Genomic DNA, 57,671 nt, shown 5'->3' with positions numbered 1-57,671 from the left:
AAGCAATTGCTTATTTAAAACCGCAACGACATCGCCGTTTGCAGTTAAAGTGGTTTGGCGTTTTAAACAGTATGTCAGCCTTGAGTATGAAAGCCTCGACTTACGGTTACTTTCAAGTGTTATATTAAAGACGAAGAATGTATTTTATGTTCAACATCTAAGTTTCATTAGTAAACGCTATAATAAGAAACAAAAATCGGGATAAAATAAATAATAATCATGTAACAGTTAATTTTCCTATAAACACCAAATTGAAACACATTATTAATTTCCATTTATTTGCAAATTATAATTAGTTTTATAAATAACAAGGATTTATTTTAATTATGAACATTTAGATTACGACTTAATTTTATTCACGATAAATTTATTTGAGACATTAATCACACTATATTTCAAATCTCAGTAATAGACTCCGAGCCTTTCAAACCCCCATTATCAGTGAGTCTATGAAACTTTCTAATTTAAGTATCAAGTATAAAATCAGTGCGCTGATTTTGATCATTTCGTTATCTGTTATCGCTCTCTCCGTTTTCTTTACATCTGAAATCAAGATGATAGAAGGAAAACTTACCGTATTTTCTGAAACCACCGTACCTAGCGTATTGCTCGTAAAAAATACCGAAATTGAACTCGGAATTTTAAGAAAGGATGAATTCTCTTTATTAACCAATGTGAATCACCCTCAATTCATGGAATGGGTAGCCGGATTAGAAAAATCTGAACAGAAAATTGATAAATATCTAGACCAATATGAGAAAGGACTATGGGATCAACGCGACCGAGACGCTTTCAATAAAGTAAAAAGTGCCTGGGTTAAATACAGTGCGTTTAACAATGAATACGCGAAGTTGCTATTGAACAATAAAATCGATGAAGCAAATGAAACATTGTTAAACGGATTTTCTACATTCACACAATTATCCGATGCGATTCGTGATTTAGTGGAACTAAACCAAACCTACGTACAAGAAGATATTGCCAGCGCTCATGAAGCAGTGCGCAGCGCAATCACCTACAGCGTTATTGCTATCGTCGCGCTATTGGCATTGAGTTTTACGCTAGGCCTATTCCTAACCAAACAGATCTGCACACCACTAAATTACGTGGTAAACATGGCATCAAAAATCGCGTCAGGCGATCTAACTTACCAGCTTCCACGTAACAAAATTGGTCATGATGAGCTTGGCACCTTGGCAGATGCCTGCGTTGATATGCAAGCGAAGTTGCTTACTTTGGTCGACAGTATCTCGTCAACCACAGCTCAAGTAGGCACCGCCATTGAAGAAGTGAGCGCGATTTCCGAACAGACTTCAACAGGCATGGATGAACAACAAGTTCAGCTAAACCTTATCGCAACAGCAATGAACGAGATGCAAGCGACAGTAAATGAAGTCGCCAGCAACACCGAAGCCGCGTCAGAAACAGCAAACAGTGCTTCTCACGATGCGAAAGAAGGCCGCAGCGTCGTTCAAGAATGTATTAACCAAATCCACGAAGCGTCATTGGCGATTCAGTCGGTTGGCAACATGGTGACAGAACTGGAACAAGATGCGTCTAACATTAGCGTTGTGGTTGACGTTATCCAAGACATCGCGGAACAAACCAACTTGCTTGCGCTTAACGCTGCCATTGAAGCTGCGCGCGCTGGCGAACAAGGCCGTGGTTTTGCCGTCGTAGCGGATGAAGTGAGAACGCTAGCAAGCCGCACTCAAGCTTCAACCGAAGAGATCATCACGATCATATCTAAACTGCAAAATTGTTCGAAGAGTGCCGTTTCAGCAACGAACAACAGCAGCGATTTGATTCAAGAGTGCGTTGAGCAAGCACAAAAAGCCGGTGCAACCATCGAACAAATCGAAAAAGGCGCAGATAACATTGCTGAAATGAGTATTCAAATTGCGAGTGCTTGCAGCGAGCAAAGCTCGGTAACAGAAGAGCTGCATCGTAACGTGGAACACATCAACCAGTTCTCTAGTGAAGTGGCGACAGGTTCACGCCAAACAGCAATTGCATGTCGCGATTTAAGTGAGCTGGCGGTAGGTCTACAAGAGATCGTCGGCCAATTCAAAACGGCATAGTCACTAACGTCATTCTTATCTATTCAAGCCCAGCGATCATCGCTGGGCTTTTTTAATGTCATTTGCCGATAAAAACCGGAGCTTGGTCAAGGTTCTTTAAATTGAGGCCTTCATAGCCCACTTCCAACGCTAAGCCTCTCTATTTAAAAAGAATCGCTTGTAGATAAAATGCTAAGCTCTAAAAAGAAATCGTTATGGATGGCGGTTAGCGACGGGTTAGCGGGCTCAATCAACACGCTCCCGTTCGCAAGTTATCTATTCATGCATTACTTCTTCAAAGGAAGCACCGCACTATGAAGCGAATCATTTTTGGCACATTGATTATTGCCCTTTTAAGCGCCTGTTCAAAAGATAACACGCACCAAGCGCTTGGCACTTTAGAGCGTGACCGCGTAACATTTACTGCCACATCTAATGAGATAATTAGAGCCCTTCCTGTCAAAGAAGGCAGCTTGGTCAGTGAAGGGGAAGTGTTGGTTCAGCTCGATACTAAGAATCAACAAGCAGTTCTTGCACACGCCGTCGCCGAGCAAGCCAAAGCGGGAGCGTATTTGCTTAAATTGACCAATGGTGAACGCCCAGAAGACATTGCAGCCGCATCGGCTCGCGTAGCCCGAGCGGAAGCGCAGCTCACCGAAGCGCAGAAAAACTATCAACGCAAAGCAGAACTGGTGCGTAAAAAGCTCATCAGCCAATCCGAAAAAGATTCCGCTCTTGCGGCAAGGGACTCGGCGAGAGCCGAATTAGACTCAGCAAAAGAAGAGTTCAGCAAGCTCACCGCAGGTTCTCGCCTCGAAGACATCGAACAAGCTAAAGCCGCTTTAATGGCGGCAAAAGCCGAAGTGGCACTGCAAGAGCAAAAACTGGCAGAACTCACCATCACGGCTACGCGTGACGGTACGCTCGATAATTTGCCTTACAATCTTGGCGAACGCGTACCAGTGAACGGTGTGGTTGCCGTGATTCAAGCCAACCGCGTACCGTATGCGCGAGTGTATGTTCCTGCCGATTATCGAATCGGGTTTATTCCTGGGAAAACCGTGACGGTAAATGTCGATGGACTTGAGAGTCCATTACAAGGCACCGTTCGTTGGGTGGCTAGTGAGCCTTCATTCACACCCTACTTCGCACTAACCGAAGAAGAACGTTCACGATTGATGTATCTAGCAGAAGTTGATTTACCTGAGTCTGCAAAAACGTTGCCGTCCGGTGTGCCTGCCCAAGTAGATTTGGTGGAGTAAGCCAATGACCGAGTATGCAATTCAAGCTCAAAATGTGGTCAAAAAGTTCGGCGACTTTACTGCTATCAATAACATCACACTCAACGTGCCCAAAGGCAGCATTTACGGATTTTTGGGGCCAAATGGTTGCGGTAAGTCGACCACCATCCGTGTGCTCACCGGCCTTCTCAGCCCAAGCGAAGGCAGTGTGGATGTGCTTGGATTAGAAATCCCAAAGCAATCCGAACAACTGCGGCTCAAAATTGGTTACATGACACAAAAGTTCTCGTTGTACGACGACCTATCCGTTCAAGAGAACCTCGAATTTATTGGGCAAATTTTTGGTTTAAGCAGCAAGTCGCTGAAAGAGCGGATAGAAGAGCAGCTCACCACTTACGGGTTGGATCAATTGCGCAAACAGCGCGTAAGCGGCATGAGTGGCGGTCAAAAGCAGCGCCTTTCACTCGCCGCCGCGACCATGCACAAACCCGAACTGCTATTTTTGGATGAGCCGACATCCGCCGTTGACCCCGAAAATCGACGCGATTTTTGGGAGCAGTTGTTCGACTTGTGCGATCAAGGTACGACGATTTTGGTCACCACGCATTACATGGACGAAGCGGAACGCTGCCACCGTCTGGCGATCATGGAATCGGGCGAAATTCGTGCCGATGGCGAACCCGAACAGTTGATGGAACAGATGGGCGTTAATATCATTGAGGTGAAAGCCGACAAACTTCGTGAACTTAAAGAAAAGCTGATTCAACGTGACGAAGTTCGCTCTGCGGCGCAGTTGGGGATTCGTTTACGCATCCTTATCCACCAGCATGTCGAGCAGCCGATTGAATGGTTAAAGCAGACGTTTCCCGAACTTCAAAACGCTGAAATGAACCACGCTCGCCCAAGCTTAGAAGATGTTTTTGTCAGCGTGACAGGGAAAGGCCGCCAATGATGAAACCTATCGCTCGCATGAAAGCCGTCATGATCAAAGAGATTCGCCAACTTTCCCGTGACCGAATCACATTTGGCATGGTGGTGATGATCCCGCTTATCCAGCTTTTGCTGTTCGGCTTCGCAATCAATACAGACATTCGCAACATTCCGGTAGGTGTTGTCGATCAAAGTGGCAGTACCGCCGGGCGGATCATTACCCAGTCCGTAAAAGTCACTCAAGTGGTGGATATCAAAGAAACCTATGCCACCGCGCAAGAGGCTGAACAAGCGATTCAAGATGGTATTGTGCGCGCCGTGCTGATTTTACCAAGCGATCTCACACAACGCATGATGCAAGGTCGAGAGCTTGGGCAATGGATTGTGGATGGGTCAGATACCATGATCAGCTCGGCAATATTGTCGTTGCAAACCATGCCATTGACCGATTTTGATTTCGAGATTCGCCCAGCGCCAAGCAAAACATTCGAAGTCGCACTCTACTACAACCCAAGTCGACGTTCTGCGGTCAACATCGTACCCGGCTTACTCGGTGTGATTCTCACCATGACGATGATTTTGTTCACCAGTGCCGCGATTGTACGAGAACGTGAACGGGGAAATTTGGAGCTATTGATCACCACGCCCATCCACTCGATAGAGCTAATGGTGGCGAAAATCGTGCCGTATATCTTTGTCGGCTTAATTCAGGTTTTCATCATTCTAGGGTTGGGACATTGGATTTTCGGCGTACCAATTAACGGTGCAATCAGCCAAATTCTGTTTGGAACCTTGTTGTTTATCGCCGCCAGCTTAACTTTAGGATTGGTCATATCCACCATCGCCACAACACAGCTTCAAGCCATGCAAATGACGGTGTTCATTCTTCTGCCTTCGATTCTGCTGTCTGGATTTATGTTCCCTTACGAGGGCATGCCAGTCGCAGCACAGTGGATTTCAGAAGCCCTGCCCGCCACTCACTTTATGCGCATGATTCGAGGCATAGTGTTGCGAGGAGCGGATCTGATGGACTTATGGCGAGATACCCTTTGGTTGCTCGGGTTTACCGTATTTGGATTGGTCGTCGCGTCACTAAGGTTTAAGAAATCGCTCGATTAAAGTTACCCATTTTTTCTCTTTCTCAGAAACAAAAATAGCCTCGACAATGAGGCTATTTTTGTTTGGATATTCAAATTTAGTTTTACCGGACTTAACTAAGCAACTCACCTTAATAATATTCGCCGTACGAGCAGTCTCGTAAGTCTGAAATACTGTAGTTTTTCAAAGAGTTGATTTTAAAGTTAAACACCACCTGTTTACAGACGACACCTTCACGATCAGTATAGGTAATAAAGCCTTCACTGTAAGCACGTTTGCCATCAGAAGACGTAACATCGGCCACGAGCTCTAAATGCCCTTTGTGCGCTTCTACGCGGTTCATCATTTCAAACACATCCATCCACTCTTCGCGATTTGCCATTTGTATCAACATGGATTTGGCCTGTGTTTCCAACTGCTGCGGATACACGTAATAACGGTTGTAACCAAAGTATGCGCACATCAGTAATAGAACGAGTGCAAATGAGGTTGTTCTTGTCATGCAAGCTGCCTCTTGTTGTTATAAAAATCCTGCTTCGTTAGTTCAGTATAGGAAGCAAGCAAAGTTTAGGTTATAGAACTTGCTCAAATAACAGAGAACAGTCAGAGACAGTCAATTCTATGACAAGCTCAGTACCGGTTTTACTTATGAAACATGACAAATTCTAAGAGCTTGAACTATGGAATATGGACACCGATCTGGGTTGTCACCATGCGGTGATCTGAGCCTTGTGGTAAAGCAGACGATTCACGAGCGCAGATGATTCGCTGTCCTTGCTCAGATTTTAGCCACAAATGATCAATGCCTATCATCATCGGCTCTGGCACGTTTATGCCTTTGATGTTAGTTGGCCAGCTCGTCACTGGCGCGGTTTGAAAACTCGGGAACAGCGTAGAAAAACGAGGGCTAACCGAGGAAAGATTGAAATCCCCCACAACCAACACCTCTGGCTCGGGATAAAGCGCGGTCAGAGTTTCTATGGTTCGCACCAGCGCATTTCTTTGATGCCAAAGCTCGCTGGTTCTTGGTGACGGAGGATGAGCCGCAAACAAAGTGATCGGTGCTTGACCTTTAGGCAACCAAACCGCTCTGATGACTTCTTGTCCATTTGGCGCACGATAAACCGAAACCTCCGTGACCGGGTGTCGGCTAAGAATCATCAAATTTGATGGGTACCCTACGTCACGTTGGCCACCATAATAATGCGGATAGACATCATCCAACATGTGCAAGAGGCTGCCAACACGCGGCGTCAGCTCTTGCATCACCACCAAATCAGCAGGATGCCTCAACAGATAGTTGATGAACTGATTGATGTCTGAGTTTTCGTAAAAAAGATTGAATTGAATGACGCTCAAAGACTGCGGGCAAGACGCCACATGGCTGCGCTGCGACGGAACAAGGAGCGAGACAAACAAAATAGCGACAAAGGCAGAAAATGCACTTTGCAACCATCGACGAGTGATGAAAAACGCCGAGGCTAACACAACGTAAGTGAACACAATGAGGGCGGGAATCGAGGTAAGATTCTCCGCCCACCAAATATGTTCAATTTGCCTGACCGCCAGCCAAATAAGAGCGGGTAGAAGCAATATGATCCACTTAAAAACGCTCGGCACACGCACTGCTCGTTTCGCTATTACATATCATAAGCTTAAATGCAATTTCTCAACTCGTCAGTGCGTGAAGCGTTGATGTTAGACGTGGTGTACCGCCTCCTCGACAGGCTCTGGTTGAGCAGCCGTTTCACTGATTTCAATCTTCACCGCTGCGACTTTGAATTCAGGAATTTTCGCATGCGGGTCCGTTGCCGTAGTCGTCAAGCGGTTGACTGGCGACTCAACGAAATGGAACGGAATAAACACGACGCCTTTTTGCATTCGCTTGGTCACAAACGCATCAATTTCGATGCTGCCACGACGAGTCGACACTTTTAGGCGCTGACCATTATGGATACCAATTGCTTTGGCATCTTCAACACTGATCATCGCTCTTGGCCCAGCAAGGTTATCCAACCCTTTCGTTTTGCGTGTCATCGTACCGGTGTGGAACTGTTCTAGCACACGCCCTGTTGTAAGCACCAAAGGGTACTCTTCATCAGGCAACTCGGCTGCATAACGGAACGGCACGCCCACCATTTGCCCTTTCCCTCGGGTAAATTGGGTTTGGTGCATGATACGAGTACCGTTTGGATTGTTCTTGTTACTTGGCCATTGAACACCGTTCGGCGTGATCGCGTCCCAACGCAACCCTGCATATTGCGGCGTTACACGCGCGATCTCGCTAGTGATTTCAGAAACACACTGATAATGCCAATCGCTGCCCATCGCGTTTGCGATCGCTTGAATGATCCACCAATCTTCTTTCGCCTCACCCGGCGCTTTCACTGCCGCATTAACGCGCTGCACGCGTCGCTCAGTATTGGTGAAGTGACCGGATTTTTCCGCAAATGAACAAGAAGGCAATACCACATCGGCGTACTGCGCCGTCTCGGTGAGGAAGATGTCTTGCACGACCAAGAAGTCGAGTGCTTCCAACCCTTCAATCACGTGTGCTTGGTTTGGATCGCTCAGTACTGGGTTTTCGCCCATGATGTACATCCCGCGGACTTCTCGTTTGCACGCCGCATCGATGATTTCCGTTAGGGTAAGCCCTTGCTCAGAAGGTAAGTTCGGCGCATCCCACTCAATCGCGAATTTCTGACGAACAATCGGGTTATACACTTTTTGGTATCCCGGATAACAGTTCGGCAATGCGCCCATATCACACGCACCTTGCACGTTTGACTGACCGCGCAACGGGTTAATGCCACCACCCTCAATACCGATGTTGCCACACAACAATTGCAGGTTAGCAATCGAACGAACGTTGTCGTGACCCGTCGTATGTTGGGTAATGCCCATGGAGTAATACACCGCCGTGCGTTTTGCCGTACCGATCATTCGCGCCATCGCGAAAATATCGTCCGCTTTTACGCCCGTAACCAACTCAACTTTGTCGAGGTTGTACGCTGGCGACATCACCTCTTGAAGCAAGGTATCAAAGCCGTCGACGCGCTCTTCGATGTATTCTTGATCGTACCAACCATTTTTGATTATTTGCTGCATCACGCCATTGAGCAACATAACATCCGTCCCCGGACGATGCGCCAAGTACAGCTCTGCATGTTCGGCCATGTCTACTCGTTTCGGGTCTGCCACAATCAAGCGCGCCCCGTGATGACGAATCGCCTGTTTGATGTGCGAAGCAATGATCGGGTGCGCAGATGTGGTGTCAGAACCGATAATAAAGATCACATCGGAATGCTTAATGCTCGGAATGTCGTTGGTCATCGCACCACTCCCCAACGATGCTTCAAGCCCTGTCACACTTGATGCATGACACAAACGTGCGCAGTGATCAACGTTGTTAGTACCAAGTTCACGACGGATGAATTTTTGAAACGCGTAGTTATCTTCGTTAGTGGTTTTCGCTGAAGAGAATCCGGCCAGTGCGTTGCTACCAAAATCTTGCTTGATGGTCGAAAGCTTCGAAGCCACTAGCTGAATCGCTTCGCCCCAACTTGCTGGCTGCAACCAACCATCTTTACGAATCAGTGGTGTCGTTAAACGCTCTTCGCTGCTAATGAAATCAAAACCAAAACGGCCTTTCACGCACAGCATTCCTTGGTTAACTGGCGAATCCGCCCCTTTTACATAGCGGATTTTGTTTTGTTGCTCATCGACAAACATGGTCAACTTACAACCCACACCACAATAGGTACAAATGGTATCGACGGCTTTTAGATGTTCGGTTCTGCCTTGAGAGCGGTCACGGCTGTCCACCATCGCGCCCGTTGGACATGCCTGAACACACGCCCCACATTGCACGCATTTTGAATCGCCCATGAGCGTCAAACCGCTGCAACCTACGCCTTTTTCATCGGAGCGGAATCGTGGACGATCATCTGGTCGTAAAGCTGGTCGGCCATTTTTATCCGACACAAAACTCAACACACCATGTACCGCTTGCTCACGGCATGCTTGAATACACTGACCACAACTGATGCAACGGTTAGCATCAAATTCAATGAACTCAGAACTGCGGTCTACTTCGTATTTATGACGAAGATCTTTCGCACGTAAATCGAGCCAATCTTGATGACCAATCACGCTAGCAGAGGAAACGTCCACGGAAACATCGAAATGTTGCTCGGCATGATATTCCGTTGAGTAATCTCGCAAGGCACAGTCGGTATTCGCTTGGCAACCACACTCTAAGCAGCGCGCCGCTTCTTTCATGGCCTCTTCGTTATCAAAGCCCAGTTCCACTTCAGCAAAACTCTGCTCACGCTGCGCTGGGGTCAACTCTGGCATGATTGAACGAGCAACTTTTTGGATATTTTCGAAATGAAGTGGGTCTACCTGCGCCAGTTTTTTCTCTTTACGAGAGTTGAACGCAGGTTTCGGCATATCCGCCATATCGCCATTGAGGAACAGATCGATCGCTTTTGCCGCAACTCGCCCATCTCCCACCGCTTCAACCGCTGTTGCAGGACCACGACGAAAATCACCGATACTGAAGATATTGCCCGTACCCGTGTGCATGGTTTGCGCATCGGATTCAGATGTGTTCCAACGCGTTAGAGGAATGGACAGCTCATCGTTTTCTAAGAAGCTGAGATCCGGCTTTTGCGATACCGCTGCAATCACGGTATCAAATGCTTCAGTAAAGAACTCACCCGTTGGTTTCGGGCTACGACGACCAGACAAATCTGGCTCACCTAACGCCATTCGTTCTAATCGAATTGCCTTCACGCGGCCGTTTTCATCCGCGATGTTTTCCGCCGGATTCGTTAAGAAATGGAACTTCACGCCCTCATGTTCAGCTTCGACGATTTCGTAGTCCTCGGCCGGCATTTCGTCGCGAGTTCGACGATAGATCAAAGTGGTATCGGCACCCGCACGACGCGCCGTACGCGCACAGTCGATCGCAGTGTTACCACCACCAATCACGGCAACTTTTTTGCCCGTAACGTAGTTTTGTTCTATAACGTAATCTTTCAGATAATCAACACCGAGATAACAACCGTCCAAGTCGCTACCAGGATAATTCATTTCTACCGCTTGAGACGCCCCCACAGCCAAACAGACAGCATCGTAGTCTTCACTCAATTGAGACAGCGTGAAATCAACACCAAGCTTTTTGTTGGTTTCAACTTGCATGCCGTTGCGGCACATCAGTTCGATTTCTTTGTCTAGAATGTCTTTGGGTAGGCGATATTCAGGAATGCCGTAGCGTAGCCAACCGCCTGCTTTTGGCATGGACTCAAATACGGTGACGTCATAACCTTCATTCGACAAGTAATAACCTGCCGTTAAGCCACCGGGGCCACTACCAACAACGGCGATCTTGCGATGCTTCGCTGGTTTTTTATCTGGGACATACGCTTCATGCGCCGCTAAATCTGCGTCTGCGGCGTGGCGTTTGAGTTGTCGAATGGCAATCGGCTCATCCACCAAAGAACGGCGACACTCACTTTCGCAGAATGCCGGACACACGCGCCCAATCGACAACGGCATTGGCAGTGTGCGTTTAATAACTTCAATCGCTTTTTGATGGTCGTTTTGCGAGATATGGTAGAGATAAGATTGGATGTCTACTCCAGCAGGACACGCCGTTTTGCATGGAGCTTCACAGTCGGCGTAGTGGTCCGTCATGATTCGGTTGAGCGCTTTTCTGCGGTGCTCACTCAGTTGTTCTGATTGTGTGACGACATTGAGACCGCTGTACACTTTGAGATCACAGGCGCGCTTAGTTCCGCCACTTTCCACTTCGACAACACACAAATCACACGGAATTTTCTCGTTACTTTTGTTCATTCCGCACAGTGAAGGGATTTCGACCCCACACACTTTGGCTGCTTCCAGAAGGGTTAGCCCCTCTTCTACAATTCTATATTTTCCATCGATGACAATTTCTATCATACAACCCCCGAAGCAGGCACGTTAAACCTTACATTCTATAAGGATAACCCCTACCATGGAAAGTTCGTGTGACAAAAAACTCAATAAAGAGATATTTATTGGCGATTAATATGTCTAACCTCTCCCAAGATGCACCAAATATCTCACGCTTACTTGGGGGTGAATGCTTGACTTTCCCCCTAGGGTAACCTTTATTATTAAGCGGTTACTCGTTATTTACACTCATTTTGACTGGACTCCGTATGCGCCTTAAATCACTGCATACAATTTGGCTAACGTTATGTACAACGCTGATACTGCTGGTATCTAGCGTGGTTAACAGCGCGCCTTTAATGAGTATCAAAATGATGTCGAGTGGCGCTATGATGCCTGAACACATGACTGAAATGGCAAGCGCGAACGATCACTGCGGCTCCCCGAGCATGAGCATGGAGATGGCCTCATCGTTGAGCTCCGACTCTACAGAAATGACCATGAGCTGTGTTGATGGCTCCGGCATGATCCACAATTGCTGCACAGCATCTTGTTCATTCGTTTTCGTCCCGTTACCAGCCCCTGTCAGCCAGCTATCCCCACTGGCTTATCGCGCATCCATTGCCTCAGAAATCACTGCACCAGTGGTACAAGTCACCCATGATTTGTATCGGCCTCCGATAGTTTAATCCATACAAAGCATTCGACCCTGCATCCCTTTGCAGGCAGTTTCTTTGCGCCCAACTGATAGCGTGCTCACCTCAGCTATTCGCTCGTAACTTCATTTGTTACCTGCTATTTAGCGATAAAAAAGTGCGTCATCCGTTTGGCAAATACCAACGCTCTCCCGCTCGGTTCAATCGTTCCCGAAACGCAAAAGAGCTTGGTATCAATTTGGATGTAAATTATGGAATTCAACCCAAATCGCTTAGTGGCACCAGTATGCTCACTGGCTCTGGTTGCCCTACCGGCTTTCAATGTGGTGGCGCAATCGCCAACCAATACGAAAGCACAACAAGAAGCGCAAGCTCAATCAATCCAAGCCCAATCAACCAATGAGCTAGCAAACCTCATTAGCATTGCGTTGAACAACGATGGCAACCGTAAACAGTTCTATGCTCAATCGGAAGCGATGCGTGAAACAGGCGTAGCCAGCGCAACCTTGATGGACCCGAAACTGAAAGTCGGTTTTGGTGGTTTGCCTGTCGATAGCTTCAAATTTGACGAAGATCCGATGACCAATATCTCCGTCGGTTTGATGCAACAGTTCGAACGTGGCTCGACGCTCAACCTTCAACAAAAGAAAGCCAATCAACAAGCCGATGGTTTGTCTCTGCAAGTTCACGCACGGGAGCTTGAAGTGGCAAACAGCATGACTCAGCTTTGGTTGGAGCTAGGCTATCAGCAGAAGGCAGAGCAAATTTTGCTAGAAAACCGTCGGCTCATGACGGAAATGGAAAACTTCATTCAAACCAATTACTCAATCGGCAAAAGCGAAGCGCAAGATTTACTGAATGCACAGCTTCAAGTGAGTAAGTTGGATGAAAAGCTGCAAGCCAACGCACAAATGCAGCGCCGTTTGGTCTCACAACTCTCAGAATGGTTGGGCTCTGACTGGCTCAATACCTATACCCAAAACGGACGCTCAACACTTCAAGCCAGCAACACACTGACTTGGGCGTCATTAAATCAAAAGTTGTCTGAAAATAGCGAAACGACCAAGCACTACCAACAGTTGAGTGATCACCCGATGGTGAAAATGGCAGACGTAAGTATTTCTGCCAGTGAAACTCAAGTGGACATTGCAGAGCAAGCTTACACGCCTCAATTCGGTGTGGAAGTGATGTACGCCTATCGTCAAGCCAACAATATGAAAGGCGAACCTGCATCGGACTTGGTGAGCGCGTATCTAACAATGGACATTCCCCTGTTCACTGGCAATCGCCAAGACCGCAACTTAGCTGCCGCCCAGTATCAAGTGGGTGCCGCTCGCTCACAAAAAGATACGTTACTGACTCAGATGAACGCGAAGGTCAACACATTGCTGGTTGATCGCGCCAACTTGAGTCAGCGTTTAGAGCGTTATCAATCCACCTTACTTCCCCAAGTTCAAGCTCGTATTCACGCGGTAGAAAGGGGTTATCAAAACAATACCGCACAGTTTAATGACGTGATCATGGCAAGCACAGACGAGCTGGCGCTAAAGCTCGAACAGCAACGTCTTATTACCGATTTAAACATCGTAAACAGCAACTTAGCGGCTTTATTGGGTGGTTTCGAATATCAAGCATCCACACCCAACATCACGCCTGAAGCAAACGCGAACTAAAACAAAAACATGAGAGAACCCAAGTTTGGGGACGATGGCCAATGCACACCAATAAACAATCAACATCGCTGTCATGCCTCATGGGGAAAATAAGGAATTAGGAATGAGTTCAAATTCAATCAAGATAGCAACTATCGCTCTGCTTGTTGGCGGGGCACTAGGGTTTGGCGTTAATCAGTACCTATCTGGTGCAAACCACGACATGAGCGGCACAAGCGGTAGCGCTGCGAGCAGCTCAAACGAGCCACTCTATTGGGTTGCGCCAATGGATCCAAATTATAAGCGCGACAAACCGGGCAAATCGCCAATGGGTATGGACTTGATCCCAGTGTACGCCGAAGACCTCGCAGGTGAACAAGACAAACCCGGCACGGTAAAAATTGACCCATCGGTTGAAAACAACTTAGGTGTAAAAACCGCTCAAGTCTCTTTAGAGCAACTTTCACCTCGGATTGAAACTGTCGGATATATCGCGTTTGACGAAAGTCATTTGTGGCAAACCAACGTTCGCGTGGCGGGTTGGGTTGAAAAGCTTTACATCAATGCCGTGGGTGAAAAGGTCAACAAAGGCGACGTGCTGTTCACGCTGTATTCGCCTGAGCTAGTCAAAGCACAAGAAGAGCTGCTGAACGCCTACCGAACTGGGCGTAATGGCCTAGTGAAAGGCGCGACAGAACGTTTGGTGACACTGGGTGTTGATCGTTCTCAAATCAGAGCCATCACTCAACGCGGGAAAGCATCGCAAACTATTGAAATTAAAGCTCCGGAAGATGGCGTCATCGCGAGTTTGAACGTTCGTGAAGGTGGTTACCTATCCCCTGCTCAAGCGGTGATCAGCGCGGGCCCACTTGAAAACGTATGGGTGGATGCCGAAGTATTTGAACGCCAAGCTCATTGGATGAAAGCCGGCAGCGACGCCACTATGACGTTGGATGCGATTCCCGGTAAAGAGTGGCAAGGCAGCGTCGATTATGTGTATCCAATTTTGGATCCTAAAACGCGCACGCTTCGTGTTCGTCTTAAATTCTCTAATCCCAATGGCGAGCTGAAACCGAACATGTTCGCCAATATTGCCTTGCAACCTGTCAGCGACAACGCGGTGTTAACCATTCCCAAGTCGTCCGTTATCCGCTCGGGGGGTATGACTCGCGTCGTGCTGTCTGAGGGAGACGGCAAATACCGCTCAACGCGCATCGAAGTCGGTCGTGAAGCTGACGACAAAATCGAGGTACTACAAGGCCTGACTCAAGACGATCGCATCGTAACCTCAGCTCACTTTATGTTGGATTCAGAATCGAGCCAAACGGCTGATCTATCGCGCATTTCATCACCGACCGAAGCCACTGCACAAACGGCTTGGACGAAGGGCGAGATCACTGATGTGATGAAAGACCATCGTATGTTGACCATCAACCACCAGCCCGTACCAGAGTGGGATTGGCCGGGGATGGTTATGAACTTTACCCTCGCTGACGGCGTCGATATGGGCTCGCTGCAAAAGGGCCAAGCTATTGAGTTCGAAATTCAAAAAACCGCATCGGGTCAATACGAAATCGTTGATTACAAAGCCGATGACACCGTTCTCGCAACTGACGTTTGGGTAACGGGAGACATCAGCATGCTAATGGCGGATTTTGGCATGATCACGCTCAATCACCTTCCGGTTTCAGAATGGAGCTGGGATGCCGGTGAAATGAACTTCTCTGTGGGTGATGAAGTGGATTTATCCGGTTTCAAAGAAGGTCAGAAAGTCCGATTTCTAGTTGAAAAACAAGGTTCTGACTACGTTTTGAAACAAATTGAAGCGATCGAGGGCTAACTATGATTGGAGCAATTATCCGTTGGTCACTCAATAACCGCTTTATGGTTTTGATCGCGACCTTAATGCTTGTTTTAGCTGGACTTTACAGTGTAAAGAATACGCCTGTTGACGCAATTCCGGATCTTTCTGATGTTCAGGTGATCATCAAAACCAGCTACCCGGGTCAAGCACCGCAAGTGGTGGAAGATCAAGTCACTTATCCGCTAACCACCGCGATGCTCGCCGTACCGGGTGCAGAAACCGTTCGTGGGTATTCGTTCTTCGGGGATTCGTACGTTTACATCATTTTCAACGACGATACCGACATGTACTGGGCACGTTCACGTGTTTTGGAATACCTAAGCCAAGTTGCACCTAAATTACCACCAAGTGCAAAACCAACCTTAGGCCCAGATGCAACGGGTGTGGGCTGGGTCTACAGCTATGTATTGCAAGACAAAACGGGTCAACATGACCTTGCCGAGCTGCGCAGTTTGCAAGATTGGTTCTTAAAGTACGAACTGCAAACCGTCGATGGCGTTTCTGAAGTCGCAACCGTAGGCGGTATGGTTAAGCAGTATCAAGTCCAGATTGATCCGGCGAAGCTACGTGCTTACAACTTAACGCTGCAACAAGTAAACATGGCGATTCAAAACGGTAACCAAGAAACGGGGGCATCCGTAGTGGAAGTTGCTGAAGCTGAGCACATGGTTCGCACCACCGGTTACTTGACCAGCATCGAAGACATTAAATCGCTGCCGCTTAAAGTGACCGACAAAGGAACACCGCTCTTATTGGGCGACATTGCCGACATCAACTTAGGTCCGCAAATGCGTCGCGGTATCTCTGAGCTTAACGGCGAAGGTGAAGCGGTTGGTGGCGTGATCGTGATGCGCTATGGCGAAAACGCGAGTGAGGTGATCAGCAAAGTTAAAGACAAGCTGGAAGATTTACAGCGTAGCTTGCCGGATGGCGTTGAAATCGTCACCACCTACGACCGTTCTACGCTGATCAATGCAGCTGTCGATAACCTTTGGAAGAAATTAGCGGAAGAGTTCATCGTCGTAGCCATCGTCTGTGCACTGTTCTTGTTCCATATTCGCTCTTCATTGGTTATCGCCCTGAGCTTGCCTGTAGGCATCCTTGCAGCGTTCATCGTGATGCATTCTCAAGGCATTAATGCCAACATCATGTCGCTCGGAGGAATTGCCATCGCCATCGGTGCTATGGTGGATGGTGCCATCGTGATGATAGAAAACGTCCACAAGCACATTGAGCGAACGCCACTCACGGATAAGAACCGCTGGCAAGTGATTGGCAAAGCCGCTGAAGAAGTGGGCGCACCTCTATTCTTCTCGCTGCTTATTATCACGTTAAGCTTTGTTCCAGTGTTTGCACTGGAAGGTCAAGAAGGCAAGATGTTCTCTCCTCTCGCCTTTACCAAGACGTATGCCATGGCATCAGCGGCAGCACTTGCGATCACGCTCGTGCCAGTTCTAATGGGTTACTTTATTCGCGGTAAAATACTGCCAGAACATAAGAACCCTGTTAACCGTGGTCTGGTTGCGCTGTATCGTCCATTGCTTAATCTGAGCTTGAAATATCCGAAAGCGATGATCGTACTGGCGCTCGGCCTATTGGCATCGGCGTACTACCCAACTAGCCAACTAGGCAGCGAATTCATCCCACCATTGGATGAAGGCGATTTGATGTACATGCCGACCACCTACCCGGGCATTTCCATCGGTAAAGCACGTGAGTTGGTTCAGCAAACGAACAAGCTGATCAAAACCGTACCGGAAGTTAAAACGGTTTGGGGCAAGATTGGCCGTGCAGAAACCGCCACCGACCCTGCACCACTCACCATGATTGAAACGGTAATTCAGCTCAAACCTCATGACCAATGGCGTGAAGGCGTGACCACAGAGTCATTGCGCAAAGAGTTCGACAATCTCGTGCAGTTCCCGGGGCTAACCAACGCATGGGTAATGCCGATCAAAACGCGTATCGACATGCTTGCGACGGGCATTAAGACGCCAATCGGGATCAAAATCGCAGGCCCAGACCTGAAAGAAATCGAAAAGATTGGCGCGCAGTTAGAACCTATCTTGAACAACGTTCGCGGCACTTCATCGGTTTATGCCGAGCGTGTAGCTGGTGGCCGTTACGTAACAATCGACATTAAACGCCGCGCTGCTGCGAGATATGGATTGAGCATCAAAGACGTTCAGCAAGTCATCTCAACCGCTGTCGGTGGTATGAATGTAGGAGAGACCATTGAAGGCTTGGAACGCTACCCGATTAACGTTCGCTACCCGCAAGACTACCGTGACTCTGTGGTTAAGCTGCAAAACTTACCGCTAGTGACACCAAATGGAGCGCGTATCGCACTCGCTGATGTCGCTGACATTCGTTACGAAGACGGTCCGCCGATGATCAAAACCGAAAACGCTCGTCCTAACGGCTGGGTGTTTGTGGATATCGATGGCCGCGACCTTGGTTCTTACGTGGTAGAAGCGCAGCAAGCAGTGGCTGACCAACTGGTGCTCCCTGCTGGATATTCGCTCGCTTGGTCTGGTCAATACGAATACATGGAACGCGCTAAAGACCGCTTGAGTGTGGTCGTACCGATCACCTTGGTTATCATCATGATGTTGCTTTACTTCAGCTTCCGCCGTGTTGGTGAAGTGTTAATCATCATGCTGACTCTACCTTTAGCGATGGTTGGTGGCTTGTGGTTGATGCACTACCTCAACTACAACTTCTCCATCGCCGTGGGGGTCGGATTTATCGCCCTCGCCGGCGTTGCGGTGGAAATAGGCGTCATCATGCTGGTGTATCTCAACCAAGCGTGGCACCACAAAAAACTTCACGCAGAAGAAAACCAACAAGCTCTGCAAATTGGTGATTTAACCGATGCCATTCGAGAAGGCGCGGGGCTGCGTGTGCGTCCGGTCATGATGACGGTTCTCACGGTCATCATTGGCCTTATCCCTATCATGTATGGCTCAGGTACTGGCTCTCAAGTCATGCAGCGCATTGCTGCACCAATGATTGGCGGCATGGCCTCTGCCCTACTACTGACTCTGCTGGTGTTACCAGCAATCTTCAAGCTGTGGAAGCAGCGAGAAGTCAACAAAACTCAAAACCCAGAGAAATAAACAACAAGCGCCATTGTTCAAACCACAATGGCGCACTACCTCATTGACAGTAAAGGAAATCAACATGAAAAAGACACTTATCACTCTTGCTCTAACTATGGTATCAGCAGGCGCATTCGCACAAATGGATAACTCGAACATGAACCACGACAACATGGATCACGGCAAAATGGACCATGGCTCGATGTCAATGGATAAAATGAACATGGGCGATATGCCGATGGATCATTCAAAAATGGATCACTCCAACATGCAAGGCATGACAGGAATGTCAGCAGTGGGTATGCCAGCGAATGGGGCGAAACCGGATAAAGTCGTCCATGTAATTTTGAGCGATGACATGAAAATCACCTTCAAGAAAGACGTAAAAATCGAACCGAACGACGTTGTGCAGTTTGTGGTGATGAACACGGGCAAAATCGATCATGAGTTCACCATCGGTTCTGCAGCAGAGCAACTTGAGCACCGTGAAATGATGAAAAACATGTCAGGGAATCACATGCACGACTCTGGCAATGCTGTCACCGTAGAACCGGGTAAAGCAAAACAGATTTTGTGGCACTTCCACGGAGACAACAACGTAGAGTTTGCTTGTAACATTCCAGGCCACGCAGAAGCTGGCATGGTCAAAAAAGTGAAGTTGTAAGGTTATAAGCAGGCTTCGGCTTAAACAAGATAATCTAACGATGACAATACGTTAGACATGAATACAACAAGACAAAAGGAGCTGCACTCAGCTCCTTTTTGTTTCGTTCATCCTTGCCACTATCGCATGACAAACAGCTCTTCATGGTAATGACGTTCGGTATCGACGCGATAAGCATTCAACTCTTTTTTCAGTTTTTGCGAAAAAGCTTCTGGCCCGCAAAAATAGAACTCATAACGCGCTAAATCGCCACATTCGCTCGCGATACGCTCTACGTTAAGTCGAGGAGACACCGCCGTATCAATCACGTTCAGCTTCACTTTCGCAAGACGTGCCATTTTCCACAACTCGTCCACTAAATGACTGTCCAAACCTCGCGTGCAGTAAAACAAATGCACAGGAGGATGCGTTTTTAGCGATTTGAGTGACGCTAAGATGGCAAAGAACGATGCGACCCCAACACCACCCGCAATCCAAATCTGCGGCTTATTGACGTCAAATGCCAAGCGTCCGTAAGGGCCTTCAACCATCACTTCTTCACCGATTTTAACCCTGTGGTACAAATCCGTGGTGAAATCACCCAACTCTTTAATCAAAAAGCGTACCTCTGGTTCATGCTCACCTGAAACAATCGTAAACGGATGCGGATCTTCATTACCAAAACGAACATAAGCAAACTGCCCAGCTTTGTGTCCTTGCCAAGGTTTTCCTTGACCGTTATTGCTTGCCGCCAAAACCAGCTCCATCACTCGCGCTTGAGGAAAGTAGCGAGTCGACACCACTTTGGCGGGATGGCGATTCGCTCGTCCGACAAAACCAAGCAAGCTATAAACGGCAGCTGCAGAGCCCATCAAGGCAAAGCCCAAAGCAACGAAATGAATTGGCTCACCCCAGTACGCGTGCTTGATCAACAAAACGGAGTGAACAGCAATCATCAAATACACTGCCGCCATTAAACGATGCGACAACTTAAATGGCTTGTATTTAACAACCGTCCACAGTGACACCACGAGCAATGCTAAGAGCAGGTAAAAACCCCACTCCCCCAAACCAAGCCCCACATCGCGCAACTCTTTGACCCAGAGTTCTAAACCGACAAAGTTGTTCCCAGAAGGCCCACCCCCGGTGTGTTTGATTGGTTTTTCGAGCACTCCTGCCGACACTAGCCATTTTGGCACTTTATACGTCAACCAATGCACGACTCCAAGGCTAACCCCCGCAATGCCGAGCCATTTATGCACACGATAGGCCTTATCCATCCCGTGAACCCATTGCTCGATCACAGGTAAGCGCAGCGCAAGCACCATCGCAATAGACATCAAAGCTAACGACAAAACACCAGAATATTGAATAAGCGCGGAGCGCCATTGGAAAAATTGGGTCGAGGACAGCAGTTGCGGTTCACTCATCCACCACAACACAGACACGGCGGCAATTATCATCCATACAAAATTTCGTACAGTTTTCATGAACATCACTCTCAAATTGACGACAACTCTAGTTTAGTTTTTCTAGCGTAATGCAACGTCAATATTCGTAAAGTTGAGTAAACCCACAATATACCTAAGGTCAATAACAAACTTGGAGGTATTGCGCAGAATCCTACAGAAAATCGACAGGGATTTAACAGTGGTTAGAGTATTCACTCGTTATAGTTTGCTTAACATCGCCAAAGTGCGAATCAAAACCAAAAGAACGAAGAACACACGCATGAAAAAGTTATTCCTGTTGGTTGGGCTGATGGTTTGCTCAACTGTTAGTTACGCCTCCAAATTAAACGAAGACATCTCCCTCATCGAGAAACAAACATCTGGGCGAATTGGAGTGTCAGTCTGGGATACACAAATGGACGAACGTTGGGATTATCGCGGAGACGAACGTTTCCCATTAATGAGCACATTCAAAACGTTAGCGTGTGCCACCATGCTAAGCGACATGGACAGCGGCAAACTCAACAAAAATGCCACAGCGAGAATCGATGAACGCAATATTGTGGTTTGGTCTCCGGTGATGGATAAACTGGCTGGACAAAGCACGCGTATCGAACACGCTTGTGAAGCCGCCATGTTGATGAGCGACAACACCGCCGCAAACTTAGTGCTAAATGAAATTGGTGGTCCTAAAGCGGTCACGCTGTTTTTGCGCTCTGTTGGCGACAAAGCAACGCGACTTGACCGATTGGAGCCCCGTTTGAACGAAGCAAAACCGGGCGACAAGCGAGACACCACAACGCCTAACGCCATGGTAAACACCCTACACACCTTGATGGAAGATAACGCCCTATCTTACGAGTCACGCACACAGCTGAAAATCTGGATGCAAGACAACAAAGTATCGGATTCTCTCATGCGCTCTGTTCTACCAAAAGGCTGGTCGATTGCAGACCGCTCTGGCGCAGGTAACTACGGTTCACGCGGCATTAGCGCGATGATTTGGAAAGACAACTACAAGCCGGTTTACATCAGTATTTACGTCACAGACACTGACCTTTCGCTTCAAGCTCGCGATCAACTGATCGCGCAAATCAGCCAACTGATTTTAGAGCGCTACAAAGAAAGTTAAGCTCGAACTCGAGCAACCAAGCCCTTCTCATTCAGAGGGGCTTTTTCTTACCTGCTCTCTCAAATTCTTAACAAATCTCTCTTATTCTTGCTGTCTTCACTACGCTTTACCGAATGGTCACCTCTTGCTAATTAGGCATAAAAATTATCGGTTTAGACATGAGTTCAAGCTCACATTAAGCAACCTGATACTCACAAGTGGCGAGAAATAAACCATACTCTGTTAAAGGGACGTATTTTTCTTGAAAATAGCTGCGTGTTACTTATTGTTTACATTTAGAGGAATGTCTAGGGAGATGGCTATTGAGACTTGAAAGAACTTTTGACCCAAATGACTTGTCGACGCAAAACATGGAACGCCCAATATGTTTACCGATCGGCTTTGTTCACTTTTTGGCTCAATCACAGACGTTACAGCAGGTGCTCGATACTGTCGCAGAATGGATCAATCGGATTTTTGAATCTGACCGCACCAGCATTACGCTGTACGAAAACAGTGACTACCTCAAGGTCTACTCTTTTTCCGGCAACAAAGCGATTCCTGCCGATTTTCTCGTGCCGATTGACCAAGCCTTCGTCGGACGTGTGTTCAAAAACCAACAACTGATCATTTGTGACGACGTTTCTCAATCCGACGAGCTAGATTGCGTCATGTTGACCTCCAGCGGTATGGGCACGTGTATGGATGCGCCGCTGATGCATGGTCAAATGTGCTTGGGCACGCTTAACGTCGCGCATCATCAAACCCATTTTTACACCAAGGAACAAGCCGCACAATTACAATGCATTGCCAACTGGATAGCATTGAACATTGCGCTGCATATTCAGATCATGAAAATGGAGCACCTCGCCACCACCGACGATCTTACTGGCATTCCAAACCGCAGAGAGTTCATGCGTCAAATTGAGCATCGTCTTTCTGAATTTCGTACGCAAGGGATCAAATTCCACGTCGCGATTTTGGATTTAGATAACTTTAAAAAACTGAATGACAAGTTCGGGCACGACGCTGGCGACAAATCCCTCATCCATGCTGCCAATACCATTAAAGGGCATTTACGAGAATGCGACCTGCTTGCTCGTGTCGGTGGTGAAGAGTTTGCTATCGTCCTGAGAAGCCGCTCTTCTCAAGAAGCAATGGATACGTTAGAAACCATCCGAAATGCCTTAGAAACCACGACGATTCGATATTCAGGGCGTGATATGACATTCACCGCCAGTATTGGGGTAACTCAAGTGTGTGGCTTAGATGATTCTTTTGAGCCGTTAGTGAAACGTGCTGATTTAGCGTTATACAAAGCGAAAGAAACCGGGAGAAATCGCGTAGAAATCAACCACAGCGAGCATCAAGGCGTATCGAATGAACAATGAGTAAGATGATGAATCAACAATAAAAAAGGTAGCGACTGATGCGCTACCTTTGCGATTCCCAAGTAAATTCAAGATGAGGAGTGAATCACCTTGCGCTGACTTGGGATTAAGAAGTCAGCAAATTGAATTATGCTTTCTTAAGATCTTTAGCAGGGTAAGTTAGCGTCTTTTCGCCAGCTTTAACGTGAGCGTAAAAACCGCCGCTGCTTAAACCTGTAACAACCATTTCGCCTTGCTCGACACCTTTAGTCGCTACTACTACGTCACCGATTGAAAACATATTGAATACCTTGTTTGTTTAGATTAAGACACGAAGTCGTTGCGCGGTATTTAATATGAAATCAGCCTCCCTTACTAATCAGCTTTTTTATCGTCTGGATTAACGAGTATTATTAGTGATTTTAGCAACTTACAAAGTTTGACACAGGTCAAATATCCGTTGATACAAATGACAAAGTTGATGAAAATATGCGAGGTGTTTTCCCTGAGATACGTTAAGATTTTCTAGCATCAACCGGGGAGGATTTCCCCTCCCACTCATTGGAGAAGCAGGATGAAAAAAGGCCTAAAAATGCGTGCATTAGAACGCTCTGATTTGCGTTTTATCCACGAACTCAACAACAATCGCAATATCATGGCCTACTGGTTTGAAGAACCTTACGAGTCCTATGACGAGCTCGAAGAACTTTACCGCAAACACATTCACGATGACGCAGAACGACGCTTTGTCGTTGAAGACGCTGACGGCATTTTGATTGGTTTGGTGGAGCTGATTGAAATCAACTACATCCACCGCAGTGCGGAATTTCAAATCATCATCGCGCCAGACCATCAAGGCCGTGGTTATGCGATGGAAATGATTCATCGCGCATTGGATTACTCTTTCTCCATCCTTAACTTACGCAAAATCTACCTATTGGTTGCGGTTGAGAACGAAGTTGCCATCCATCTGTATAAAAAGTGCGGCTTTATTGAGGAAGGCCATCTTATCGAAGAGTACTTCATTAATGGCAGCTATCGTGACGTGAAGCGCATGTACGTTTTGAAACATCAATACCAGAAGAGTATTGAAGAACAATCGTAAGCCGATTGAACGTTATCACTGGCGTGAATTCATGCTGTACTATCTCTCGCATTACTGCTTGAGAATTTCCTCAGTATTCATCGCTGAGCAAGGGCTGAAATAATGTCAGTGACACGCTCGAATCACAGGCTAGCTTGTGTTGACGGACTGGACGTCACAAACGCATTAGCGCTGTGTTTCCATTATTCAAATTGATATTGATACGATACCGCAACACGCTTGTCTGCTTCATCCAGATAGGTGTTGTTGTCCATGACAAACGTCATTACGTTAAAGGAGTGGCGTTTGTTCACAAGGTAACCAAGGCCGATACCACCAAAGAAGCCTTTGTAGTTCTCTCCTTCACTGTTTTCTGAGCCGTAAGTGCCTGCTGCGAAGCTGATTAACGTCAGTTCTTTGGTAAACGATTTCAGCGCAAATGCACCAACGTAACCGCTGCTGCCTGAAGAACTCATCATATTGAAGCCATTCTCTGCACTTGGCGTGCCCGTAAAGTTAGGCTCGCTACAGTGGCTGCCTGCTGCACCGTCACAAACAGGAACATCACCAGTGTTGTACGTATAGCCTGCCATTGGGAAAATTTGGAAGCCTGCTGGCTCAATCCCGAAATAACTTAGCGGCATAAAGGTACCAACGCTGTAGTTGGTTTGATCCGCGCCGTTTACGTATTCATTTTTACCAAAGTTGAAGTTCACGATACCGACCGGAAACAACCACGAGCCACCAATACGCCACTCGCTCGCATCATCATTGATACGCAGGTTGATTTTGCGCGCTTGGTCAAGCGCAAGTGAGCCCGAGAATGAGATGTTTTGATCATCAAAATCGTAGTTGTTTGCGTACGACGCGCCAAATTTCGTGATGACTTTTGTTGGGTCATCCGCCAACTTGTTTTTATTGTCTTTTACTCGATGCTCGGCACCATGAGCCAGCGTACTGACCAACAAAGTCGTACACACTAACGCTAGTTTGTTTTTCATTTTTTAGTCCTTTGAGATGTTGAATACCCGCACTTAGCTGCGCAGATACTTTTTGAATCATCACTCACTGGATGTGACAGAAGCGCCCTAACTACCTTAGATGGCATAACAGAATCCAGTGCAGGTAGTTAGGGTAGAATGGCCTGTAAGGAAGGCGTTTTAGCGATTAGGAATGATTAGTTTTTCCAGTTGTAGCTCATGCTCATGAAGTACAGAGCAGGCTCATCAAAGCCAGCTTGTAAGCGTGGCGTTTCTGTTTCTGAAGACTCCATCAAGACCGCTTCAAACGCGAAACCAATTGAGTTTTCTGAATCCAATTTGTAATCAATGCCTGTACCAATGCGGTACGCCTTGCCAGTAGGAACGGTAATGTCACCGTTTGATTGGCTTTCATACATGCTGGTATCGAATGCAAAGCCTGCATTCCACATCATTTTTTCATTCAGTTTGTACTGAGTACCCAATGCGATTTGGTAAGTGTCTTGTGTCTCTACATCGACCAAATCTGCAGCCTTAAGCGTGGTTGTGTATTCGCTCCAGTCTTGCCAGTTCACGTTCCACATCACCGCTAGGTCATCATTCACTTCGTGGTAAGCACTGAAGATCAGTTGTTGCGGAGCAATGGAGTTACTCTTGTCGAATTCAAATTCGGTTTCAGAAGAGTAAGACAGACCAAGACGCGTGCCTGGTGTTGCCTCATAAAGCACACCTACTCGGCCGTTGAGCTGAGTATCTTGGTCTTCGTCATTGAAGTTCAAGGCTCCCTTCGTTTCCACTTCATACATACCGTACTGAATGCCAAGCGCCGCACCCACAGACCAGTGATCATTGATGCGGTAAGAAGCGGAAGGTTGAATGGTTAAGGCTTGCGTCGTTGCTGTAGGAATATCTAAATGATTATCCAAAAGACCTTCGTACTCTAGGCCAAGGCCGTAGTTGCCATACAAACCAATACCCAGCGTCCATTTGTCGTTCACTTGTTGGCTGTAAAATGCCGACGCCATAGGAACAAAACCAATCACGTTGCCCGCATCGCCAGTCATCGTGTCTAGTTGCGCGTCACCGTAAAGGCCAATCAGGTTACCAGAGAAAGATTTACCAGAAACATTCGCCAGACCAGCCGGGTTTGCTGCCATTACTGAGGCATCTTGCGCACGAGCCGCCATACCAGCGGATGCCAAACCAATATCCGATGCTGTGGTTTCGTAAAGGTATAACCCACCCGCTTGCGCAACAGCACACGTCAGTAGAGAGCTCGCTACGACGATTTTTGAAAGATTTTTCATACTAAACCTATTGTTGTTTGAGAAAACCCACGCTGCGACGGTGGTTGTATATCAATGAAAGGCATTGGCCAATCGCACACAGCGTGGGGGTGTTGTGGAGTCAGTCAGTTGAAATCAGCGTTATTGCTCGCTCACCTCAACTTCAGTGGGTTTGTTTCGCTTAAACTTCTCGCGCAGAGATTGCATCATCACGAAGAACACTGGCGTCAATAACGCGCCTACAAACGTAGAGAGAATCATGCCGCCGAATACCGCAAAGCCCAGTGAGTGACGAGATTCCGCACCGGCACCCGATGCAATCACCAACGGGAATACCCCCCAGATGAAGGCGAACGCAGTCATCTGTACTGCACGGAAACGGATTCGAGCAGCTTCTTTGGCAGCATCAATGATGGATAAGCCCTTTTCTTCTCGCAGAACTTTGGCAAATTCCACGATAAGAATCGCCACTTTGGCGGACATACCAATCAAGATGACCACACCAATCTGCACGTACAAATCGAACGGTTGTCCCACCAGCAGTAGCGTGCCCATTGCGCCGAGAATCGCGACTGGAACCGCCATCATTACCGCAGCAGGAATGGTCCAACTTTCGTACTGAGCCACCAAGAACAAGTAGGTGAACAGCAAAGACAATGCGAACGCGATTGGCGCCATGTTGCCTGCTTTCATCTCTTGGTAAGTCATGCCTGACCACTCGTACGAGTAACCACTTGGCAAAGATTCCGCAGCCAGTTTTTCAATGGCTTTTACAACATCACCCGAGCTGTAACCTGGCGCTGGCGCACCGTTCACGGTTGCAGAACTGAACATGTTGTAGTTCGACAAGGTATCAGGACCGAAGATCGGCTTCACTTTCACTAGCGTTGCCAGTGACACCATTTTTCCAGAGCTTGAGCGAACAAACAGATGGTCGATGTCGTCGATGTTGTCACGGTATTGCTCTTCTGCTTGCACTTTCACTTGGTACGAACGACCAAACAAGTTGAAGTCAGAAATGTAGGCACCGCCCAACTGTGCTTGCAGTGTACTGAAGATTTCATTCAACGGTACGCCCATCGAAATCGCTTTATCGCGATCAATATCGATGTAACGTTGCGGAATGTTCGCACGGAAAATCGAGAACGCACGCGCCACTTCTGGCAGTTGGTTGATTTGGGCAACAAAATCAGCGGTTGTTTTTGCCAACTCTTGTGGAGAGCGGCCCAAGTTGTCTTGCAACACAAGGTTGAAACCATCCACCGCCCCCATGCCTTTGATTGCCGGCGTCGCGAAAACGAACGAAGCGGCATCTGGCGTTGAGTTCAGCATTTGGTTAACTTTATTCATCAATGCGCGTTGGTGTAACTCAGGGTCTTTACGTTTGCTCCAGTTATCCAGTTTGATGATCAACATGCCCGAGTTTGGAATCGACGCCATGTTAATTACCGAGAAGCCCGCAACCGAAACCACGTTCTCCACACCTTCCATCTGTTTTAGCTCATCAACGTACTTCTTCATTAATGGTGCAGTGCGCTGCAATGCTGCTGCGTCTGGCAAACGCATTTCGACCATGAACACGCCTTTATCTTCGTTTGGTACGAAAGAAGAAGGTACGGTCATGAACGCAAATGCCAGCACCGCAATAAGCGCGCCATACACACCGATACTCAGCACAATACGACGGCTCAAGAAGCCAACTAAACCTTGGTATTTGCGCGTTATTGCTTCAAAACCTCGGTTAAACGCACGCAAAGGCGCAATAGGTTGCGAGTGAGTAGATTTCAACATCAGCGCACAAAGCGCTGGCGTTAACGTTAATGCGTTGATTGCAGAGATCAGCACCGACACACAGATGGTGACCGCGAACTGGTTGAACATTCGACCAGAAATACCCGGCAATAGCGCAACCGGTACGAATACCGCCAACAAAATAAGCGTTGTTGCCAATACTGGCCCCGTCACTTCTTTCATAGCTTGGATCGTGGCCGGAATCGGGTCTAAATGCTCTTCATGGATAACCCGCTCCACGTTCTCCACCACGATGATCGCATCGTCCACCACGATACCGATGGCGAGGATCAAGCCAAACAACGAGATCGTGTTAATGGTCATGCCCATCACGCCCATGATTGCGAACGTCGCAATGATGGAAACCGGAATCGCTAAGGTTGGAATGATGGTCGCTCGCCAGTTCTGCAAGAAAACGTACACAACGAAGGTTACAAGAAGTACCGCAATCACCAGTGTCTCGTACACTTCATCAATCGATGTTTCTACGTATTCGGTCGAGTCATACGCGATGTCGTAGACCAAATCTTCTGGGAACGATTTCTCGTACTCTTTCATGGCCTCTTTCACGCGTTCCATCACGTCAAGCGCGTTTGCTGTCGGCAACTGATACAAGGCTAAAACGGCAGCGGGTGCGTTATTCATACGACCATCAGCTTCATAACCTTGCGCACCAACTTCCACGCGAGCCACATCTTTCAAGCGAATCAAAGAACCTTTCTTGCTCGCACGGATGATGATGTTCTCGAACTCTTCAGCAGAAGCAAGTCGGCCTTTGGTTTGCAGAACATATTGATATTGCTGATCACCCGGTGCTGGCATACCACCGATCTTACCTGCCGCTACCTGGATGTTTTGCGTTTTAATCGCGCCGATAACATCACTGGCAGAGAGCTTCAAGGTCGCCAATTTATTTGGGTTCAACCAAATACGCATTGAGTAGTCTTTCTTACCGAGCAGCGTAATGTCACTCATACCTTCAATACGCTTTAGACGTTCAATAATGTTGAGATCCGCGTAGTTAGAGAGGTAGATGCTGTCGTAAGACTGTTTAGGAGAGCGCAGCGTGATAACGCCTAACATGTCGGAAGACTTCTTCTTAACCGTTACGCCGATTTGGTTTACTTCTTGTGGAAGAGAGGATGTTGCCTGTGCAACCAAGTTGTTTACGCGAACCTGCGCCATATCGCCATCTGCGCCCACTCGGAAGTAGACGCGCAGTGTGTATGAACCATCGTTACCAATCACAGAAGACATATATATCATGTCCTCAACGCCGTTTACTTTGGCCTCTATCGGTTGTGCGACCGTCTTTTTAACCACGTCCGCGTTGGCACCCGGATACATGGTGCTCACTGTAATTACCGTTGGAGAGATTTGAGGATACTCAGAAATTGGCAAGACTTTCAGGGCGATCATACCCATCAATGTCATCGCCAGTGAGATCACCAAAGCAAACTTCGGCCGGTGAATGAAAAATTTACTTAACATCAGTACTCACTCAGCCTTGTTCACTCTGCAGTTCAACGTCTTTCACCGTTGCACCCGGACGCACTTTTTGTAGACCATTCACGATGACTTTTTCGTTAGCCGCCAAGCCAGTCAGCATAGCACGTTTCACACCGTAGGTCTGACCGAGTTCAACGTTACGACGAGACACCACGTGATCATCACCAACCACCATGACGTAGTCACCCGCTTGGTCTTGCTGAACAGCCGCCGATGGGATAAGCAAACCATCAATGGTTTTGTTGCGCAGCTTGATGGTCAAGTTGCCATATTCACCCGGCATAAGCGCGTAAGTTGGATTATCGAATTGTGCTTCTGCTCGAATTGAGCCTGTTTCTAAATCGATCTTGTTGCCAACGGCGTAGATCTTGCCATCAAGCGGGTACAATGAACCGTCTGAAAGCGTCAGTGTTAAATCAACATCCAGTTTGTCATCGTTACGATGAGCCACATCAATGGCACTTCTTACTCGGCGGTAGAGCTTCTCATCCACATCAAAGCCAAAGCGAATTGGGTCGATTTGAGTAATCGAAACAAGAGGAACGAGTTGAATTTTCGAAATACGGTCACCCACTCGGAAGTTGCTGAAACCCACGCGGCCAGAGAAAGGAGCACGCACAGAGCTAAATTCAAGATCGAGCCTTGCTGAAACCAGCGTCGCTTTCGCCTCTTCTACCGAAGCAATCGCTGCGGCGTGCGCAGCAATGGCGTCATCGTATTGCTGCTCACTGATGCTTTTATCTTTGATGAGTTTCTTCACACGTTCTGCATCACGCGTAGTTTGAACGAGTTGTGCTTTTGCTTTTTGCAACGATGCTTTTGCATACGCCAGTGCCGCTTTGTAAGGACGGTCGTCGATTTCAAACAGCAATTGGCCTTTTTCGACCATATCGCCATCTTTAAAATGAATCGCGGTTAATTCGCCACCGACTCGAGGCATAATATCAACGTCATTTACCGCTTCAGTTCGACCGATAAAAGTATGATAAGGAGTGATTTTTGTTTCGGTTAGGGTAACGGTTTCAACAGAGGGTGCTTGGGCAGTTTTCGTTGCGATATCGCCAGTTTTGCATCCTGATAGTAATGCAGAAGATATAGCAATAGATACCAACGCAAATTTATATTTGGCTTTCATGACAAACCTACTTTATGTAGAAAGTGCCCTAGCCTAAATATTTAAATATATGGATAAACACACTTTCTATTCTGGAAATAAACGAGGGAGTTAGAATTGGTAGTTAAATTCGATACGGTGATCACCATCACCGAAATTAACGTGCTCATTCCAGTTTGCAAAGTAACGAATATTTGTGCGAGGATTAATTTGATAAGACAACGCAAACTCGTGAGTTAAGATATTATCTTCACCTGCGTAATAAGTATCTTTATATTGACTAGACCCTGACAATGTATGCATATACATTGGGTTGTAGTTAATCCAGATTTTATCGGTTAATTCAATTTTTGAGTACATACCGACAACGGTGAAAGTACCTGGAATTTCATAACCTTTGTCATCACCACTAAAATCATTAGCAATAGTGACACCCGCACCAGCTAAAGGAAATAACTGCAACATGCCAAACTTAGGTAGGCCTTGAATAAAGCTATAAGATGCATCTAATTTATCGTTATCAACATCGTAGTTTACATCCAATTGACGGCCTAGACCTTTTGCGACTTCTACTTGGAAATTACGTAGTCGGAAAGAGTCAATGCTGTCATCAACATTGGCATACATTGGATCGTCATTGTCGCGAATGCCAAATAGCTCACCACCAATGCCTTTCATTTCGATGATGTTCATCGCCATGGTGCCAGGCTGGCTAGATTGGTAAGTTTGACCAATTTTGATGTTCGCGCCTTTATCAGTAATACCAAAGCCCGCTTGGGTGTAAACCGCAAGTGGGTCAGACATATCTTGTAGTTCTTCGTCATTATTTGTCTGAGCATAAGCAGAAGACGCGAGTTGAAGGGCTGCTGCCATGATAACAACAGACGGTTTCACTAAATTCATAAAACTGTATCCATTTTAATGATTATAAAATTATTCACGTCATAAGGTCATCATAAATAGCAAACAATACAACTCGCTTTGGATAATATAAATTATCAAAGCAAATTTAATAATGACGAAACATTAGACGCTTTAATTAAAATAAAATAAAGCGTCGTAAAAGTTCAATCACTGCTACTTATATCTTATATAACTTGAAATTTGGTAAGCTTTACGAAGAAGGGAATATTAAAACTTATGAAAATTCAATTATCATTAGAACAAATGATTAATTAAATTTACCATATAAATAAGGAGTGCAATGGTGTTAGGTGATCGCGATCAAGTTTTATTTTTATCGTATATTACTCTTCAGGTAAAGAAGAGAGTTGTAATAAATTGCAAATACCTTAATTTAATTAGCCTTGCGGTCAATTTAGAATAGTTACTCCACAATAAATTGAAAGGAAATCACACTCTGTGATTCCCTTTTATTTTCGAGTGCAAAAGCACCAATGCATTTCGTTAACTAAAAACGCAAACGATTCGCACTATTGAAGTTTCTCTATCCCCATATTGAACAGTGCAAAGCTATAAATATCTGCATTTGTCTCAATTATTTTACGCGTTGGTGTGCCAGCACCATGCCCTGCATTGGTTTCGATGCGAATCAAGGTCGGATTTGAACCCGCCTGTTTTGACTGCAACTCAGCAGCAAATTTATAAGAGTGAGCAGGAACAACACGATCATCATGATCACCCGTTGTAATCAATGTTGCTGGGTATTCCACCCCCGCTTTTACATTGTGCACTGGCGAATAATCTTTGAGATACTGGAACATCTCTTTACTTTGCTCTGCCGTACCGTAGTCATACGCCCAACCAGCACCTGCGGTAAAAGTATGATAACGCAGCATATCCAGTACGCCGACGGCTGGCAGCGCCACTTTAAACAGCTCTGGACGTTGTGTCATAACTGCCCCCACTAACAAGCCACCATTCGATCCACCGTTAATGGCTAACTTGTTTGATGACGTTACCTTTTCATCGATTAGGAATTCAGCCGCCGCAATAAAGTCATCAAACACATTTTGCTTTTGCATTTGAATGCCAGCGTTGTGCCACTCTTTACCATACTCTCCACCGCCACGAATGTTCGCTACCGCGTAAACACCACCAAGCTCCAGCCAAGCCGCACGTGTCGGGCTAAAAGATGGTGTGAGGCTGATGTTGAAACCACCATAACCATATAGGATGGTTGGTGCACTGCCGTCCATCGGTGTCCCTTTTTTATAGGTGATGATCATCGGCACTTTTGTTCCGTCTTTTGAGGTGTAAAACACTTGGCGAGATTCATACAAAGCTGGATCAAATGGCGCTTTAGATTTGTAGTACACCTCGCTATCACCATCTTTGATGTTCAGACGATACGTAGTGCTTGGCATCTTGTAGTTGGTGAAAGAATAGTAGACTTCGGTTTCTTCTTTTTTACCCGAGAAACCGTATGCACTGCCAATATCAGGCAATTTGATTTCTCGAATGAGTTTGCCGTTCATGTCGTATTGCTTCACCATCGAGATCGCATCAACAATATAACTCGCAAACAAATTGCCACCCGCGGTAGAAACGCGTAACACATTCTTTGTTTCAGGAATCAAATCTTTCCAGTTTTTGGGCTGCGGCTGACTCGCATCCACCGTCACGACGCGTTTGTTCGGCGCGTTAAGGTTCGTAACCAAGTACAGCTTCGTGCCTTGGTTGTCTATCACCCAAGTATCAGAACTGGTGTTATCTAAAATGGTTTTAAGCGGACTGTTTGGCTTACTCAGATCTTTAAAGAACAGTTTGTTACCCGATGTCGATACGCTGGCTGAGATAAACAAGTAGCGTTCATCATCCGACGTATAGCCGCCAACATAACGGTATTTCTCTTCCTCAAAGCCGCCGAAAATCAGCTGGTCTTCACTTTGCTTCGTTCCAAGTTTATGAAAGTAGAGCTTGTGTTGATCTGTCTTCGCGGAGAGTTCACTCCCCTGTGGCTTGTCATAACTTGAGTAATAGAAGCCTTGATTGCCGAGCCAACTGATGCCGCTGAACTTAATATCCACCAGCGTTTCACCGACGGGCTTTTTGGTTTCTGTGTCTAACACAATGACTTTGCGCCAATCGCTACCGCCTTCCGAAATGCTGTATGCAACCAACGAACCGTCTCGTGAAAAACTCACTCCCGCTAACGATGTGGTGCCATCCTCACTAAAAGTATTTGGATCGAGAAAAATTTCTGCTTCACCATCACCTAACTGCCGATAAAGCACATCTTGGTTTTGTAACCCGTCATTTTTGTAGAAATAAGTGAACTTACCCTCTTTGAACGGTTGGCTTTGCTTTTCGTAGTCCATGAGCTTAGTGATGCGCTCTTCAATCTGCTCGCGGTAAGGGATTTTCGACAGATAATCAAACGTCACTGCATTTTGTGCCTTCACCCATTCTGCGGTTTCTGGGCTGAGATCGTCTTCCAACCAGCGATAAGGATCACTCACTTTTGTACCAAAGTAGTCATCGACAACATCCACTTTTTGTGTGATTGGATACGTGATGGCTTTCGGGGTTACTTGTTCAACCGACGACTGCGCCGCTTCATTTGCATGCGCCACAGACAACACACTTCCGAGTGCGAGAACCGTTGCGAATGCTAGGGTGTTCTTTTTCATGAAATTCCTTTTTATTTTTCTGTTGTCTTTTTGTGCAATACATCAGAACTCTACTATATATCGACAAAATGAATCTAATTTCATTAAACGAGTTGTGAAAGCCATCCTAACTCCCTCATTTCCTGCCAGTTCTACAAACCAGTAAGTGGAAGTGTAGAACTTGGGAACAACACTGAAGAGCTACGATGGCGTTTACTCTCTTTCGTCTAAGTCAGCTCGATTTGGCGCAAAACCCCAGACTCAGAAGCGAAATCTTGGTCGTGACTAATCAGAACAAATCCACCTTTGTATACATTTAACGCCTGACTAAGCATTATTTTTGACTCGAGATCGAGATGATTATCTGGTTCATCAAGCAGCAGCAAAGGCTGGGAGTGTTGATGGCTGACGATCAGCATTGCGAGCTTCATCTTCTCGCCACCGCTCAGTAGGCGCCCCAATCGAAACACAGCATCTCGACGAAAACCGATCCCGGCCAATAAGGTCCTCGCTTCACTTTCCGTCATCTCTTGGCAGCTCTCTATTACGTTCTCAAGTAACGAAAGATTTGGATTCACTGCGGCAAAATGTTGGTCGAGATAATACAAAGGCGTATTCACTTGCAGCTCACCACTCAGCAACGACAACTCGCCAAGCAACGTCTTTAACAAGGTTGACTTTCCGCATCCATTTTTCCCTTTGAGATGGACTTTATCGTTCGAAAAAATCTGCAACGTGATAGGAGTAGAATCCCTAAAAGGCAATATACCTTCTTGTATCGACAACACTTTTCTCGAACGGTTCGGATTATCTGCAAGATAAAGCTTTTGCGCTTTGAGCTGCTCATGTCGCGATTGCAACGCCTGTTCTTTGGCTTGTAAATGCGCTTGTCTGAGTTGCTCATTCTTATTGCGATTTGAGGCGCTGGCGGTCGCGCTATCCTTTTTTCCATCCAGCAAAATTTTGGGCTGACTGCCGTCTTTGCGCAGTTTGTTCCCTTGCGCGGCGCGTTGGTCTGCTTTTTCGCGATTTTTCTGGGCTTGCTCAGCTAACCGTTTTTTCTGTTTATCGACCTGCGCTAACTGCCTTTCGACCGCTTGTAGCTCAGTGCGTTTTTGCTCGGCATACACATCGTAATTTCCACCAAAAACTTGTAAGCCTAGGCCCGAGAGTTCCCAAATTTCCTCCATCTCTCGCAGCAGCTCGCGATCGTGACTGATGAGTAAAATCGCGCCACCGAAATGCCTCATAGACTCTATCAGCCATTGTTTCGCCTCGGTATCGAGGTGATTGGATGGCTCATCGAGAATCAAAAGCTCCGTTTCGTTTTCAAACAACTGCCATAACTGCAAACGCGCCAACTGACCACCACTGAGCCGAGCACAAGAGAAATCAGGGTCTTGCGGCAAGCCCATCGCAGCAAGCTGCTGTTTGAGTTTCTGTTCAATATCCCACTGTTCGCCAACCAGTTCGAACCAATGCTCAGAAACATCACCTTGTTCAATCTGCTTTAAAGCATGCAAGACCGAGTCTGTTCCCAGAAACTGGGCGATCGATTGCTGACCTGAAAGCAAATCAGACGGCTGCTGGCGATACATCATGAAAGAAGAGGGAGAAGTCACAACACCGCTGGCAGGCTGAGTTTCGCCCGCCAAAATGGAAGCAAAAAGCGACTTACCGATGCCATTGCGCCCAACCAAACCAACACGTCGTTTAGTCATGGAACAAGAAATAGACTGGAATAGCGTCTCGCCATTATCAAACTGATGGCTAACATTAAAAGCTTGTAAAACTGGCATAATTTGCCTCCTGTATGACAGGGACAACAGCCGTAGCTATGATTTGAGATTGCAACAAAACGCGTGCACAAACGCATTAAGCTTTATGTAAAGCTCGACGATAAACGTCAAATAAAAAATTTGTCTTGTTGCAAAGAAATATCGGAAAGTGAGCTACGCCTACTAACCCTGCAGATCCAAAAAATAAGTAAAAATATGGATGACAGGTTTAGTTCTTCATGTTGGCGTAATCTCCTATAGAAATGATGCGCAGAGTGTAGCGGCTTTTTTGTTCAAAAAGCAAGCTTTCTAACCAAATGAGTACAAAGAGAAAATTTCACAGCAAGTTGTTATATCGTATTAACTTTTTAACAAAACTTTGAACAATTTCGAGATCTTATCAACACAATTTTTGCCCAAGCCATACTATGCTTAGGGTAAAGATAATCCACATAAGGGCGTGGTTATGAAATACAAACATATCCTTGTTGCACTCGAACTGTCAGATGAAAGCACCGTGCTTATCGACAGAGCGGTATCAATGGCAAACTATCTCGACTCCGATATCTCCTTTATCCACATTGATGGTACGCACGGAGAAATCTATCGCGAGCTTGTAGACATTAAAGAGAACCCGGATCAAAGGCCGTTGAATGAGCATTCAATGGAATGTTTAAGAACATTCAGTGATTACATGGACTACCCACTTAAACACTTCTTTGTAGGTACGGGTGATTTAGCTGATAAGTTGGAAGTCACCATTAAAGAGCAAGAAGTAGATCTGCTGATTTGTGGTCACCACCAAGATTTCTGGAGCAAGATCATTTCTTACTCAAGACACCTAATCAACAAATCACCCGTTGATATTTTAGTGGTGCCTATTCACGAATAAATTGGCGTGATCATGAAATAGCCCCACGGGCTCAGAGAACTTGTCTCATTTTATAAAACCACCAAATTGTTTGGTGGTTTTTTATTAATACTTCATCAGTTTATCTATTCCTACATGGTAGATAGGTTAACGTTTATGCGTTACATTTTGTAACTGACCGAGACGGACATAGCGCGTCAGTCTCTTCACCCACCTTCTCCATTCGGATAAGGCCATGCTGAAAGCAAGGATCCCTATGACAAATAAAAAAGTACTGATTCTCTTTGCTCATCCTTCCCAGCATCGTTCAGAAGTGAATACTCCACTTTTCAAAGAAGCTCAAAAAATCGAAGGCGTGACATGCGTTGACTTGTACGGTGAGTACCCTCGTTTCAACATCAATATCGACCGAGAACAACAACGCCTTCGTGAACATGATGTGGTGATTTTCCAATTCCCGCTTTACTGGTACTCAACACCAGCGATTTTGAAAGAATGGCAAGATTTGGTGTTGGAATACGGCTTTGCATACGGCACCGAAGGAACCGAACTGCAAGGCAAAACCATGCTGTGCGTGCTTTCTGCTGGCGGCAAAGAAGAAGCCTACAAAGCCGAAGGCTACAACCATTTTACGATTCGGGAACTGCTCGCTCCTATCGAGCAAATGTCCGCACTCACGGGCATGCACTATATTGCGCCTCTTGCTTTGTTTGGTTCGCGTACCGCAGCCGAAGAAGGTCGTATCCCGCGCCATATTGAACGCTATAAAAAGCTCTTAACGGCGCTGGTCGAAGACCGATTGGATGTCGAGGCCGCCGCTTCGCTCATTAAACTTAACAGTGCATTGCCGGAGCTCATCAAGGGGGCGTCATGACAGGAATATTCTTACAAGCCTTTGTGTACCTTGTAGCCGCCGTTATCGCGGTTCCGTTAGCAAAACGCTTAGGTTTAGGCTCTGTGCTGGGCTACCTAATTGCCGGCGTGGTGATTGGCCCAATCATCGGCCTAGTAGGCGAAGAGACCACAACCATCCAACATTTTGCGGAATTTGGCGTTGTAATGATGCTGTTCCTTGTTGGTTTAGAACTCGAACCTAAAATGCTGTGGGCGATGCGTAATCGCTTGATGGGGTTAGGTGGCTTGCAAGTTGGCGGCACTGTCGCCGCGATTATGGGTATCGCCTTGTATTTTGAGCAGCCTTGGACGATTGCTCTGGCGATTGGCCTAATTTTCGCGCTGTCATCAACCGCCATTGTGCTGCAAACCTTTAGCGAAAAAGGGCTAACCAAAACAGAAGGTGGTAAAAACGCGTTTTCTGTTCTGCTCTTTCAAGATATCGCCGTTATCCCGATGTTGGCCTTTATTCCACTGTTGGCCCTGCCGGAGTTAGTCGAACAAGCACAAAATGCCGTTCAAACTGCTGCGCAGCATCACGACGATTTAAACCTCGTGGCCGATTTGCCGGGCTGGGCATACGGAATTGTCATCACAGCATCGATTGCGATTGTTGTGGTTGGCGGACACTTTTTAAGCCGCCCGTTACTTAAGTACGTGGCGAGCTCTGGTTTGCGCGAAATCTTTACGGCGACCGCGCTCATGCTGGTGATTGGCATCGCTGCACTGATGAGTTTAGTGGGCTTGTCTCCTGCGCTTGGAACCTTCTTGGCTGGCGTTGTATTGGCGAACAGTGAATTCCGCCACGAGTTAGAGTCCAACATCGAACCATTTAAAGGTTTATTGCTGGGACTGTTCTTTATTACCGTTGGCGCGGGAATCAACTTCTCGGTTCTATTTGGTGATTTCTGGCTGATCATGGCGCTGACCATTGGCGTGATGGTATTGAAAGCCTTGGTGCTGTTTATTCTCGCGCTGATATTTAGAGTGAAAGGCAGCAACCGCTGGCTGTTTACCCTAAGCTTGGCTCAAGCGGGTGAATTTGGTTTTGTGTTGCTAAGCTTCTCTGTTCAAAACCACGTCATTCCGTTTGAACTCTCGCAAACTCTTGCACTGGTGGTTGCGATTTCAATGTTCCTGACCCCGGGTTTGTTCATTCTGTTTGATCGTGTGATTTTGCCTCGCTTTGAAATCCAATCGAATGAACGCGAAAGCGATACGATTGAAGAAACAGGCACAGTCATCATTGCTGGTATTGGCCGCTTTGGTCAGATTGTGAATCGCCTATTAGTATCGAACGGCGTAACAACTGTAGTGCTTGACCATCAAGCCAACCAAGTCGATAACATGCGCCAGATTGGCACTCGTGCCTATTTTGGTGACGCAACCCGACCAGATATGCTGCACACGGCAGGTATCGAGCATGCGGCTGCGTTGGTCGTCGCGATTGATAACCAAGAATCGAGTGTGGAACTGGTGAAATACGTGAAGCACACGTACCCGAAAGTGAAAATCATCGCACGCGCTTTCGACCGCGGTCATGGTTACTTGTTGCGTCAAGCTGGCGCCGATGTGATTGAATCGGAAACTTATCACTCGGCACTGGAAATGGGTGGACACGCCATGAAAGCGTTAGGCATTCACCCATTCTTTGTTGAACAGCAAAAAGACACTTACAAGCGCGTAGAAGCTCGTAAATCTGAAATGTTATACCAAGCGTGGGAAGACGATTCGGAAGGTGAGCGCTTCGATAACAACTTCCGTGAGCTATTCATCCAGCTCGAAGAGAAAATGGCGGAAGAGATGCGCAAAGATCGTCACGATAAGTTATCGCGTTCTGAACGTGGCTGGACGCCACCGCCAAAAGGTTACGCTGAAAACTTTGACGGTGAAAACGTGCAAGATATTACGCCACCAAAAGAAGAAGCGATTTAACGCCAAAACAGAAATACAAAAACCTCCCACCATTGGGAGGTTTTTTGTCGGTTGTACGTCAGCACGCCGCCCTAAATCACCACAGTGACTTTCATCCATAATGAAAGCTACATGAGGTCATTCATCAAAATCTCATACTCTTCATTCGCTTCTTCAACTAAATGAGAAAGCTCTAACGCGTCGGTAACTGCAAGATTGAACTGCCACGGGGTTGCGTCTTCTTTGCCACAAATTCGAGTTTCACACCCACGACTTTCAAAAGATAAATCATCAAACTCGGTCGTATGACGCTCTTCAAGTTCGATAATTTCAACTTCCAATCTTCCAACAGGGTTTACTTTAACGTGCGCGTGTAACTCTGAACTGCTAGACAAACAATAATCTCGATGAACTGCAATCATGGCCGCCTCCTTGTTCTGCCAACTGACAACTCATCAAAGAGTGTAGGAGAGGAAGTTTAAACGTGGGGTGAAATAATAATGAAGATTGATCTGTCTCATTGGAGGAGACAATTTTTGTCATCACAGTATGAGTCGGTATGAAACTCGCCTGAAATCACACAGAGTCAAACCAGAAAAGTTGGCATTCAAGGCGAGTTTCCCTATTATCGAAACACATTTAACGTTGGTCAGTTTAGAGGTCAGTATGGAGCTAGAAGCCGTCGCTAAAGCATTAAAAGAATTAGGGCACCCTACCCGTCTATGCATTTATAAAGAAGTCGTTAAAGCGGGCTACAAAGGCATTGCGGTAGGCGGTGTGCAAGAAAAACTCGGTATTCCTGCATCCACACTTTCTCATCATATTTCCAGTTTAGCCTCTGCAGGACTCATTACTCAGCGCCGTGAAGGCCGTATTCTTTTTTGTGTTGCTGAATACGAATGTTTGGACGATGTCATCGACTTTCTTCGTGCCGAATGTTGCGTGAATGAATGCCAATAACGGCTTTGACGATCCAAATAAAAACGAGCTCCTATTGAGCTCATTTTTATTGTCTTCTGCCGCCGGTTTTATTTTTGCACCAATAACATGAACGACTTTGCCGGAACCTTCAGTTCTATCCCGGCTTTAACGCTTTGATCTGACATCAAATCGAACCAATCACACTCTGTCTTTAGCGATAGCGATTGTGCGCGCGTGGATTTGTTTAGCACTACAATACCTTTCTCTCCGCGTTTTAGCACTAGCATATCGTCATTCCCTTCCAGTACCGTCATTGATTCGCCATGAGTCACATTATGGAACGCGATCATCTTCGCCATGCGCGGATCATTCCAAGCGTCTTTCCATCTTGGCTTTCCGTTTTTGTTCTTAATGCCGCTGGTATCCAAATCGGTATAAACCAAAGGCACGCCGCCATCGCGACCAAGAATGTAGGCATAAGCGATCCACTCATCCTCTTCATCCATTATCAAATCGAGAAAGACGTCGTTGTTGGGAATATCATGCGTCACCACAAAAGTGATGGCTCGACCGTTTGAAAGCGCTTGGCCAAAACAGTAAGGGTCAATCAGAGACTTGAAACTGCCTTTTTTTGAAAATGCTTTAAAGATGGTCGAAAACAGCGGGAAATCATACGCACCTAAACGGGTTTCTTGTAAATACGGCTCAAGAAACAGTTGATACTCTTCTTCTGTTGCACCGCCATCGGTAATGATTTCCCCAAAAATATGCACATCTTGGGTTATGTCGTCTGTCCATACGCGTTTTAGGTGTTCAAGCGTCATGTGCTTCGCGGCATCAATGCGGAAGCCTTTCACACCTATCGCTTTCAATGCTTTTAAGTAAGCTCGCTGCTGCTCGACAACATGTTCACAAACGCGAAGGGTTGGTAAACCAGGATCGGTTGGCCCACCTGTAATTCGGCCATTTTGGACCTGCCATTTATCTTTCCAGTCTTTGATACCAAACGCTTCAACAAAATCTTCTTCGCTAAATAGCGGTTTGGATAAATCGCCGAAAAGCTTTAAAGACTGGTATTTATGTTCGTCTTGTCGGTATTGATCTAACACGTCCTGACGAGGGTATTGCAGATCACGGCGTAAATGTGCTTCGTTAGCCATGTGGTTAAACACCACGTCGGCGTACACCAAAACGCCTACGCGTTCGAGCTCACGAACCATATAGATGAAGTCTTGGGTGTCACCGAGCGCGTTGTCGATAACACGGTAATCTTGTGGTTGATAGCGCTGCCACCAACGTTCATCGTGGGCGCTTTTCATTGGTGGCGAAACCAGCACCGAGCCATAACCTAGCTGGTGGATTTCATTTGCTCGTTGGGCAATGTCAGCGTACTTCCAATCAAAGGCGTGCAAAATCACGTTTGCACCTGCTGATTGCGTTTCCTGTAAGCCACTCATGTTGTTCTCCTACTCGTTTCCACTCACGATTACTTGTTTGGTTGTTTTGTGTGAATGAACTCAATAGTCGAAATTATAAAAGCTATTCGCGATACGCCCTCACCCTTTTGCGCTTAACTCAAGGCTGAAAATCAAGGCGTAGATACGCCCTGCCTAGCACAATGAGAGTCTGTGAATCTCCTCCAGTCGATGACAGCTCTTGCCATCCGCAAATCAAATGCAACTAAGCCATTGTTTTTATTTACATAAAATCCAAAAACAAATTCCAAGCAACAAATCCTTATGTACGCCCTAACCCACTCGCTGTAAATGAGTAGGTTATAAAATGAGTTGACGTAACAAATAGTTAAGAAAGGCAAACTGGCAACTAGATCACGTTTGGTGAGAAGGGATTGGCGTCGAAAAGTGTGTTGAGGAAACGCAGAAACAAAAACGGCCCTTGGGGTATTGGGCCGTGATAAAGACAACGAAGTAGATTAGCGTTCTGGTGTTTCCAGAAGTTTAACGGCGCAATCCACAGCGTTGTTGATACCTTGACTACTCTCAAGCTTACCTGAACTCGCAGGCCCAAGGGCACAAGAGTACAAAGCCAGTTGCTTATCGAACGGCAGATCCAACTGTTCATATAGGTTTTGTCGGATACGTGCATGTTGTTCTGGTTCTTGGCTTGCAAGGCTAATCAACGTGTCATAAATAAGCGTTTTCATGTCATTCCCTTTAATTTTATTGCACGGGGTGCATATATATTGTATCCGTTTAGAAACCACAAATCAGAAGCTAGGTCACAGAACGCGGCGCTAAAAAAGATTATGTGAGAAGGATATGCCAACACAAAATTGAGACGCTTTCGACAAAAATTGACAGATACATCTCGAAATCATGCAAACGTTTGGCATTTAACACTGTTTGAATACAACCAAAAGCAGGAAAAACGAACACGCCGCCAAAAATGGCGGCGTGTTTTTTTGTGTTACGAAACTAACTTAACGTCGATTAGAAGAAATAAACCAGCATCTCTACATCATCACCTTGTTGAGGAGCTTGAAGAGAAAAGTGCACATAGCCCGCTTCAGTCACTGGGATAGCAAGGTATTCATTGCTGCCCGCGTAGTTTGACGCGTACTCATGTTGCTCTGCTGTAGGCCAGTGTTTGCGGCTTGCGTACAAGTCCACATTACCTGCGCCGTAAGGGTCGTTCGCATTTGATTGGCTCGACATCCAAACGCGTACTTCTTTCACGCCTTCAGGCACATAAACAGCGGCATAACGCTGCTGATGAACCGTTAGCACTTTCGCTTCTCCTGATTCCAAAACCACAGGAGCTAAATCGTCTTGCACTTGTGTTGGTGGCGTTTGCGCTTCAACTTCTAACGCTGCCACAAGGTTTACGGAGTCGTAGCTATCACGCCCTGTTAAACTGATGTAGTAACGGCCAGCTTTAACGTAACCGTTTTGCTCTGGCGCAAATTGAATCTCTTCATTGCTACCGTCCGCGTACTGGCTCATTTCGAAGTCGTAGTAATGCGCCACTTTGTTGTAGCTCACGTAAAGGTCGGCATCACCCGCTCCTTCAATAGAGACATTAAAGCGAACGGTGTTAGCAGGCACGTCAACGTAGAACAGTTTTTCGCTGTATGCTTCGCCACTCAGTTGAAGACTTTGGTTCGCCGCCAGCTCCGTCACTTGCACTTCAGGATCGGTTGGTTCGCTTGGCTCTTCTGGATCCGTTCCTGGTTGCTCCGGTTCAACTACCACTTCTAACGTATCTAACCAACGATCAAATTCCGCATCATATTGTTGACCAAGCACAGTAACCTGCTGCGCCCATTGTGCAAACTGACCTGAACGAGACAACGCCAATAAGCTCTCTACATCTTGAGGGTGGTTTTCTAGCATGAAGCGAACTGCCAGGTAACCCCAACGGTAAATGCGGTTGCTATCGTGCGAGTATGTGGTGTCAAACACGGTTGAAAGACTCAGTTTGCCACTTGGGATCAGATCGATCGCGGCCTTGTAACCTTGTTTGTAATGCATGTATTCCGCAAAGCCTTCCAGCCACCAAACGATATGACCATGAGCTAAGTTGTCGCTGAATGAACCGTATTGGTTGAAACGTGCATCCAAGTAGTGAGTGTACTCGTGCTCAAGGTTCAAAATAGATAGATCTTCGCCATTCGCGTAGCGATAAGCCACGAAACGCGCCGTATTATCGGCTCTTGACGGGGTCCCCTCTAAGTACTGACCACCGTTATCCGTTGTATTGCCAAACAGGAATGAAGAGTAATCAACGTAGCTGTCGTTGCTTGCAAACACCGCGACTTCAACACGATCGTTCAAGTCATCCGCCACTGGTTGATTGCCAGTATTCGCAACTTGATGGAAGTCTGCTTCTTTCGCAGCAAGCACTTCACACGCTTTCGCAGCTTGAGCATCGGTGAGATCTTCAGAGCGAATGATGGCAGGTCCCTGACATTCAAAACGATTTGGCATCACACGTGCTGCTAGATCTTGCTTCGCTTGTTCTAGGTTTAGACCATTCAAACCCTCAGGTGCGTAGTAACTCATCATCTCAACGGCGGCAAGCCACAGTTTGTCGTGCTCACTGCCCAATGGGTAACGCTGCATCACTTGTTGCATGACAGCCAATGCTTTGCGTTTGGTTTCTTGATCTGGGCTCGCAAGTAGACGACCAGTTTCACGTAATGCATTGAAAACGATAAAGTTTGCATCTGTATCTAACGCCCATGCATTGTCAGAAGCGAATCGCGCTAACGTATCAATATGGTGAGTGTTGTTTGCCATGTAGCGGTAGAACGCATCGTTCGCCGCGTGACCTGCCATAGATCGGAACAAGTTGTTCAGGCCATCAACCCATTGGGTGTCTTTCGCGGTGTCACGGTTAAAGTGCATCAACGCGGCCATCATGCTATCCATGGTCAGCGGCAACTGCTTCACGTTATCAACCATCAAAGTCAGGCTCTTCATTGCGCCAACTTGCTCGCGACCTTGCTCCAAAGCATGAGGGTTGTTGAGGAACAGGTTCGTTGACTGAGCAAAACGCTGACTCAATGCTTCTGAAAACTCAGGCGTACCAGTACCAGCGTTGTAACGAACGTAATACGCCGCACGAATAAATTCGCCTAGATTTTCTAGAACACGAGCTTGTTCTGCTTCACCACGATAGCGTGCAATTTCTTGATCCAACGCGACTTGAATACGGCTTAAACTTGCTTCGCTATAAATATCATTCAGCGTTGCTGAAGGCGCAGAGAACCAAGCGTGGTAGCAATCATATTCAGCGCCAGAAACGGCAGCGGCCAAATCACGCGATTGTTGTAAATCAGCAACAGCACACTGATTTTGGGCAAAAGAGAAGCTAGAAACACTCGCTAGCATGCAAGCAAGCGCCAAACGATGACGCGGGAAAAAACGGATATGAGACATAACAACACTCATTGATTATAAAAATAAATTGAGTGGGGTTTATATTCCTTACAGCTCAAACAGTGAAATCAGTATCATAAAATTTATGAAATCGATCCCAAAAATAGACTTATTACTCTAATTTAATGGGACCAATCCCACACAGGAAGATTCAATAATTATTAATAAAAACATTAATTTACCTTTTTCTAAATAAGTCAATATGAGTCAAAAGTGACTCATAAAATGAAATTTATCGCACCAGACCAAAAAGTTAGTTATTAGCTCAACTGAGAACCATTGAAAACGAGTTTTCATTATGAGACATGAACCAAATAAGCATCAAAACACATATCTGAAAGCAATAGATGATGGTAAATTCTCGCCACACGCCGTGCCTAATACTCTATTGCATAATGACATCATCCTTTTTTGTCGAAACGTAATATCAATGAGAGTAAAACCTGCATCGAGCAAATCACGGCACTGAACTAGGACTACATATCCCCTTCCATCACACCAGAAAGAAGTGGGACTTAAAAGGATCAGAAACCATGTCACTTTGGGGATTTTTAGGAGCGGGGCTTGCTTACTTATTAATGACGTTTGCCTTTGTTTTTGGCAGCATTTTTTGGTTATGTGCGGAAGGTCATACATTAAGAGAAACAAAACGCCAATCATCGATAATGTCAGGGATTATTATTTGCTCTATTGGAACTTGGGTGATTGCATTTAGTATTTATATTTACGGTTACTTTTGGGATAACTCTTCTCACTATTATTTTTACTTGCTCGCTCCATGGCCTCTTGCCATTGTAGGCATAACACTTCGTAACCATTGGGTTAGCCAATACGCAAGTGTAAAACAAGAAAAAAATGAAAAGTGGCAAAGGCACTGGAGAGAAATATTAGGCGAAGATACTGAAGATCTTCCACCGTATCGATATGACTACGGGCTCTACTCAGGCATTTGGCAAGCCAATGAAACACTCAGAGAGCAGTGCTTTGCAGCGCTTACTCACGGGAATTCAGTCTATGAGAGAGTAAAGGCTTTTCAAAAAATGACTACTCACGAGCACAACAACGATGATCAAATTTTGCTGAGTAAACTCGCCCAATTAGAGAATGAAATTATCCAAGCACTGGAACAACACTCGCAAAAAAACGTAAGTATTGAAAAAGGCTCTGGTACTTTATGCAAAGAGTCAAAACGCAATGTTTATCGCCATGAGAATGGCCCAACAGAAGAACAACTGTACGACTCAATCAATCTCCAACATGATTTGGATCGAGAGCTACGTAACATTATCTATGACAGGCTTGGTGACGATGGCTTGGATGAATACTTTTTCCTCCGAGCGCCACTCGAAGAGCTTACCGAGAATGAAACCGCAATCAACTGGATGCTCTGGGGTTTAATAAGCAACCATTTTGACGTTGACCCATACCAAACGGCGTTGGAGCTCAATTTAATGAATGCGGAACCAAGATGGGGACAAGATGAGCGGTTTGTGGTGGTAACAACGGCAGCTTGAACGACTTTACGCGTTGATTACTAGACGCCCTCAAGCTGAAAACATTGCTCTGCCCGATAAACAACCAACTTATTGACTACAAGCTCATTTATCATAATCGAGATAAGCATAACGTTGCTCATCAAGCACTTAGGAGGCGCATTCGTCACGATCTCATCCAGAGCTTTCATCGGCTTCATGAGACATCGTAAAGAACTGTGCTTCCCATTTCTGCGTATATACTTTCTATCAACAGATGCCTTTTCAGAGAGTAGTTATGTTAGAAGAACGACTTTATGAACGTTATCTGCCTGGGTACTTAGAAAGTAATAGTGAAGAAGAAAAGCAGCGCCTATGGCAGCAAGCTGACCCTAACACGATTTATCAGCTCAATAGCGAATTACAAAAACTGCACGGTGAGGGGAACGACCTCATATCGTTTAGTGACCCCAATCGTTCGCACCTCCCGATCACCGCTTGGCCGGACATGCTATCGGCCGACATTGCCTTTTGGCGCAAGCACCAACACTGGTTATTGCAAAGTAATGACCCAGTCACTCCAACTAACGAAGACGACTTGAGCGTGAATTATAAAATTCCGCTCAATTACATCAATCAATACAATGGTGAACATTTACGCCTGTTCTACGGGTCTCGCCTCGTTTATGCGAGATTGTTCAGCGCCCTGCACTACATTTTGAATCACGTTAAATCGGTGATCGAAGATTGGAGCCACGATCGCTACCCCTATCAATTACCCATAGAACTGTACATACCAACGACAAGTGAGCCGCAATCGGCAGTACGAAGTACATATCACCATTTCAATAGTGCTAACTATCAATCACTTAAAAACTATTTCCAGCAGCACTATTCAAGTTGGATTGAAGAGCAATATCTCAATTGGATGTTCGAGCTCAACACACAACTTAATCACCAAACCGCCGCCACTTACATCGTTGAATATGAGGACAAGTTTGGCATTCCGCGTGTCGACTTTATTTGCAAAAACGAAAACACTTTGCGGATGATTCGCCCCGCTCATTTTGTTGAAGACATGCGACAAATGGTGAGTTCGACCGATTATCTTGATCACCAAGTACAGCAAGTCGCGCTCAGAATCGAACGGCAATGCCGAGCGAAAGGATGGTAAATAAAGGCAGGTACAACGTTAGGGAAATTCGAATAACAAAAAGCCATCTTCTAAGCTTGATCATTAGAACGAGAAGTTTGAACGACGAGAAGACTCAACGGATGGATAAACGCTATGCTATCGATAAAACAATTATCTTATGCCTTGGCTGTCTCAAAAACGCTGCATTTTCGTAAAGCAGCAGATTTGTGTCATGTTCGCCAATCAACGTTGAGTACAGGCGTCAGTGAACTGGAGCGTCAGCTAGGCATTAAGATTTTTGAACGGGACAATAAAAAAGTGCTCGTCACGCCACTTGGTCGTGAAGTTTTAGACAAAGCCAGCAACATTATGCTTCAACTGGAAGACATGGCACACCTCGACCACAGTTGCGGCGAACCTTTTTGCTTTCCGTTGTCCATTGGCATGATCCCGACCATTGCACCTTATCTTCTGCCAAAGTTGTTACTCACCTTAAAAGAGCAGTACCCCAACGCGAAAATAGACATCGTCGAAGAACAGTCGCATGTCCTTGTCGACATGGTTCACAGCGGTGAGATTGACGCGGCCGTGCTGGCCATCCCCTACCCTTGTGACGGCTTGTTAACGTTAGAGTTTTGGCAAGAAGACTTTTACTGGGTCGCGCTCGATGGGCAAATGCACACAGACAAAAGCAGCATTACGTCCGAAGAACTACAAGAAACCAACCTCATGCTGCTTAAAGAAGGCCACTGCCTCAAAGATCATATTTTGGATGCCTGCCGCCTCTCTGAACAAACCTCCAATCAGGAATACCGTGCCACCAGCCTAAACACGTTAATTCAAATGGTAATGAGTGGAATGGGCACAACCTTGATCCCGGAAATGGCACTGGAACAGCTCGTCACGCACTACCCAGTATTATCGGCAGTGCATTTAAATGAGCCCGGCCCTCACCGCAGAATAGCCCTCGCGTTTCGCCCAAACTATGTGGACGTTTCCAGTCTCGAAGCGCTTTCCCGTATCGCGAAGCAATCTCTCAAATAATCTCGAAATCAAAATCGTTTAAACCCAGCAGCGCGCCGTTACCTCGGTGTGCTTTGTGGGCGTTGGTATTTGCTATAGACAACGCCTTCCATTCAGTAATCAAAATTTCCGAACGTTACATTCATTTTTATCATTTTTACAAATCAGAACATCTATCCAATACTTTTTTTAGTTGTTTGCTGACGGCTTATAAAAAGTCGTGAAACCAGATGGAATGAGAGGAAGCTAGCATGACGCACATCGATATCGGCATTGATAGAGAGCACCGATTAAGCACCGCAGAGGGCTTGAAGCAGCTCTTGGCAGATTCTTACACGCTCTATCTGCAAACGCACAACTTCCACTGGAATGTGGAAGGCCCGAACTTCAGAGAACTGCATCTCATGTTCGAAGAACACTATACCGAACTTGCGACGGCTGTAGACGAGATTGCCGAGCGCATACGCACACTGGACGTTCCCGCACCCGGCACGTTTAAAGAGTTCGCCAAACTCAGTGTGATTGAAGAGGTTGAAGGCGTTCCGAGCGCGACGGAAATGGTCGACATACTCACGCACAATCACGAACAAGTCGTAAAAACCGCACGTAAAGTGTTAAAGCTAGCCCAACAAGCGGATGACGAATCTAGCGTGGCGTTGGTATCGGACAGAATGCGCATCCATGAAAAAACAGCATGGATGTTACGATCGCTGCAGAAATAACGCCGAGCGAAACGACCTAAGGATAATGCTCTGTATTAAAACATCAGTAATTAATAACGGATGCCCGTGTTTGTTCACCAGCTGTAACGACTAGCACTCGCAAAACGCAAGAATGGAAGAATTAACATGACACAACAAAATGCGCATTCCGCAGGCAAATGCCCCGTAATGCATGGCTCCATGACCACCAATGACAGAACAGAAAAGAACTGGTGGCCGAAGTCGCTCAACCTCGACATTTTGCATCAACACGACGCTAAAACAAATCCAATGTCGAGTGATTTTGATTACCAAGAAGAAGTCAAAAAACTCGATTTCGCTGCACTCAAACAAGACCTCATCGCACTAATGACCGATAGCCAAGAATGGTGGCCTGCTGACTGGGGACATTATGGCGGCTTGATGATTCGTATGTCATGGCATGCGGCAGGGACTTATCGAATCGCAGATGGTCGCGGTGGTGCGGGCACCGGAAATTTACGTTTTGCCCCGCTAAATTCATGGCCAGATAACGCTAATCTCGACAAAGCAAGACGTATCCTTTGGCCGATTAAGAAAAAATATGGCAACCAACTGAGCTGGGCCGATCTCATTGCGTATGCCGGTACGATGGCTTATGAATCCATGGGGTTGAAAACGTTCGGCTTCGGATTCGGGCGCGAAGACATCTGGCACCCAGAAAAGGACATTTATTGGGGCTCAGAAAAAGAATGGCTGGCACCTACCAACAACCCTAACAGCCGCTATTCAGGTGAACGGGATTTAGAGAATCCACTCGCCGCTGTGATGATGGGCTTAATTTATGTCAACCCAGAAGGCGTCGATGGACAGCCGGATCCACTCAAAACCGCGCACGACGTACGAGTTACGTTCGCTCGAATGGCAATGAATGATGAAGAAACCGTTGCCCTAACCGCTGGTGGCCACACCGTAGGTAAAGCGCATGGTAACGGTGATGCAGCCAATTTAGGCCCAGAGCCAGAAGGTGCCGACATTCACGACCAAGGATTAGGTTGGTTAAACAAGACAACCCGCGGCGTAGGCAACAACGCGGTCACCAGTGGGATTGAAGGCGCATGGACAAGCCAGCCAACGCAATGGGATAACGGCTATTTTCATCTGCTGTTAAATTACGATTGGGAACTGAAAAAAAGCCCAGCCGGCGCATGGCAATGGGAACCTATCGACATTAAAGAGGAAGACAAACCGGTCGATCCTGAAAACCCTAACGTTCGGCATAACCCAATCATGACAGACGCCGATATGGCGATGAAGATGGATCCGGAGTATCGCAAAATCTCAGAACGCTTCCATAGCGACCCGGCCTATTTCGCCGACACCTTTGCTCGGGCTTGGTTTAAATTAACGCACAGAGACATGGGGCCTAAGGCTCGCTACATCGGCCCTGATGTCCCGCAAGAAGACCTCATCTGGCAAGATCCGGTTCCTCACGGCAATGCAAACTACGATGTAGACGCGGTAAAAGCCAAAATCGCAGCCAGTGGGTTATCGGTTAGTGACATGGTCACAACCGCTTGGGACAGTGCACGCACGTTCCGTCAGTCTGACAAACGTGGTGGCGCAAACGGCGCTCGTATTCGCTTAGCACCACAAAAAGACTGGCAAGGTAACGAGCCAGAGCGGCTAGCCCGAGTATTACCGGTGTTGGAAAGCATCGCGAAAGATACGGGAGCCAGCGTCGCTGATGTGATCGTATTAGCAGGTAACGTCGGTATTGAGCAAGCCGCCAGCGCGGCGGGTGTTAACGTCACTGTGCCGTTCCTTCCAGGACGTGGCGACGCAACACAGGATATGACGGATGTTGAGTCTTTCGAGGTGTTAGAACCGTTGCACGATGGATATCGAAACTGGCTCAAACAAAACTACGTTGTAACACCAGAAGAAATGCTGTTGGATCGCACCCAGTTGATGGGGTTAACTGCCGCTGAAATGACGGTGCTCGTCGGAGGGATGCGCGTTCTTGGCACAAATCATGGCGGTAGCAAACACGGTGTGTTCACAGACCGAGTCGGCCAACTTACCAACGATTTTTTCATTAACCTAACCGACATGAAGTACACGTGGGAACCCGTTGGCGAAAACCTTTACGAAATCCGCAGCCGTCGCTCCAAAGATGTAAAATGGACAGCGACCCGCGTCGATCTTGTCTTCGGCTCAAACTCAATACTCAGAGCCTATGCCGAACTGTATGCACAAGATGACAACGCAGGAAAATTCGTTGAAGACTTTGTCGCCGCGTGGACCAAAGTGATGAACGCCGACCGATTTTGATGTCATCCAAAGCGAAGCCTAATCTAACAATTAGGCATCCTTTCGCTTATATAAAAATGGTAGGTATCACTTACCTGCCATTTTGTTGCTCAGAAACCTTCGAAGCACATTCTTGTTTTGTCTTATCAAGTTTTGTCTTATCAAGCTTTGCCCAACATTCTCAGCAACGTTCCGTCCTGCTTAATAAAGTGGTGCATAAAGCTGGCACCAAGGTGCAAAACCAATAGGAATGGCAACAACGCTTCACCACTAAACTCGTGGATCCCCTCTCCCAGCTCTTTCAGCATGTGTATTTCTCTGCCAGAATTCACTAATTCAAAACCAAACAGGCTCAGACCGTATCCTTCTCCTACAGAAACCGCGATACCAGACAAAGGCAACACCACAGTTAAGGCCAAAAGAGAGTACATAACCACAGCCGCCGCGATAGACTCAAATTTACTTCTTTCCGTCATAGGTTTTGGCATACCCGCAATGAGTCTCCCAACTAACCTAGGCACGCTCAAGGCTAAGACTAAAAGTCCGAATGACATGTGAGCATTAAAAAGTAAGTTGTTTGATTCATCATCCATAACTAGACCAGAAATGAGTACCGCAATCATTCCAAGCCCGATAACCCAATGGAAAAACATCATTGATTTTGAGATTGCATTGTTCGTTTTCGCGTCCATCTTCTTTCTCCATGTAAAAGACATGGTTATTCTTCACATGAGCCATGAATAAAAGATGAATACTTTATTCAGACAAACCACTCTCAGACGAACTAAACAGGTCGCCGCCCTCTAGTTGTGGTCCGTGTTGATACGATAAAAATAAAAACTTACGCCCATACTCAATATCCTTCCACACCCTCACTCTTATACTCTTTCCCAAAATGAGTAATAACCATAATAAATTTTTAGATTGAGGGGAAAACAATGGATATCTACCAAGAAAGCATCAGTTTTTTAGGTAACGACGCAAACTTCGATGCAAACGGATTATTTCAATGCGAACTGTCATCGAATACAAATGACCATGATGAAGCGCTTTTCTTAACCATATTTAAGAACGAAACCACCATCAATTTGCACATGTCGTTGACCAGCCCTGTTGAGTTGCCAACACCTTTGCCAGAAGCCATCGCAATTGCAATCGGTGAACACGCGCTAGAACCATTTCGAGGTGGTTTCGGTGTTGGTTTAATGCCGGACAGCCGCAGACTGACCGTTTATAAGGTTATTTCGTTAGCTAATAAGCCTCAAAGTTATGTTCAAAACACATTCCAACAACTGCTAGAAAAAATTGAGCAGTGGCACCTCTTCATTGAACAAACCGATAACGAAGCAGCAATTCCAGAACAATTACCTGCTGGGATTTTCATTTAATCCCGCTAAAAACGACCATGTTTAGAAATGAGTTTATTTTATGTCGACAATTCAAATTAATAGTCAACATCGAGGTAATTTAGACCTCGCAGATATTCAAAATATCAAAACCAATGCCAAAGAAGGCGATACCGTTAAATTTGGCTCTGTATTTGGTAAAGAATACAGCGTTACTAAAAGCAATGATGGTGAAATTAGCCTCAAACAAAAAGAAAATCGCAGCTTTTTTAATCGCTTTTTTAGCAAAACCGATTCATCGAAAAACAGCGACTTAAAACTAAACTTGATGAACCAACAACTGCACAAAAAAGAGAACAACGGCAACGTTAAGGTCCTGACGTTAACGTACAACCAAGCCAACCAAAAGATGCCTGAAGAGACGAAGAACTACTTCCAAAACCTTATCCAAAAGGGTGACTATGATGTAGTCTTATTTGCCGAACAAGAATCGAAATTGCTTGCTAACGACCTAGAACTCGATGGCATGAATCTGCTTAGCCAAAACAAAATGAAAGTCATGACTAAAGGGCTTGGTGAAGGTATCAGCTACACTTCGATGTCTGTTTTTGCGAAAGATGGCGTCGATATCAACGTGAAAAATGAGTCTGAATATCGTCACGGCATCGGTGGACGAAACATGGAATTCTTCATGGGTATCACGGGTAATAAAGGCGGCGTGAAAACGGCTTTGGAGATCAATGGACAACCTTTAAACGTCATTTCTGCACACTTGGATTCCAACAAAGAAGTCAAACGTGAGTTCGAAGGCAACAAGTTGATGGAAGGCATTAATCCAAATGAGGAAGTTCTGATCACTGGCGATCTCAATGAACGTGAGAAGCGCGTTGCTGAAGGCTCTGATGTGCTGTACGACCCAATTGCCCACGATGATACGCACTTAGCGAAACATGGCTTTAAGTTCAAACCACTCGATAGCCATACTTACATGCAGCTAGATAAGCACACTGGCAATATTAAGCAGAAAGAAGGCCGAGATCGCCCTGACTTCGGTGAGCTGGATAATACTGGTTTAACCAACAAAACGGGCAACTTACAGAACCACCAAACCAGTGTTATAACAGAGGGTTTTGAGAATGTCAGCGACCATAAGCCAGTGCAGTCGACGTTCGAAGTCAGAAGCTTTTCTCAAAAGTTGATTGAAAACGCGTTTACTCAAAATGCCAATGACTTTAAAAATGATGCCGCCTATCTGAAGCCTGGCACGAACCCAGCTAACGCAACGTTTGATGATGTGACCTCTGCTAACCAAGCACGTCTGGGTTTAGAAAACTTAAACCCGAATGAACAAGCATTCGTGAAAGAGAATTTTGCGAGCTTTATTATCGGTAAAGACGCGATCTTCAGCCAGCTAACTAGCGGCTTTATGGAGGAGATGGGCCAACTTCATGCCTCTGATCTTGCTAAGAACCCAACTCATCTACAAGCACAGCAAATTGCGTTGAGCGAAAAATACGAACAGCTAAGCGATAAAGTAAACGCTGAGTTTAATAAACAATTCGTGGCAAATCTTTAGCCACAGAGCCGTATTTATCTCTGTTCGATATGGAAAACATAGAAAGTTAAAAACACAAAAAGGCCCTCTTCTCGGGCCTTTTTCATGGCGATCATTTGTTCGGCTTACCTCCACCTTTTCCGCCGCCCTTACCACCACCAGAACCAGCAACCGTGATGTTATCGCTCCATCCACTCCAGAACAAAGAACCATCGCTTTGCTGAATGGTGCCAACACGATAATGCACTTCGCCATTGGCACTGGAATCTTCAAACACCGTGGCCGTTGGGTCGAGAACATCCCAACTGCTTAGGCTTTGCCATCGATTACGTTTTGCATTCCAACTCTCGCGTTCGACTCTAAAGCCTGCAATGGCATCTTTATCCCCCAAGTAGCTCCAATTGAGAAAGACAATACTATTGTTGATCGAGATGGAAAGAGCTTCTGGTGCCTTAACGACTAGAGGAGGAGCTGGTGGCGGTTCCGAAGGTGTTGCAGTCAGAGCTCCCACCAAATTAAGTCGTCCGTATTGAGAGATGCTCTGTAAATCTTGCCCATCAGCACCTATTGGATCCGCTCCCTGTTCCAACATCATACGAATCATCTGGTTACAAGGTACGCCAGAGGCATCTTGGCAAGTTGCAGGATCGGATAACTGATCTGCATATTTATATGCCCAAAGTAACGCAGCTGCGCCAGCAACATGAGGGCTGGCCATGGATGTACCCGACTGCCAATGCAGACAGGCGTCATTATCGTAATCGAAGGTACCACACTGCTCATTTGGCATCGTCGAGAGAATACTGTCACCGGGTGCCATTAGCGACACCCAATCGCTACCGAAAGTAGAAAAACTGGCACGATTGTCATCGTCATCCGTCGCACCTACGGCAATCACGTTGTCATAAGCTGCGGGATAGTTCTTCATCGGATCTCCGGCGTTCCCTGCTGCGCTCACTAACAACACGCCTTTCCCCCAAGCGTAGTTAACGGCATCATTTTCCGCTTGGTTATAGCCGACTAAGCTAATCGGGTTACCCTCTTCATCGATTTCATCAGAGCCATAACTCATGTTAATCACGTGGTAGCCGTTATCGGCAGCATAGGTGATCGCATCAATGGAGGAAGATAGCGGGCATACCCCCGTCGCAGCGATAAGGAAGCAGCCAAAAAATGGGTCGCAGCTATAAATCAGATATTCGTAGCACGTCTTCAGGTTGCAAACAGAACTGTTAAAACCGACTCCAGCAATACCAATACCGTTATCTGTCTGAGCCGCCGCAATACCTGCGACATGAGTACCGTGTCCAACCACATCCTCTAACGTATCGCTTTGATAATCTGAGACAAATTTCTGTTGCTCAACACATTTGCCGTTCCCGAACTCAATGCTACTCACGCTATCCCCTGCCATACGACAATCAATACCGGAATCGAGAATTGCTATCTTGACGGCAGAATTACCTTTCGTCATATCCCAAGCTTCGGTGGCATTGATATCTGCACCAGGCAAGCCAGAGGCCCCATCCAGATACGGACCAAATAGTGGGTCATTCACCACGGTAGAATGTACTTGCCCAGTATTATTGAGCGCCCACTGCTCAGAAAAGTAGTCACTAGCATAGATACTTCCATCGAGACCTTCATTGGGAACATACTGAAGGATGTGGTTGATATCAGGTTCTGCATACAACACATTCGGGTTCTGGTTAAAACGGGCTAACTGCGCTTCCACTGTTCCAACAGGTACTTGCAAGACATGCACATCAATGCCGGAAATGACTTTGAGCGATTTGGCTCTGCTCTCACGCATCAACTCCCCTACGTCAGACGCCGCTGCACCGGGACGGAATTTCACGAGAATACGATCCACGGCATAAGCCGGAGGTGGAGCTGTATGAACGGGATGAGGATGACTATCGAGGTAAGCCTGCGGTATAGCAAGGCTTTCTGGAACCGCCGCTTGCACAATCGCAGACGACAACAATAAAATCGGCAAGGATAATGAATGATGCATGGCACTATACTCCGTGTTGGATAAGTCCCTTCCTTGACTGAGGAACTCCATTTGCCAGATGAAACGGCAGCGGGTACGGCTCAGCCCCCATCAAAACCTTTTAACTTAGAATAGAAGTCTAATGATAATTTTACCAATAAGAGGAATATCTAAGGCATGCAATAGACCGATAGCAACGGTGAGAAAATGAGCGGGAGCTAACTATTTTCTTTGAAAAAAACTGAAAAATGTTTCTGGTCGGTAAAACACTGTAACCACATAAATTTGGGAAGAGAAGAGCGTTCTAAACGCATTTTTGGACAATTTCGTGTCAGTTATATTACTAAATTAGAATATAACGGATTAGTTGAGGTATGGAAAAGTAACGCTGACATAACCGGCAGCCGGAGCGCAGCGTA

The 57,671-nt window shown here is 46.4% G+C and carries 41 protein-coding genes; 23 read left to right on the top strand and 18 right to left on the bottom strand.

Features of this window, described 5'->3' with window-relative positions; translation table 11 throughout:
• Nucleotides 1-449 precede the first annotated feature (449 nt).
• The 4 genes from ACF8EG_RS22460 (at nt 450) to ACF8EG_RS22445 (ending at nt 5,350) form a co-directional block, all read left to right on the top strand.
• Entirely contained in the window at nt 450-2,081 is a 1,632-nt protein-coding gene (locus ACF8EG_RS22460; protein WP_069505796.1) for a methyl-accepting chemotaxis protein, read from the top strand.
• A gap of 293 nt (nt 2,082-2,374) precedes the next feature.
• Nucleotides 2,375-3,322 carry an HlyD family secretion protein gene (locus tag ACF8EG_RS22455; protein WP_005462020.1) on the top strand — a complete coding sequence of 316 codons (948 nt, stop codon included), beginning with the start codon at nt 2,375-2,377 and terminating at the stop codon, nt 3,320-3,322.
• Nucleotides 3,323-3,326: 4 nt separating this feature from the next.
• Nucleotides 3,327-4,253, top strand: a complete 927-nt coding sequence (locus ACF8EG_RS22450) for an ABC transporter ATP-binding protein (protein ID WP_005487744.1) — start codon at nt 3,327-3,329, stop codon at nt 4,251-4,253.
• Nucleotides 4,253-5,350 carry an ABC transporter permease gene (locus ACF8EG_RS22445; RefSeq protein WP_005498311.1) on the top strand — a complete coding sequence of 366 codons (1,098 nt, stop codon included), beginning with the start codon at nt 4,253-4,255 and terminating at the stop codon, nt 5,348-5,350. The genes ACF8EG_RS22450 and ACF8EG_RS22445 overlap by 1 nt, the downstream gene beginning before the upstream one ends.
• 109 nt (nt 5,351-5,459) lie before the next feature.
• Here the strand turns inward: ACF8EG_RS22445 and ACF8EG_RS22440 are convergent, their stop codons facing one another.
• The 3 genes from ACF8EG_RS22440 to fdhF all read right to left on the bottom strand — a co-directional run bounded on the left by ACF8EG_RS22440 (nt 5,460) and on the right by fdhF (nt 11,296).
• A complete protein-coding gene (locus ACF8EG_RS22440; RefSeq protein WP_005391248.1) occupies nt 5,460-5,831 on the bottom strand; it encodes a hypothetical protein in 372 nt (123 codons plus the stop codon).
• A 176-nt stretch (nt 5,832-6,007) separates the two neighbouring features.
• Nucleotides 6,008-6,955 carry an endonuclease/exonuclease/phosphatase family protein gene (locus ACF8EG_RS22435; RefSeq protein WP_031850515.1) on the bottom strand — a complete coding sequence of 316 codons (948 nt, stop codon included), beginning with the start codon at nt 6,953-6,955 and terminating at the stop codon, nt 6,008-6,010.
• A gap of 72 nt (nt 6,956-7,027) precedes the next feature.
• On the bottom strand, nt 7,028-11,296 hold the full coding sequence (fdhF, locus tag ACF8EG_RS22430) for a formate dehydrogenase subunit alpha (protein ID WP_069505794.1): 4,269 nt from the start codon (nt 11,294-11,296) through the stop codon (nt 7,028-7,030).
• A 242-nt stretch (nt 11,297-11,538) separates the two neighbouring features.
• Here fdhF and ACF8EG_RS22425 point away from each other — a divergent pair, with 242 nt between their 5' ends.
• The 5 genes from ACF8EG_RS22425 to ACF8EG_RS22405 all read left to right on the top strand — a co-directional run bounded on the left by ACF8EG_RS22425 (nt 11,539) and on the right by ACF8EG_RS22405 (nt 19,206).
• Complete coding sequence (locus ACF8EG_RS22425) at nt 11,539-11,958, top strand: hypothetical protein (RefSeq protein ID WP_017447880.1); 420 nt, start codon at nt 11,539-11,541, stop codon at nt 11,956-11,958.
• Between the two features lie 218 nt (nt 11,959-12,176).
• A complete protein-coding gene (locus ACF8EG_RS22420; protein ID WP_069505791.1) occupies nt 12,177-13,598 on the top strand; it encodes a TolC family protein in 1,422 nt (473 codons plus the stop codon).
• A 103-nt stretch (nt 13,599-13,701) separates the two neighbouring features.
• Nucleotides 13,702-15,417 (top strand): efflux RND transporter periplasmic adaptor subunit, encoded by a 1,716-nt coding sequence (locus ACF8EG_RS22415; protein ID WP_069505789.1) that lies wholly within the window; start codon nt 13,702-13,704, stop codon nt 15,415-15,417.
• A gap of 2 nt (nt 15,418-15,419) precedes the next feature.
• The gene (locus ACF8EG_RS22410; protein ID WP_005487815.1) at nt 15,420-18,560 is read left to right on the top strand and encodes an efflux RND transporter permease subunit; all 3,141 of its coding nucleotides are present in this window, start codon (nt 15,420-15,422) and stop codon (nt 18,558-18,560) included.
• Between the two features lie 64 nt (nt 18,561-18,624).
• Entirely contained in the window at nt 18,625-19,206 is a 582-nt protein-coding gene (locus tag ACF8EG_RS22405; RefSeq protein WP_069505787.1) for a cupredoxin family protein, read from the top strand.
• A gap of 119 nt (nt 19,207-19,325) precedes the next feature.
• Here ACF8EG_RS22405 and ACF8EG_RS22400 read toward each other — a convergent pair whose 3' ends face one another.
• Nucleotides 19,326-20,675, bottom strand: a complete 1,350-nt coding sequence (locus tag ACF8EG_RS22400; RefSeq protein ID WP_069506013.1) for a ferric reductase-like transmembrane domain-containing protein — start codon at nt 20,673-20,675, stop codon at nt 19,326-19,328.
• A gap of 241 nt (nt 20,676-20,916) precedes the next feature.
• Here ACF8EG_RS22400 and ACF8EG_RS22395 point away from each other — a divergent pair, with 241 nt between their 5' ends.
• Both ACF8EG_RS22395 and ACF8EG_RS22390 read left to right on the top strand, forming a co-directional pair.
• On the top strand, nt 20,917-21,768 hold the full coding sequence (locus ACF8EG_RS22395) for a carbenicillin-hydrolyzing class A beta-lactamase CARB-32 (protein WP_029837067.1): 852 nt from the start codon (nt 20,917-20,919) through the stop codon (nt 21,766-21,768).
• Nucleotides 21,769-22,070: 302 nt separating this feature from the next.
• On the top strand, nt 22,071-23,138 hold the full coding sequence (locus ACF8EG_RS22390; RefSeq protein ID WP_025546313.1) for a sensor domain-containing diguanylate cyclase: 1,068 nt from the start codon (nt 22,071-22,073) through the stop codon (nt 23,136-23,138).
• A gap of 127 nt (nt 23,139-23,265) precedes the next feature.
• On the opposite strand, the gene ACF8EG_RS22385 is transcribed toward ACF8EG_RS22390, so the two are convergent.
• On the bottom strand, nt 23,266-23,418 hold the full coding sequence (locus ACF8EG_RS22385; protein ID WP_005459713.1) for a hypothetical protein: 153 nt from the start codon (nt 23,416-23,418) through the stop codon (nt 23,266-23,268).
• Nucleotides 23,419-23,691: 273 nt separating this feature from the next.
• Between ACF8EG_RS22385 and speG the strand changes: the two genes are divergently transcribed.
• Entirely contained in the window at nt 23,692-24,222 is a 531-nt protein-coding gene (gene speG, locus ACF8EG_RS22380) for a spermidine N1-acetyltransferase (RefSeq protein WP_005488166.1), read from the top strand.
• A 182-nt stretch (nt 24,223-24,404) separates the two neighbouring features.
• Here speG and ACF8EG_RS22375 read toward each other — a convergent pair whose 3' ends face one another.
• From ACF8EG_RS22375 to ACF8EG_RS22345, 7 genes are all read right to left on the bottom strand, one after another.
• Nucleotides 24,405-25,202 carry a hypothetical protein gene (locus ACF8EG_RS22375; protein WP_069505785.1) on the bottom strand — a complete coding sequence of 266 codons (798 nt, stop codon included), beginning with the start codon at nt 25,200-25,202 and terminating at the stop codon, nt 24,405-24,407.
• Nucleotides 25,203-25,378: 176 nt separating this feature from the next.
• Nucleotides 25,379-26,488 carry an OmpP1/FadL family transporter gene (locus ACF8EG_RS22370; RefSeq protein WP_029830146.1) on the bottom strand — a complete coding sequence of 370 codons (1,110 nt, stop codon included), beginning with the start codon at nt 26,486-26,488 and terminating at the stop codon, nt 25,379-25,381.
• A 120-nt stretch (nt 26,489-26,608) separates the two neighbouring features.
• A complete protein-coding gene (vmeQ, locus tag ACF8EG_RS22365) occupies nt 26,609-29,749 on the bottom strand; it encodes an efflux RND transporter permease subunit VmeQ (protein ID WP_069505783.1) in 3,141 nt (1,046 codons plus the stop codon).
• 10 nt (nt 29,750-29,759) lie between these two features.
• A complete protein-coding gene (gene vmeP, locus ACF8EG_RS22360) occupies nt 29,760-30,902 on the bottom strand; it encodes an efflux RND transporter periplasmic adaptor subunit VmeP (RefSeq protein WP_069505781.1) in 1,143 nt (380 codons plus the stop codon).
• A 90-nt stretch (nt 30,903-30,992) separates the two neighbouring features.
• On the bottom strand, nt 30,993-31,784 hold the full coding sequence (locus ACF8EG_RS22355; protein WP_025793868.1) for a hypothetical protein: 792 nt from the start codon (nt 31,782-31,784) through the stop codon (nt 30,993-30,995).
• Between the two features lie 530 nt (nt 31,785-32,314).
• Nucleotides 32,315-34,474 carry a prolyl oligopeptidase family protein gene (locus tag ACF8EG_RS22350; RefSeq protein ID WP_069505780.1) on the bottom strand — a complete coding sequence of 720 codons (2,160 nt, stop codon included), beginning with the start codon at nt 34,472-34,474 and terminating at the stop codon, nt 32,315-32,317.
• Nucleotides 34,475-34,680: 206 nt separating this feature from the next.
• Nucleotides 34,681-36,252, bottom strand: coding sequence for an ATP-binding cassette domain-containing protein (locus ACF8EG_RS22345; protein ID WP_069505778.1), 1,572 nt, complete (start codon nt 36,250-36,252; stop codon nt 34,681-34,683).
• A 445-nt stretch (nt 36,253-36,697) separates the two neighbouring features.
• Between ACF8EG_RS22345 and ACF8EG_RS22340 the strand changes: the two genes are divergently transcribed.
• The 3 genes from ACF8EG_RS22340 to ACF8EG_RS22330 all read left to right on the top strand — a co-directional run bounded on the left by ACF8EG_RS22340 (nt 36,698) and on the right by ACF8EG_RS22330 (nt 39,931).
• On the top strand, nt 36,698-37,123 hold the full coding sequence (locus ACF8EG_RS22340; RefSeq protein ID WP_005459700.1) for a universal stress protein: 426 nt from the start codon (nt 36,698-36,700) through the stop codon (nt 37,121-37,123).
• A 235-nt stretch (nt 37,124-37,358) separates the two neighbouring features.
• Nucleotides 37,359-37,976, top strand: coding sequence for an NAD(P)H-dependent oxidoreductase (locus ACF8EG_RS22335; RefSeq protein WP_069505776.1), 618 nt, complete (start codon nt 37,359-37,361; stop codon nt 37,974-37,976).
• Nucleotides 37,973-39,931 (top strand): monovalent cation:proton antiporter-2 (CPA2) family protein, encoded by a 1,959-nt coding sequence (locus tag ACF8EG_RS22330; RefSeq protein WP_015312981.1) that lies wholly within the window; start codon nt 37,973-37,975, stop codon nt 39,929-39,931. Before ACF8EG_RS22335 ends, ACF8EG_RS22330 begins: the two co-directional genes overlap by 4 nt.
• Nucleotides 39,932-40,038: 107 nt before the next feature.
• Here the strand turns inward: ACF8EG_RS22330 and ACF8EG_RS22325 are convergent, their stop codons facing one another.
• Nucleotides 40,039-40,332, bottom strand: a complete 294-nt coding sequence (locus ACF8EG_RS22325; RefSeq protein WP_005459692.1) for a hypothetical protein — start codon at nt 40,330-40,332, stop codon at nt 40,039-40,041.
• 244 nt (nt 40,333-40,576) lie between these two features.
• On the opposite strand from ACF8EG_RS22325, the gene ACF8EG_RS22320 reads away from it, so the two are divergent.
• Complete coding sequence (locus ACF8EG_RS22320) at nt 40,577-40,870, top strand: helix-turn-helix transcriptional regulator (RefSeq protein ID WP_005459687.1); 294 nt, start codon at nt 40,577-40,579, stop codon at nt 40,868-40,870.
• Nucleotides 40,871-40,938: 68 nt separating this feature from the next.
• On the opposite strand, the gene ACF8EG_RS22315 is transcribed toward ACF8EG_RS22320, so the two are convergent.
• The 3 genes from ACF8EG_RS22315 to ACF8EG_RS22305 form a co-directional block, all read right to left on the bottom strand.
• Nucleotides 40,939-42,288 carry an alpha-amylase family protein gene (locus tag ACF8EG_RS22315; protein ID WP_020835008.1) on the bottom strand — a complete coding sequence of 450 codons (1,350 nt, stop codon included), beginning with the start codon at nt 42,286-42,288 and terminating at the stop codon, nt 40,939-40,941.
• A 476-nt stretch (nt 42,289-42,764) separates the two neighbouring features.
• Complete coding sequence (locus tag ACF8EG_RS22310) at nt 42,765-42,995, bottom strand: PAS factor family protein (RefSeq protein ID WP_005479230.1); 231 nt, start codon at nt 42,993-42,995, stop codon at nt 42,765-42,767.
• 286 nt (nt 42,996-43,281) lie between these two features.
• Nucleotides 43,282-45,732: a M9 family metallopeptidase gene (locus tag ACF8EG_RS22305; RefSeq protein ID WP_069505774.1), complete on the bottom strand. Its 2,451-nt coding sequence runs from the start codon at nt 45,730-45,732 to the stop codon at nt 43,282-43,284.
• A 533-nt stretch (nt 45,733-46,265) separates the two neighbouring features.
• Between ACF8EG_RS22305 and ACF8EG_RS22300 the strand changes: the two genes are divergently transcribed.
• The 5 genes from ACF8EG_RS22300 to katG all read left to right on the top strand — a co-directional run bounded on the left by ACF8EG_RS22300 (nt 46,266) and on the right by katG (nt 52,376).
• Nucleotides 46,266-47,246, top strand: coding sequence for a hypothetical protein (locus ACF8EG_RS22300; RefSeq protein WP_069505772.1), 981 nt, complete (start codon nt 46,266-46,268; stop codon nt 47,244-47,246).
• A gap of 256 nt (nt 47,247-47,502) precedes the next feature.
• On the top strand, nt 47,503-48,378 hold the full coding sequence (locus ACF8EG_RS22295) for a hypothetical protein (RefSeq protein WP_069505770.1): 876 nt from the start codon (nt 47,503-47,505) through the stop codon (nt 48,376-48,378).
• Nucleotides 48,379-48,492: 114 nt separating this feature from the next.
• Complete coding sequence (locus tag ACF8EG_RS22290) at nt 48,493-49,383, top strand: hydrogen peroxide-inducible genes activator (RefSeq protein WP_017447896.1); 891 nt, start codon at nt 48,493-48,495, stop codon at nt 49,381-49,383.
• A 230-nt stretch (nt 49,384-49,613) separates the two neighbouring features.
• Nucleotides 49,614-50,084 carry a Dps family protein gene (locus ACF8EG_RS22285; RefSeq protein ID WP_005457571.1) on the top strand — a complete coding sequence of 157 codons (471 nt, stop codon included), beginning with the start codon at nt 49,614-49,616 and terminating at the stop codon, nt 50,082-50,084.
• 126 nt (nt 50,085-50,210) lie between these two features.
• Nucleotides 50,211-52,376 carry a catalase/peroxidase HPI gene (katG, locus tag ACF8EG_RS22280; RefSeq protein WP_025576030.1) on the top strand — a complete coding sequence of 722 codons (2,166 nt, stop codon included), beginning with the start codon at nt 50,211-50,213 and terminating at the stop codon, nt 52,374-52,376.
• 140 nt (nt 52,377-52,516) lie between these two features.
• Here the strand turns inward: katG and ACF8EG_RS22275 are convergent, their stop codons facing one another.
• Complete coding sequence (locus tag ACF8EG_RS22275; protein WP_005498252.1) at nt 52,517-53,047, bottom strand: cytochrome b; 531 nt, start codon at nt 53,045-53,047, stop codon at nt 52,517-52,519.
• Between the two features lie 246 nt (nt 53,048-53,293).
• On the opposite strand from ACF8EG_RS22275, the gene ati1 reads away from it, so the two are divergent.
• Together ati1 and ACF8EG_RS22265 are read left to right on the top strand one after the other, a co-directional pair.
• Complete coding sequence (gene ati1, locus ACF8EG_RS22270; protein ID WP_017447901.1) at nt 53,294-53,743, top strand: Ati1 family type III secretion system chaperone; 450 nt, start codon at nt 53,294-53,296, stop codon at nt 53,741-53,743.
• Between the two features lie 40 nt (nt 53,744-53,783).
• Complete coding sequence (locus ACF8EG_RS22265) at nt 53,784-55,277, top strand: VPA0450 family T3SS effector inositol phosphatase (protein WP_069505768.1); 1,494 nt, start codon at nt 53,784-53,786, stop codon at nt 55,275-55,277.
• 91 nt (nt 55,278-55,368) lie between these two features.
• On the opposite strand, the gene ACF8EG_RS22260 is transcribed toward ACF8EG_RS22265, so the two are convergent.
• Nucleotides 55,369-57,273, bottom strand: a complete 1,905-nt coding sequence (locus tag ACF8EG_RS22260; RefSeq protein ID WP_069505766.1) for a S8 family serine peptidase — start codon at nt 57,271-57,273, stop codon at nt 55,369-55,371.
• Between the last annotated feature and the right edge of the window lie 398 nt (nt 57,274-57,671).

The sequence above is a fragment of the Vibrio sp. YQ_11 genome (assembly GCF_043103065.1).
GTDB lineage: Bacteria > Pseudomonadota > Gammaproteobacteria > Enterobacterales > Vibrionaceae > Vibrio > Vibrio parahaemolyticus.
Note: the sequence above shows the minus strand (reverse complement) of the source record. Positions and strands in the feature narration are given on the sequence as shown.

Bases quoted from the DNA above. Each gene is read 5' to 3' on its own strand.
- ACF8EG_RS22460 (WP_069505796.1), top strand. From the start codon at position 450: ATGAAACTTTCTAATTTAAGTATCAAGTATAAAATCAGTGCGCTGATT.
- ACF8EG_RS22455 (WP_005462020.1), top strand. From the start codon at position 2,375: ATGAAGCGAATCATTTTTGGCACATTGATTATTGCCCTTTTAAGCGCC.
- ACF8EG_RS22450 (WP_005487744.1), top strand. From the start codon at position 3,327: ATGACCGAGTATGCAATTCAAGCTCAAAATGTGGTCAAAAAGTTCGGC.
- ACF8EG_RS22445 (WP_005498311.1), top strand. From the start codon at position 4,253: ATGAAACCTATCGCTCGCATGAAAGCCGTCATGATCAAAGAGATTCGC.
- ACF8EG_RS22440 (WP_005391248.1), bottom strand. From the start codon at position 5,831: ATGACAAGAACAACCTCATTTGCACTCGTTCTATTACTGATGTGCGCA.
- fdhF (WP_069505794.1), bottom strand. From the start codon at position 11,296: ATGATAGAAATTGTCATCGATGGAAAATATAGAATTGTAGAAGAGGGG.
- ACF8EG_RS22425 (WP_017447880.1), top strand. From the start codon at position 11,539: ATGCGCCTTAAATCACTGCATACAATTTGGCTAACGTTATGTACAACG.
- ACF8EG_RS22420 (WP_069505791.1), top strand. From the start codon at position 12,177: ATGGAATTCAACCCAAATCGCTTAGTGGCACCAGTATGCTCACTGGCT.
- ACF8EG_RS22415 (WP_069505789.1), top strand. From the start codon at position 13,702: ATGAGTTCAAATTCAATCAAGATAGCAACTATCGCTCTGCTTGTTGGC.
- ACF8EG_RS22410 (WP_005487815.1), top strand. From the start codon at position 15,420: ATGATTGGAGCAATTATCCGTTGGTCACTCAATAACCGCTTTATGGTT.
- ACF8EG_RS22405 (WP_069505787.1), top strand. From the start codon at position 18,625: ATGAAAAAGACACTTATCACTCTTGCTCTAACTATGGTATCAGCAGGC.
- ACF8EG_RS22400 (WP_069506013.1), bottom strand. From the start codon at position 20,675: ATGAAAACTGTACGAAATTTTGTATGGATGATAATTGCCGCCGTGTCT.
- ACF8EG_RS22395 (WP_029837067.1), top strand. From the start codon at position 20,917: ATGAAAAAGTTATTCCTGTTGGTTGGGCTGATGGTTTGCTCAACTGTT.
- ACF8EG_RS22385 (WP_005459713.1), bottom strand. From the start codon at position 23,418: ATGTTTTCAATCGGTGACGTAGTAGTAGCGACTAAAGGTGTCGAGCAA.
- speG (WP_005488166.1), top strand. From the start codon at position 23,692: ATGAAAAAAGGCCTAAAAATGCGTGCATTAGAACGCTCTGATTTGCGT.
- ACF8EG_RS22375 (WP_069505785.1), bottom strand. From the start codon at position 25,202: ATGAAAAACAAACTAGCGTTAGTGTGTACGACTTTGTTGGTCAGTACG.
- ACF8EG_RS22370 (WP_029830146.1), bottom strand. From the start codon at position 26,488: ATGAAAAATCTTTCAAAAATCGTCGTAGCGAGCTCTCTACTGACGTGT.
- vmeQ (WP_069505783.1), bottom strand. From the start codon at position 29,749: ATGTTAAGTAAATTTTTCATTCACCGGCCGAAGTTTGCTTTGGTGATC.
- vmeP (WP_069505781.1), bottom strand. From the start codon at position 30,902: ATGAAAGCCAAATATAAATTTGCGTTGGTATCTATTGCTATATCTTCT.
- ACF8EG_RS22355 (WP_025793868.1), bottom strand. From the start codon at position 31,784: ATGAATTTAGTGAAACCGTCTGTTGTTATCATGGCAGCAGCCCTTCAA.
- ACF8EG_RS22350 (WP_069505780.1), bottom strand. From the start codon at position 34,474: ATGAAAAAGAACACCCTAGCATTCGCAACGGTTCTCGCACTCGGAAGT.
- ACF8EG_RS22345 (WP_069505778.1), bottom strand. From the start codon at position 36,252: ATGCCAGTTTTACAAGCTTTTAATGTTAGCCATCAGTTTGATAATGGC.
- ACF8EG_RS22340 (WP_005459700.1), top strand. From the start codon at position 36,698: ATGAAATACAAACATATCCTTGTTGCACTCGAACTGTCAGATGAAAGC.
- ACF8EG_RS22335 (WP_069505776.1), top strand. From the start codon at position 37,359: ATGACAAATAAAAAAGTACTGATTCTCTTTGCTCATCCTTCCCAGCAT.
- ACF8EG_RS22330 (WP_015312981.1), top strand. From the start codon at position 37,973: ATGACAGGAATATTCTTACAAGCCTTTGTGTACCTTGTAGCCGCCGTT.
- ACF8EG_RS22325 (WP_005459692.1), bottom strand. From the start codon at position 40,332: ATGATTGCAGTTCATCGAGATTATTGTTTGTCTAGCAGTTCAGAGTTA.
- ACF8EG_RS22320 (WP_005459687.1), top strand. From the start codon at position 40,577: ATGGAGCTAGAAGCCGTCGCTAAAGCATTAAAAGAATTAGGGCACCCT.
- ACF8EG_RS22315 (WP_020835008.1), bottom strand. From the start codon at position 42,288: ATGAGTGGCTTACAGGAAACGCAATCAGCAGGTGCAAACGTGATTTTG.
- ACF8EG_RS22310 (WP_005479230.1), bottom strand. From the start codon at position 42,995: ATGAAAACGCTTATTTATGACACGTTGATTAGCCTTGCAAGCCAAGAA.
- ACF8EG_RS22305 (WP_069505774.1), bottom strand. From the start codon at position 45,732: ATGTCTCATATCCGTTTTTTCCCGCGTCATCGTTTGGCGCTTGCTTGC.
- ACF8EG_RS22300 (WP_069505772.1), top strand. From the start codon at position 46,266: ATGTCACTTTGGGGATTTTTAGGAGCGGGGCTTGCTTACTTATTAATG.
- ACF8EG_RS22295 (WP_069505770.1), top strand. From the start codon at position 47,503: ATGTTAGAAGAACGACTTTATGAACGTTATCTGCCTGGGTACTTAGAA.
- ACF8EG_RS22290 (WP_017447896.1), top strand. From the start codon at position 48,493: ATGCTATCGATAAAACAATTATCTTATGCCTTGGCTGTCTCAAAAACG.
- ACF8EG_RS22285 (WP_005457571.1), top strand. From the start codon at position 49,614: ATGACGCACATCGATATCGGCATTGATAGAGAGCACCGATTAAGCACC.
- katG (WP_025576030.1), top strand. From the start codon at position 50,211: ATGACACAACAAAATGCGCATTCCGCAGGCAAATGCCCCGTAATGCAT.
- ACF8EG_RS22275 (WP_005498252.1), bottom strand. From the start codon at position 53,047: ATGGACGCGAAAACGAACAATGCAATCTCAAAATCAATGATGTTTTTC.
- ati1 (WP_017447901.1), top strand. From the start codon at position 53,294: ATGGATATCTACCAAGAAAGCATCAGTTTTTTAGGTAACGACGCAAAC.
- ACF8EG_RS22265 (WP_069505768.1), top strand. From the start codon at position 53,784: ATGTCGACAATTCAAATTAATAGTCAACATCGAGGTAATTTAGACCTC.
- ACF8EG_RS22260 (WP_069505766.1), bottom strand. From the start codon at position 57,273: ATGCATCATTCATTATCCTTGCCGATTTTATTGTTGTCGTCTGCGATT.